The organism is Pandoraea pnomenusa (assembly GCF_040391475.1).
GTDB lineage: Bacteria > Pseudomonadota > Gammaproteobacteria > Burkholderiales > Burkholderiaceae > Pandoraea > Pandoraea pnomenusa_C.
In genome coordinates, this window is sequence record NZ_JBEBXS010000009.1 from 111,181 (window position 1) to 168,851 (window position 57,671).

The window sequence follows — 57,671 nt, forward strand, 5'->3', positions numbered from 1 at the left end:
GCAGTTCTGGTGGTCGTGCGATTTCTGGTGTGGCAAGTGCTGGAGCGCCGGATGATCACCGATGAGCGTGTGCGGTATCGCGATATCTTTACCGTGCGCCCTGGCCTGGTGGCACTCAAGGACGGCTTGCGGATCTTTCTTGTGCAAGGCGCGGCGAGTCTGTATACGTCCTTCAACGTTGTGCTGCTGGGCGGGGTGTCGACAGCTTACGCGGTGGCCGTCTATGGTTCCTGCGAACGGTTGGTACGTGCCGGATTAACGTTTATCGGTCAAGCGACATCGGCGATTTTCCCGTGGTTGAACGGGCTGAAGGCGACATCGCCGCAACAGTTGGACCGGATGCGAAGGCTCGTACTATTTGCCTTTTTTGCGGTATCCGTGGCGGTACTGCCGGTGGTCTACTTCCTGGCCCCGTTGATATCGACCCTGCTTTTCCATGACAAGTTGCCGGACATCGCATACGTGCTGCGGATCATGTCGCTCGTGATACCCGCAATTGCGGTCAGCAATGTTCTGGCAATGCACTATCTGGTAGTGGACCGTAGGGAGCGAACGCTCAATATTGTGGTTTTTTCTGCGGTTCCCATTAACCTGGTTGCTGGCTACTACCTGTCGCTCAAATATGGTGCGACAGGCATGGCTGCCACGTGGGTGGTCATTGAGTGGCTGATAACCCTCAGCCTGGCCACGATCATTTTTTTCCGCGTTAGATCTCCCGAAACAGACCGATGACTCAGACAAACACGACCACCTTTGCCTCAACGTATCGTGACAAACGTGTGCTGGTTACCGGCCATACCGGCTTCAAAGGTTCATGGCTGACCGCTTGGCTGTTGAAGCTGGGCGCAAAAGTGATCGGCTTCTCTGATCGCATTCCGACGGACCCGGCCATGTTCGAGGTTCTGGGCCTCGAGAGCCGAATTGAGCATCACGTTGGCGATGTCCGTGATTTTGCGGCGCTGAAGCATGTTATCGAGACATCGAAGCCCGACTTCATTTTTCACCTGGCGGCGCAGGCGATCGTCTCGACGTCATATGAGAACCCGCTCGACACGATTTCCACGAACGTGATGGGTACGGCCAACGTTCTCGAAGTACTTCGGCATGTGACGCATCCCTGCACGGCGGTGCTCATCACCTCTGACAAATGCTACGAGAACGTCGAGTGGCCGTGGGGTTACAAGGAGACGGATCATCTTGGCGGTCGCGACATTTACAGCGGCTCCAAGGGGGCAGCGGAGGTAATCGCGCATTCGTACTACTGGGCGTTTTTCCGTGACCCGGCCAAAACGCCCGTGCGCATTGCGACCGGACGTGCGGGCAACGTCATCGGTGGCGGTGATTGGGCCAAGGACCGGATCATCGTCGACTGCGTGCGGGCTTGGTCCAAGGGGGAAACGGTGGAGATCCGCAGCCCGGATGCGACCCGTCCCTGGCAGCACGTGCTTGAGCCCCTGAGTGGCTATCTGACGCTTGGCGCCGAGCTGGCCCGTGACCAGACACTGTGCGGCGAATCGTTCAACTTTGGCCCGCGCACCGAACAGAACAAGACCGTGGTGTCGTTGCTTGGCGACTTGCGCAAGCACTGGGTTCAGGATTCAACCGGTGAACCTTACCGTATCACCGGTCATGTCCCCTTCCATGAGGCGGGACTGCTGCGCCTGAACTGCGACAAGGCCGCGTTTTACCTGAAGTGGGAAGCGAGCCTGACTTATGCAGAGTGTGTCGGCATGGTGGGGCGCTGGTATTCGAATTTTTACTCGGGGCAGGCCGAGGATGCCTATTCGTTGACGCTGGATCAGATCGACCAATATCAGGCTGCGGCCACGAAACGAGGGCTGGCATGGACCAGGTGATCCAATTGCAGTGCGGCGCGATTGTGACGCCGCTCAAGCGAATCCTGAACCCCAAGGGTGATGTCTATCACGGCCTGAAGGCAACAGACGACACCTTTTTCGGCTTCGGCGAGGCATATTTCTCGACGGTCTATCCCGGCGTTACCAAAGGATGGAAGCGGCATGAGCGCATGACGTTGAATCTCGTTGTGCCCGTAGGGGAAATCGACTTTCATCTGCGCTCCGATGGCGAAGCGACGACCGATTGCATCCGATTGGGTGAAACGAACTATGCCCGTCTGACGGTTCCGCCTGGGCTCTGGATGGCGTTTACCGGTGTTGGCGAATCGCTTAACTTGTTGTTGAACGTGGCAAGCATTGAGCATGACCCGAGCGAAGCGGTGAACGTGCCACTGGAATCGTTCCCGCTCGGGAGGGGCTGACATGAACCTCCTGATCTCCGGCGCAAACGGGCTGTTGGGCGGCGCGTTGTTGAGGCTTGCCGCCACTCGCGGGGATGTGTGCAAGGCGCTGAATCGCGATCATGTGCGACTGAGTCTGGAGGCATCGGCTGCGCTGAGTCTCGATGCCATGTTCGATGGCGTCGATCACTTTGTGCACGCAGCTGCCAATACGAATGTCGAAGGCTGCGAGGCCGATCCCGCCGGTTGCTATCGCGACAACGTGCTGTTGACGGAGATTGCTGCTGCTGCGGCCCGGCGCTGTGGCGTGCCAATGACATTCATTTCCAGTACGGGCGTCTACGGTAAAGCCAAGGACGTTCCCTACGCCGAATATGATGATGCCCAACCAGACACGCAGCATCACCGCAGCAAGCGTTGTGCGGAGCAACGGGTTCTGGCTGCGGACTGGGCCAACCTGATCGTGCGCACCGGGTGGTTGTTCGGCGGTAGTGCGCAGGCAGCAAAGAATTTCGTTGCGCGCCGGATTCTCGAGGCGCGGGCTGCCACAGACGGCTTTATTTCATCCAATACGCAGCAGCGTGGCTGTCCGACATTTGTCGATGATCTGGCGGTCAGACTCTTCGAGCTGATCGACCTGAAAGCGCGTGGCGTTTTCAATGTGGTCAACGAAGGCAATGCCAGCCGTTTCGAGTACGTTCGTGAGATTCTGACGTTGACCGGTATCGATACCGAAGTGCGCCCTGTCGCTGCGGGCAACTTTCGCCGTGTTGCACCGGTATCCGATAATGAAATGGCAATCAATTGGCGAGCCACCGAATTAGGCTTGGCACCGATGCGGTCGTGGCAGGATGCATTGACCGACTACCTCTCGACTGACGAGATGAAAGCACTTGTCGCATGAAACACGTTCCTATCGCTATTCTTGGTGGTGGCATTGCCGGTTTGGGCGCTGCGTTGCGCGCCAAAGAGCTTGGGTTAGCCGCCACAGTGTTCGAGGCGGGGGCCAGCGCAGGCGGACTGCTCGATAATTTTGTCATCGACGGTTTCCGCTTTGACAATGCTGTCCACCTGAGCTTCGCAACGGAGCCCGAGGTGCGCCGGATTTTCGATCGCACCCCTTACTTCACGCATCCGGCGGACTCGCAGTGTTTCGACAATGGGGTGTGGCTCAAGCACCCTGTGCAAAACAATTTGTTCCCGTTGCCCGCTCAGCGCAAGGTTGACCTGATCAAGTCCTTTCTGGACCGGCCTGAAGCCATCGATCCGGCGAACTATGAGCAGTGGTTGCTCTCTCAATACGGCGAAGGTATCGCTCGGGCTTATCCGATTGCCTACACGTACAAATATTGGGATACACCGCCGGACCAACTCTCGGTGAACTGGATCGGTAACCGCATGCGACGCGCCGAGCTCGACGAAATTCTGTTCGGCGCGTTTACGGCGGAGACGCCGAACACGTATTACACGAAGGAGATGCGCTATCCAAAGGAAGGGGGCTACAAGGCCTTCATCGCGCCGCTGATAGACGAAGCGGAGATCGAGTTGAATGCGCGTGCCGTCAAGGTGGATCCGATCGCGAAAGAGATTGAATTCCTTGGCGGTGTCACCGTAAGTTACGACCGACTCGTCAGCACGCTTCCGTTGCCGGAACTCGTTCGCATGATGTCCGATGTGCCGCTCGAGGTCTCCACTGCGGCGGCCAAGCTGGAGGCGACTTCCATCGATCTGATTTCGGTTGGCTTCAAGGTGCCGCTGGATCTCGACCTCTGGTTTTATATCTACGACGAAGATATCTACGCTAGTCGGGCATATTCGCCATCGGTCAAATCTCCTGCGAATGCGCCCGCCGGATGCAGCTCGCTGCAATTTGAGGTTTATCAGCGCGGACGAGACCCGCGTTACTCTGCCCAGGAACTGAAGGACAACGTTTGCCAGGCGATTCAGACGATGGGGATTGCCAAGCAGGAGGACATTCTGTTCCTGCACCACAAGCGCCTGCCGTGGGGCAACGTTATCTTCGATATCGGCATGGAAGATAACCGGCAGATCGTTCGCGACCATTTGGATGCCCTCCAGGTGGCGTCCTGTGGTCGCTTCGGCGAATGGGACTATCTCTGGAGCAACCAAAGTTTTCTAAGCGGATACCGCGCAATTTGACATGAAAAAACTGAGCATCTGTATTCCGACATACAACCGCGCGGGCTTCCTCGATACGCTGCTTAAATCGCTCGTTGAGCAGATAGACGCCTCCGGGCACGCCGATGACATTGAAGTGCTGGTCTCCGACAACGCCTCGCCGGACGAGACGCCTGCCATTGCTGCAAAATTCGAAGGGAGAATTCGTTATTGGCGTAACCCAGAAAACATCGGTCCGGACGCTAACTTCCTCAAGTTGTTTGGCGAGGCTGCGGGCCGATACATCTGGCTACCCGGTGACGACGACACGGTACGTGAAGATTCGCTGGCCTACATCCTGCGAATGATTGACGAGAACCCGTTCGATTTTCTGTTTTTGCGTACGCGCGGGCGTGTTGAACGGAATTGGTCTCAGCGCGGTGCGACGGAAGTGGGGAACGTTGAGCTGCTGCGTCGAACAGGTACTGGGACGACTTTCATGACGTCCCAGGTCATTCGTGCTGAATTGATAAAACCAAATATCGAGGCGGCACGCGTGCACTTGGGCGGGTTCATGGCGTATTACTGGGTCTTTCTCGAGGCGCTGTATCGGTCGTCGCGCTGCCTGATCAGTGACGAGAAGGAAGTGTTTCCGGATGCCACGGAGAATACGGGTGGCTATCGTTTTTACAAGGTTTGGGCAGAGGCAGTGTTCGATGTTATGCGCGCCTCGTCATTCGGCAACGATGCGAAATCCTTCGCGATCATGCGCGCGCGCATGTTTTTCGGACTGCTGCTACCGATCACTTATCGCATGCGCTCTGGCGACGCCAAGTTCAAATTTCAGTCGGAGAGTCCGGCCGTAGGAATGCAGAAATATTTCGGAAGCGGCTTTTATCGCCTGATAGTGGCGATCTATCTGCGGACACCTTATAGGCTGCTTAAGCCTTTTCATAAGGGGCTCTACGCCGCATGGTTTGCGTCGCGTGCATTTCACAACGACGTAATTTGAGCGTTGAGTGCGAAACCTTCTGTGAGCGATTTGAAGTCTGGTTAGGCTAGGTTCGGTACTTCAAAATGACGCTTGCCCCCATGTTCGCAATTCGGTGCGATTGCTGCATGTGGCACCGGCTTGCAGTTTCGCACAGGCTTTCCGACTCGGCCTATTTCGAGCAAGGAGATTGACGCTGGGTCATCGTGCGATCGGGCACGAGACCCGGCGTGAGCAGTCGATTTGCCAAACCAGTCGCCGTCGCGGTATCGCCGCGAATGTGATTCCCTGACTTCCCCACGATTCCTATATGAAAACGTTGACCTTCGCCGCGCTCGACGCCCTGACCCGGCAAGCCGAGCAATCGCCCCGCGCACGCATGAACCAGAATCTGCATGAATCGCTGGAGGACTCGATTCAGCGTCTGGCGATCGCAATGGAGCCTGCGACCTATATTCGCCCGCATCTGCACCACCACACGTGGGAGTTGCTGACGTCGCTGCGCGGACGTCATATCGTGTTGACGTTTGATGCCGCAGGCGTGGTGACGGATCGCAAGGTGTTGGGCGAGGATACGAGCGTTGCCGAGACGCCGGTTGGCACGCACCACACGGTGCTGTCGCTGGATCCGGGGGCGGTCATTTTCGAAGTGAAGCATGGTCCGTATCGCCCGTTCACCGAAGCCGACTACGCGAGTTGGTCGGCACCGGCAGACACCCCCGAAGCTGCCGACTTCATGGCATGGGTCAAGACGGCGCAGGTGGGCGACCGCTGGGCCGCGTGATCAGCGCGTCCATCCCTGAAACTCGGTAGCCAGTGCCAGCAGTGCGCTGGCTGCCGCGTCGACCGCGCCGGGCCAGTCGTTGCCCGGTGACGGCAACCGGAAGGCACGCATCTCCGCGAGGTTTTCCGGGCTGAAGTGTGTCGAGCGGTGAGGCTCGTGACGGGTCGCCGCCGGCGACGCGTTCAGTTGCCAGACGGGCACGCCCAGCCCGGCAGCCAGGTGCACGTGTGCGGCGTCCAGCGATATCACCAGATCCAGATTGTCGATGAGCGATGCCTCGTCGGCGAGGTCCTCGCAATCCGCTCGCCAATCGATCCAATCGACGGTCTCCGGCACGATGGCGTCGAGCGTCGCATCTGACGCCGGCGCCCCCAGCGGTACCCATGAAACGCCTGGAACGCGCAGCAGCGGTGCCAGTGCCGCAAAGCGGGACGCATGGGACGCCCCGTTCGCATCGCACTCGATCGTGCGCAGCCCCCCAAAACCGACGCAGAATCCGTGTTGCGCGGCGGCAGCCAGCCGGTCGCGCCAGTGCCTTGCAGCAGTACTCGCCACCCGCAGGTAAGGCCGTCCGGCATGGGTCGCCGCAGCCTGAGGTCCGAGGGCGCGCGCGAGTGCGGTGATCGGGCAGCGCAAGTCCCAGTCCGAGACGTCGCGTGGCATGCGCGAGAGCACGACCACCGTTTCCCCCATCGACCACTCGACGAGCCGGCGAACGCTCGCCGGGCCGACAAAGCCGACCTTGCCGAAGCGCGCAGCCGCTGCGTCGAGATGGCAAAGCTGATTGAGCCAGTCCGCGTCGTTGTCCGTGCCGATCACCAGCAGATGTTGGTGAAGCGTATCGCCGCCTCCGGTCCAACTGGGTAGGGGGCAATCGGGATGTGGACTCAGGGCGGCACCGACCTGTGCCCACGCATGGGCGACGGCGTTTGTGGCCGGATCACCGGTAACGCCGTGCGCAGACGGCGGGGCGGCGCGATGCGGAGGCTTCGTCATGCGAATCCTGGCGTCGAGAAGGAAAAAGTGGGGTGGACCGTCGGATCGGGTGGCGATTTCCGGGCGGCAACACCTGCGAATTGCGGGGGAGGAGGCACGTCAAAAATGATAGATGAGCGTGCTTGTCAAATCGGCCGCGCGCCTTTGCCGACGGGGCGGATTCGTTTGCCGGACGGCAAAATATTTGCGTGTTGGCGCCCGGGCAGCGCGGGGCGATGCCGGTTCGAGGAGGGGCGCTGTCCTGCCGGGGTGGGAGGAGAGAGCGCCGTCCCTGGCGCCCGCACCGATGGTGGGCCCCGAGGACGGCGGTAACCGCGGAATTACTTCTTCTTGCGAACGACCTTCTTCGGTGCCGGCGCGTCGTCGTCCTGGACGGTGAGCTGGCCACCCGTGCCGAGACCGCCGGCCACGGTTTGCTGCTTGTAGTTCTTCACGGCACGCACCACGTTGTTGTACGAGTCGGTGAAGGCGGCCACGATGACCTTGCCTTCGGCGGTATTCGAATATCCGCCGAGCGAGCCACCGGCCGAGCTACCGACGATACGGCCCAGGGCGCCGAAGTCCATGGCGCTGGCGCTGCCTTCTGCGGCGGCGATCTGCACACTGGAGCGGTTGTCGATGACGGTGAGCAGCGTGCTGGCTTCCTTCGAGTTCATGCTGCCGGCGAGCGCGCCGATGGCCGAACCGATGCCGCCCGGCAGGAGGCCGGCGATGCTGGCACCGGCACCGCCGGCGTTATTGTTGGTGAACGTGATCGACGGGCTCAGCGCGTAATCGGCGGAAACCATCTTGCCCTTGCCGAAGTTCGACTTGTTACGCAGTTCGCCCGATTGCTGCAGTGCGCGCTCGCCCATGACCGTGTCCATGCCACGACCACGCTCGACCACGACGAAGCAGTTCGACTGCTGCACGAGCAGCTTGAGCACCGGCACGGTCGAGCCGAGCTTGTACTGGCCGGTCAGGATGCCGTACCAGGGAGCGGTGGTGTCCTCGATCACGGCGAGCGTGCCCAGCGGGCGGTCGCATTTTTCCAGGGATTGATTGGCGTTTTCGGCGTTTGCGCCGCCTGCGGATCCGGTGGCGGCCGTTTTGGCGCTGCTGCTCCCCATGTTCATGGTCGAGCAACCCGCCATGATGCCGGCTGCGAGAAGCAGGCCGGTGACTTTTACGAGATGGTGTGCCATTTTCCTAGTTCTTTAGAATGTTGTTCTGGAAATCTGGCGGCGTTGCCCTTCCCGCTGGACGCGGGTTTCGGCCGGGTCATTCGCGCCGCCATATGCCAGGAGTCCAAAAAAACAGGAGTAAGAATCAAATTACGGTAGGACTCCTATGCTGAAATGCTCCGTAAGAACATTCCGCGCCGCATGCTAGCACGGCCGTAATTCACGTATGACCTATCAGAAATCATGGGGATTACGAAGGGATTAGGGCATTGCTTTCGTCGGGATTAGGTTTGTATTAGGTGAAAACCATGATTTCTTTCGAGATTTTCCAAACCGGATTTTTGTTCGGATAACGATGGATGAAAAAAAGCCCCGTGAGCCAAAGGGCCTCACGGGGCTTTTTGTTGCCTGCGGCGCTTACTTCGGTTCTGGCGCGAGCAGAAGTTTCCAGAGGATTGCGCCAATGGCGCCGCCGATGAGCGGTGCCACCCAGAAGAGCCAGAGTTGGCCGAGCGCGTCGGTATGCGCGAAGAGCGCGGCGGCGGTCGAGCGGGCGGGATTCACCGACGTGTTGGTCACGGGGATCGAGATGAGGTGGATCAACGTGAGCGCGAGGCCGATGGCCAGCGGGGCGAAGCCTGTCGGCGCGAGCTTGTGGGTCGAGCCGAGGATCACGATCAGGAATCCGGCAGTAAGCGTGATTTCGATCAGTGCCGCCGAGGCCAGTCCGTAGTGCCCCGGCGACAGGTCACCGTAGCCGTTGGAGGCGAAACCGCCTGCTTCGAAGCCCGGCGCGCCGCTGGCGATGGTGTAGAGCACGGCCGCAGCCGCGATACCGCCGATGACTTGCGCGACCCAGTACGGGAGGACGTCGCGCCAGGCAAAGCGTCCGGCGACGGCCACGCCCAGCGTGACGGCGGGATTGAAGTGCCCGCCGGAGATGCCGCCAACGGCGTAGGCCATCGTCAGCACGGTCAGGCCGAAAGCCAGCGCGACGCCGGCGAAACCGATGCCGAGATGCGGGAACGCGGCGGCCAGCACAGCGCTACCGCAACCGCCGAAGACAAGCCAGAAAGTACCGAAGAATTCTGCTGCCAGTTTTTTGGACATAGAAGCGTTCCATTGAAAAAGGGGGGAGAAACGCGCGCGATGCGAGCAGGCCAGGTCACCGCATGCGCTGGACCGTGGCAGGCCAACATGAGACGGAGCGCAGTGCTAATGAAGGTCCGGGTCCGTTGCATTGCGGGACACCGCCTTTTTAGCACGCGCACGGGAGCACTTTGTTAACGAATGTAGTGAGTTGCGCGCGCGCCACTTTGCCAGATGGGAAGGTTGGCGAATTTCGTGGGTTTGGGCGGGGATGGCGGATGAGAGGCAACAAAAAGCCCGCGGAACGTGACGTTGCGCGGGCCTTGGCTTCCAGCAGGGTATTTCGTAAGGTGCTGCTGGTCCCCCCGACAGGAATCGAACCTGTATCTAGCGCTTAGGAGGCACTCGTTCTATCCATTGAACTACAGGGAGGGGGCGGATGTTATCCACTCAAGAGGGCCAGAGTATAGCAAAAACGATTTGCAGAAAGCCACGCGCGCCGCCGGATCGTCCGACTGGCGCGATGCCGGAAGCCAACGAGATGACGCCCCCGACATCGTCGACGATGCCACCCCGGCCCAACCTCGGGAATTTCCCGATGGAACAACCATCTTCGCCATTTGTTCCATTGACGCTACAAATTGGCCCTCCTAGAGTCATCGCCATGATGACTCGTCTTTCCTTTCCCCTGACGTTGACGTGCGTTTCGAAACGCATGTCGTATCGCGTCCTTCGCGAATAGTCCTTCACTCACCGCGCGCGATTCGCTGCGACTGACGTCGCCTTTGCGTGTGCGCGTGCTTTCCACTGCCGCCCCGTGTCCGCCGACGCGCCGCAATGCGTGCGTCGCGGCTTCGTGCGCCCTGACGTTCGAGCGTCGTGCCATGCCCCTTCGGCTGGCTGCGACGCTCCGGCGTCCGGCGCCGTGGGGCCCCTGTTTGCCTCAATTCCAGCACGACGCCCCAAGACCCCACGGCCACCACGCCAACACCATAAGACCCATGAAACCCATCACACACAAAACGTTGAAGTCGCTGCCTCTCGCCGCTGCCGCACTTGTGCTGGCCACTGCCGCGTCATCTGCCGCTGCGCAATCGAGCGTCACGCTCTACGGCGTACTCGAAGCGGCCATCGTCACCCAAAACCACGCCAGTCCCGACGGCGGCCGCATCTACTCCATGAACCAGGCAGGCGAGGGCTTCCTGTCCGCAAGCCGCTTCGGACTGCAAGGCATCGAAGACCTCGGCAGCGGCATGAAAGCGCGCTTCGTGCTCGAGAATGGTTTCAACTCGCAGGCGGGAACGTTCGACCAACAGGGCCAGCTCTTCGGGAGACAAGCCTTCGTCGCCCTGCAAGGCGGCTGGGGCGAGTTCGCGCTCGGTCGTCAGTACACCGGCGCAGTGGTGGCCATCTCGATGGTCGATCCGATCTTCATCGGCGCGCCGCCCACGAACTCGTGGCTGGTGTTCCTGACCGGCCAGCGATACAACAACGCGTTGACATGGACGAAGAAGTTCGGCCCGTTCGGCATGAATCTCCAATACGCCTTCGGTGGCGTGGCGGGGCAGGGTTCAGCGCGCTCGTCGGCGTCGGGTGGCGTGTCGTGGGAGCAGGACGGCAACGTCTTCACCGGTCAGTTGCAACAGACGCACGATTCGCAAAGCCGCATCGCCAAGACCTGGTCGCTCGGCGCAAAAGTCAGCTATGGCCAATGGAAATTCCACGGCGACTATCTGCAAAGCCAGCGCGATCCCGGATTCGACGTCACCAACGGCGGTGTCGATTACGCGTCGATCACCAACATGAGTACCGCCGCGACACCGACCACCGTCGCGGCGATCGGCTCGGTCTTCTCCGCCGCACGCCGCGACCAGTTCTTCACGCTCGGCGCGAGCTACCTGCTCAATCCGTCATGGCAGTTCATTGTGGCCTACATGTACAACAACACGACCGCCGTGAACTTCAGCGGCAAGCGTCAGACGTTGTACGGCGTGGCCGACTATTTCCTGTCGAAGCGCACCGACGTGTATTTCGCGGCGGCTTACGAGCGGGTCGACGGCGGGTGGTCGGGCCTGTTCGGTACGACCACCACCAACTGGACCGGTGGCAACGGTGTGAAGCTCAACGGCTTCGACAACCAGATGAGCTACTACGTCGGTCTGCGCCATCGCTTCTGATCGGCGCTGTGCGGGTCGTCTTCGTCGTGCATCGAGACCTTCGGCGCACGTCCGCGAGGCGGTCCTGAAATCCGTGCAGCGCAGCCTCCGAAATTGCTGCGCTGCACCGTGGAAATCCTTGCTGTGTCTGCATTGGCCGGGCTTAGGTGTTTTCCCGATAGAACATTTTGTCTGTCTGTTTGTTCTATTGACCGGACATTATGACACTTACAGAATCGGCTCATGGATACCCCACTGCCGCTCCCGAAATACCATCAGATCTATCTCGTGCTGCGCGAGCAGCTACAAGAGGGCCGCTTCGACCAGGACGGCGTGCCCGGCGAGCACTTGCTGGCCGATCAGTTCAGCGTTGCGCGCATCACGATTCGCAAGGCCATGGAGATGCTCGTGGCCGACGGCCTCGTGATCCGCAGGCCGGGTCTCGGCACATGGCCGCTACACGCCGGACAACGCACCGGCGGCGGCAAGGGCCCTGGCATCTCGCGCGAGAAGGCCCACCTCACGGGCCTGCTCGAGAACATCGTCAACATGGGCCTGCGAACGAATGTCGCCGTGCTCGAATCGTCGGTCGTGGGGGCGAGCGATGCCGTTGCCGAAGCCCTCGCCCTCGCGCCCGGTGCCCCGGTCTACAAGAGCGTGCGGGTACGTAGCACGCAGGCCGGGCCGCTCTCGTACATCACCACGCACGTGCCGCAGGGGATTGCCGAGATCCGCCGCGAAGAACTCGAGCGCAAACCGCTGCTCATGCTTCTCGAAGAAGCGGGCGTGGAGCTTGGCGGTGCGACCCAAACCATTTCCGCGCGTCTGGCAGATGCCATCGTGGCGCGCCATCTCGATATTGCCGTCGGCTCCGCGTTGCTCGCGGTGACGCGCCTCGTGCGCGACGTGGCCGACCGCCCAGTGCAACTGCTGCAAGGCCTGTATCGCCCCGATCGCTACCAGTACCAGCTTCAACTCTCGCGCGTCGGCGATATCGACGCCAAGGTCTGGGTCAGCGAAGAACTGTCTGCCCAATTCCACTGATCAAGTCCGGAGACCCATCCATGAGTTCGCGTCGCACGTTCCTGCGCCAGTCCACCGCCATGGCCGCCCTGGCCGCCACCTCCAGCGCCCCGTGGCTCGCATATGCCGCCGGCAAGCCCGTGAAGATCGGCGTGCTGCACCCCGTCACCGGTGCGCTGGCCTACTCGGGCCAGCAGTGCCGCCTCGGTGCGTTGCTGGCCATCGACGACATTAACGCGGCGGGTGGCATCAAGTCGCTCGGCGGCGCACCCATTGAAGCCGTGCTCGGCGACGCACAGTCGCGCCCCGAAGCCGGCTCGGCAGAAGTCGAGAAGATGAACGAAGCGGGCGTGTCGGCAATCGTTGGCGCCTACGCCTCGGCGATCTGTCTTGCCACGACGCAAACCGCAGCCAAGTACGGCCTGCCGCACGTCGTCGACGTCGGGGTCGCCGATCAGATCGTCGAGCGCGGCCTGACCAACACGTTCCGTTTCGGTCCCGGCTACCGCATGTGCTCGCTGCGCGCCGTCGACGACCTGGCCGCCCTGAACAACGCGGCAGGAAAGCCCGCGAAGACGGTCATGATCGTGCACGAGGAGTCGCTCTTCGGCACCGGCACGGCAGCGCTGCTGCAAAAAGAACTGCCTGCGCGCGGCTTCGAAGTGAAGGAAGTCATCAAGCACGCCAATCCGACGCGCGACTTCAACAACATCGTGCTGCGCATGCGCTCGGTCAATCCGGACATCGTGATTCCGGCGAACTACTACAACGAATACGCGTTGCTGCTGCGCGCCATGAAGCAGCAGAAAGTGCGTCCGAAAGCGATCTACTCGGTGCTGGGCGGCGCGGCGTCGAGCTACAAGTTCCTGAAGGAGTTTCCGGATATCGCCGACGGCATCATCGATTGCAATCACTGGTTCAACCCGAAAGACGCACGCGTGGCGGCGCTCAAGAAGCGGGTGGAAGCGAAGGGCGCTTACTTCAGCTACGAAGTGTTCATGACGTACACGGCCATGATGCTGCTGGCCGACGCCATCGAGCGCGCCAAGTCCGTCGACCGCGCGGCGATCACGGCGGCGCTGGCCTCGAGCACGTTCAAGGACCACCTCATGCCGTACGGCCCGACGAAGTTCGAGAATGGCCAGAACACGGGCGCGCAGCCGCTGCTTACGCAGGTCTCCGGTGGCGACATCAAGGTGATTCTGCCCGACACGTACCGCCAGGTCGCGCCGGTCTTCCCACTCAAGGCCTGACGCGATGCTCGACCCGGTCATCCTCCTGTCGGCCGTGCTCAACGGCCTGACGACCGGCGCGGTCTACGCGCTGATCGCGCTTGGCCTGACACTGGTCTACGGCGTACTGCACATCATCAACTTCGCCCACGGCGCGGCGTTGATGGTGGCGCTGTACGCCGTCTGGCTGCTCAAGGAAAAGCTCGGCATCGATCCGTACATGGCGCTGCCATTCGTCACGCTCGGCATGTTCGCGCTGGGTTACGGGCTCCAGCGTGTCGTGATCGAACGCGCGAGCCACGGCAAGGACGAAAACATCCTGCTCGTCACGCTGGGCCTGGCGATCGTGCTGGAGAACCTGGCGCTCGTGTGGTTCAAGTCGGACACCCACACGATCGATACCCCCTACACGCTGGCGACGGTCGACATCGGCCCGGTCATGCTGGCCGTACCCAAGTTGATCGCGTTCGGCGGGGCGCTGGCCGCAGCGGCAGTGCTGTTCTGGATCATGCGTGCGACGGATCTCGGCCGCGCGATCCGTGCCGTCGCCAAGGAGAAGCATGGCGCCAAGCTCATGGGCATCGACGTCGAGCGCGTGTATGCGTTGTCGTTCGGTATCGGCATGGCATGCGTTGGCGCGGCAGCCTGCTTCCTGATGCCCTCGTACTACGTCAACCCGCAAGTGGGTGGCGGCTTCGTGCTGGTCGCCTTCACGATCGTGGTGCTCGGGGGCATGGGCAGTTTCGTCGGCGCGCTGGTGGGCGGGTTGCTCATCGGCGTGGTCGAGTCACTCGGCGGTCTCTGGCTCGGCGATTCGCTCGGGCAGATGGGTATTTTCGCCATTTTCATCATCGTCGTGCTGCTGCGTCCGCAGGGGCTGTTCGGCGCGCGCGCGTGAGGTTGGCAGGAGCAAAACGATGAAAGATCTTCGATGGATTGGGTTGTTCGGGGTGGCCATGGTGGCGTTGCTGCTCACCTTGCAGTCGGGCGTATGGCTCTCGTTTCTGATGATGACGCTCTACACCGTACTGCTGTCGCAGTCATGGAACATGCTCGGCGGGTTCGGCGGCCAGCTGTCGTTCGGCCACGCGCTGTTCTTCGGGGTGGGGGCGTATGCACAGGCCATTGCCCAACTGCAATGGGGCTGGAACCCGTGGCTGGCCATGCCGTTCGCCATTGCGGCCGGCACGCTCGTGGCCGTGGCGCTCGGCGCGGTGACGTTCCGCTATGGCCTCAAGGGCTCGTATTTCGCGCTCGTCACGCTGGCGTTCGCCGAGGTGTTCCGCATTCTGGCCGTCTCGCTGCCGTTCACCGGGGCAGGCGTGGGGCTGATGGTGCCCCTGCATCAGGGGGTGGGCAATCTGCAATTCGCGTCGCCGCGCGGTTACGCCGCCGTGCTGTTCGTGTTCGTGATGGCTGCGCTGCTGGTCACCGCGTGGCTGCGACATTCGCGTTTCGGCGCCTGGCTTCAGGCCGTGCGCGACAACGAGAACGCGGCGCGCGCCGTGGGTGTGAATCCGCTGCGCGTGAAGCTCGGCGCGATTGCGCTGTCGGGTGGGTTCATGGCAGCCGCCGGCATGTGCTACGTCCAGATGTTCCAGTACATCGACGCCGGGATCGCATTCGGCTCGACCATTTCGGTCGAGGCGCTCGTCGGCGCCATCGTGGGCGGCCTCGGCACGCTCTGGGGGCCGGTACTCGGCGCGGCTGCGCTGTATGCGCTCGGCGAATTCACGCGCAACCTGTTCGGTGAGCTGCCCGGTCTGTCGATGGTGATCTACGGCGCGATCCTCATCCTGATCGTGATGTTCCTGCCGCGCGGTATCACCGGTGCGGGCGCCTCGGTCCGCCGACTGTTTGGCATGGATCGCAAGGTGCCCGTTGCGAGCACTGCGCAGGATGCGAAGTCCAACGCGTCGCGCGAGGAGAACGCCCGTGTCTGACATTTTGCTGAAGGCCGAAGGCCTGTCCATCACGTTCGGCGGCCTCAAGGCGGTGCAGGACGTCAGTCTGTCCGTCAAGCAGGGGTCGCTTACGGCACTCGTCGGCCCGAACGGCGCAGGCAAGACCACGTTGTTCGGCCTGCTCTCGGGCTTCCTGACGCCAGGCGCCGGACGCGTTGAGTTCCAGGGGCGCGACATTACCGGCCAGGCGCCGTACGAGACGGCGCGGCAAGGGCTCACGCGCACCTTCCAGATCGTGCAGCCGTTCGGCGCGCAGACCGTGCGCGAGAACATTGCCGTGGGCGCGCACCTGCATCAGCGCGAGCGTCGCGCCGCCCTGCGCGACGCCGAGGAGATCGCGTATCGCACGAACCTGCAGGCGCAACTCGACAAACCCGCGGTGGACCTCACGGTGTGCGGACGCAAGCGGCTCGAGCTGGCACGCGCGCTGGCGACCCGGCCCCGCCTGCTGCTGCTCGACGAGGTGCTCGCGGGTCTGAACCCGAGCGAGATCGACGAGATGATTCCGGTCGTGCGCGACATCGCCGACAGCGGTGTCACGGTCCTCATGATCGAGCACGTGATGCGTGCGGTCATGAGTCTCGCGGAACACGTATGGGTGCTGGCGCAAGGCAAGCTGATCGCGTCGGGAACGCCGCGCGAAGTGACTTCGGACGCGGCGGTGATCGAGGCCTATCTGGGCCACGGAACCGCAGCTCGCCTCGCGGCGCAATCGGGAGGTGTGCAATGAGCCATCTGCTCGAAGTCGAAGGCCTGCGTACCGGCTACGGACGCGTGGAAGTGCTGCGCGGTGTCGACCTGACGGTCGGCGAGGGCGAGATCGTCGTGATGCTCGGCAGCAACGGCGCGGGCAAGTCGACGCTGAACAACACGCTCTCCGGCATCAACCCCGTGTGGGGCGGGCATGTCAGGTTCGACGGGCACGATCTGACGGGACGTCACTACCGCGACGTGGTCAAGGCGGGGCTTATCCAGGTGCCTGAAGGCCGGCGCATTTTCCCGAACCTGAGCGTGCGGGAAAACCTGTCGCTGGGCGCCTTCGCGCGAGGTCGCGAGGCGCGAGAGCGCAGTCTGGAGAAGATGCTTGATCTTTTCCCGCGCCTTCGCGAACGCGTAAATCAGCCGGCGGGCACGATGTCCGGCGGCGAGCAGCAGATGCTCGCCATCGGCCGTGGCCTGATGGCCGAGCCGCGCTTGCTGATTCTCGACGAGCCGTCGCTCGGCCTCTCGCCACTCATGGTCGAGGAATTGTTTGCGCTGATCGCGCGCCTGCAACGCGACGGCCTGTCGATCCTGCTCGTGGAGCAGAACGTCGGCCAGTCGCTGGAGACGGGACAGCGCGGCTACGTGCTCGAGAACGGCGAGATTCGTCACAGCGGCACGTGCGCCGAGTTGCTCGCCAGCAGCGACCTGCGCCGCGCCTATCTCGGAATGTAAGGGAATGACCGTGCCTCAAACTCTCACACAAAAGCTGCTGGCGGCAGCCTGCGGCCGCGACACCGTAGCGGTGGGCGAGATCGTCACCTGCCGCGTCGACCTCGCGATGTTTCACGATTCCAGCGGCCCGCGCCGTCTGCAGCCCATGCTCGAATCGCTCGGCGCCGAGCTGTGGGACAAGTCGAAGGTCGTGCTGGTGATCGATCACTACGTGCCGGAATCGGACGACGAGTCTCGCCGCATTGTGCGCATCGCCCGCGACTGGGCCAGCGCGCAGGCGCTGCCGAATGTGTACGACTCCGTGGGCATCTGCCACGTGGTGGTGCCCGAGCACGGCCATCTGCGCCCGGGCATGTTCTGCGTGGGCGGCGATTCGCATTCGCCGACCGGGGGGGCGTTCGGTGCCTACATGTTCGGCATCGGCAGCACCGAGATGCTGGGAGTGGCCGTGTCGGGCGAGATCTGGGTCAAGGTCCCCGAGACGATCCGCATGCGCTGGGACGGGCATCTCGCCGACGGAGTCACCGCCAAGGACATGATGCTGCACATGATCGGACGCTTCGGCATGAACGGCGGCCGGTATCAGGCGATCGAGTTCTGCGGCGACGCCGTGCGTGCCCTGTCGATGCAGGAGCGCATGACGCTCTCGAACATGAGCGCCGAACTCGGCTCGCAGGTCGGGCTGATCGCGCCCGACGAGACGACCGTCGACTATCTGCGCTCGGTCGGCGTGACCGATCCGATCGACGTGTCACGGTGGCAGGGCGACGCCGATGCGAGCGCCGAAGTGCATGCGTTCGACGCGAGTACGCTGGCCCCGCAAGTGGCCGCGCCGCACAGCCCCGCCAACACGCGTGCCGTCGGCGAGTTCTCCGACGTTGCGGTCGACGTGGCTTACCTCGGTGCCTGCACGGGCGCCAAGCTCGAAGACCTGCGCGCCGCCGCGCGTGTGCTCAAGGGCCGTCGCGTGGCGGAGGGCATGCGCTTCGTGGTGGCCCCGGCGTCGGCACGCGATCAGGCCCAGGCCGCGCGCGAAGGCGTGATGGACGTGCTGGTCGACGCCGGTGCACAGGTGCTCGCGAACACCTGCGGCGCGTGCGCGGGCTATGGCGGCTCGATTCCCGAAGGCGCGACGGTGCTCTCGAGCACGGCGCGCAACTTCCGGGGACGCATGGGCGCCGAGACGGCGCAGGTCTATCTCGGCTCGCCCTATGCGGTCGCCGCCGCCGCGCTGACCGGACGCATCGCCGACCCGCGCGAGGTACTCGCTGAAGCGAGCGCCCGCGTGCGTCAGTGACACGCGTCTTCCCGAACGTCTTCCTTGCCTCCTTTGACTCATGACTACGCCAACGCCCCCATCCGGCCCGCCTGAGGCAACCCGCGACGCGAGTCATCGCGCGTGGGTGGTCGGCGCCGATATCGATACCGACGCGCTGGCGCCCGGTGCCTACATGAAGTTCGGCATCGACGAGATTGCGCGTCACTGCCTGCATCGCGTGCGCCCGGAATTCGCTGCCAGTGTCCGCCCCGGCGACGTGCTCGTGGCGGGACCGAACTTCGGCATCGGCTCGTCGCGCGAGCAGGCGGCCGCCGCTCTCGTGCATCTGGGCGTGCGTGCCGTGATCGCGCCGTCGTTCAACGGCCTGTATTTCCGCAACGCCTTCAATGTGGGGCTGTTGCTGCTGACCTGCGCCGACGCGTCGCGCATCCGGGAGGGCGAAGCCCTGCGGATCGCGCCGCGCGACGGCTACGTCGAGTGCGCTGACGGCAGTCGGCTCACCTGCGACACCGTGCCGGGGTTCCTCCTCGACATGGTCGACGCAGGCGGGCTGCTCAATCTGCTCAAGCAGCGCAGCGCGACCTCACAACCGACATCACACGGAGTTTCTTCATGCTAGATCCCGTCACCCTGGCGGTCCTCAAGGGCCGGCTGGAGCAGATCGCCGACGAAATGGACGCGACGCTCTACCGCAGCGCCTTCAACCCGATCATCGCCGAGGCCCACGACGCCTGCCACGGCATCTACGACGCCGCAACCGGCGCCACGCTCGTGCAGGGCAAGTCGGGCCTGCCGGTCTTCGTCGGTGCGATGGCTTTCGCCGTGCAGGCTGCCGCACGTGCCGCGGCCGAGCGCGGCGGCATGGTCGACGGCGACGTGTGGCTTTTCAACGACCCGTATGAAGGCGGCACGCACGCCAACGATTTCAAGCTCGTGCGCCCGGTGTTCCGCAACGGCAAGCTGTACTGCTTCCTCGCGTCGGCCGCGCATTGGCACGACGTGGGCGGCGCCGTGCCCGGCAACTACAACCCGGCCGCCACGGAGTGCTGGCAGGAGGCTGTGCAGATTCCGCCGGTGCGCATCGTGCGACGCGGCGAACTGGACGCCGATGTCCTCGCCATCCTCAAGGCCAACTCGCGTCTGCCCGACAGCCTGTGGGGCGATCTGAACGGCCAGCTGGCGGCGCTCGAACTGGGCGCACGGCGCCTGGGCGATCTGCTCGACGAATACGGCGACGGCACCGTGCAGGATGCGCTGGGTCAGTTGCGCGAACGCGCCGTGAAGCTCATGCGCGCGCACGTCGCAGCGCTGCCGGACGGCGAGTACGTCTACCGGGACATGCTGGATAACGACGGCGTGCGCGACGAACCGCTGACCATCGCGCTGCGCATGCGCGTGGCGGGCGAGTCGCTCACGCTGGACTTCACCGGCACGTCGCCGGCCTGCATGGGGCCGGTGAACATCTCGCGCGCCACGGCGATTGCCGCGTGCTACGTCGCGCTCAAGCATCTGTTCCCGGACGTGCCTGCCAATGCGGGCGTGCTCGACGCCGTGCAGTTCGAACTGCCGGAAGGCCTGTTGATTTCGGCGCAACGCCCGCGTCCGGTGGGCGGCTACACCGAGACCATCCTGCGCATGATCGACGTGATCTTCTGCGCGATGGCGCAGGCGGCGCCCGAGCGGGCGATGGGCCAGGCCTACGGCACCATCAACGCGCTGTCGATTGCGGGCTATCGCACGGATCCGGCGCGTCTTGGCCAGCGCTGGGTGATGTTCAGCTTCTTCGGCGGCGGTCACGGCGGCCATGTCGACGGCGATGGTCTCTCGCACGGCAACGCACCGATCTCGACGGCCACCATCCCGCCGGTGGAAATTCTCGAAGCCGCGTATCCCGTGCGCTTCACGCAGTGGGCGCTGCGTCCCGACTCGGCCGGCGACGGCCAGCATCGTGGCGGCCTTGGCGCCATCTACGAAATCGAATTGCTCGAAGACAGCGCCGAGGCGTTCGTCTTCGGCGAGCGTGGCCGCTCGGCCCCGCAGGGCATTGCGGGGGGAGAAGCGTCGGTGCCCAACGTGTTCCGATACCAGAACGACGGGCAGTGGCACACGCCGCCAATGGCGTCGAAGATGCTCGGCATCAAGCTGGCGCGCGGTGAACGAGTACGGCTCGAGACGCCGGGCGGCGGTGGCTACGGTGCCCCTGCCGGGCGCGACGCCGCTGCACGTGCGCACGACCGCGCGATGGGATATGTGACGACGGACGCCACGATCGCGTCCAAGAAGGAGCAACAGGCATGAGCGAAGCATCAACGATTGTCGGCGTGGACGTCGGCGGCACCTTCACCGATTTGTTCGTCCTCGACGAAGCGGCGGGCGTGGCGCGCATCGTCAAGGTGCCGTCGACGCGCGGCGAGGAAGCGCGCGGCTTCATGAACGGCATCGAGCGTGTCGACACGCAAGGGCGCGGGGCCGCCGCCATCGCGACCATCGTCCACGGCACGACCGTGGGCACGAACGCCTTGCTCGAGCGCAAGGTGGCCCGCACCGGCATCATCACGACCACGGGCTTTCGCGACGTGCTGGAGATGCGCCGTCGCGACCGGCCTGCGACATGGGGCCTGCGTGGCAACTTCACGCCGATCGTGCCGCGTAACCTGCGTCTCGAAGTCGATGAGCGCGTGCTAGCCGATGGCACCGTGCATACCGACGTGGACATCGCGCAGGTCGAAGCGGCGGTGCGCGAACTGCTCGAAGCGGGCTGCGACGCCGTGTGCGTGTTCTTCGTCAACGCGTATGCGAATCCGGTCAACGAACAACGTGCCGTGGCGGCCGTGCGCGCGCTGTGGCCCAACGGCAATGTGACGGCGGCCACCGAGGTGCTGCCCGAGATTCGCGAGTTCGAACGCTGCTCGACGGCGACGCTCAACGCCTCGCTACAGCCGGTCGTGGGCAGCTATCTCACGCGACTCGAAAGCGACCTGAAAGCGCGCGGCTTCGGTGGCGAACTGCTCGTCGTGCAGAGCAACGGCGGCATCATGTCGCGCCAGACGGCCTGCGACGTGCCCGTGCGCACCGCGCTCTCCGGCCCGGCGGCTGGCGTGATCGCGTGTGCCGCAATTGCGCGCGCCGCCGGTTTCGCCAATGTGGTCACCGGCGACATGGGCGGCACGTCGTTCGACGTGTCGCTGGTGGCCGGCGGCGAGGCGTCGCTGTCGGCGCAGACGTCCATCGAGTTCGGCATGGTCGTGCGTTCGCCGATGATCCAGATCGAGACGATCGGCGCGGGTGGCGGCTCGATTGCGTCGGTGGATGCCGGTGGCCTGCTGCAGGTCGGCCCCGAGTCGGCGGGCAGTATCCCCGGCCCGGCGTGCTACGGACACGGCAACACGCGCCCCACGGTCACCGACGCCAACGTGCTGCTCGGACGCATTGCCGCCGACCGGCCGCTGGGCGGCGGCCTGCTGGCGAAGCTCGATGCGAGCCTCGCAGCGGCGGCCATCGACGAACACGTTGCCAAGCCGCTCGGACTCGACGTGCATGCGGCGGCCGAAGCCATTCTGACGGTGGCCAACGCCAAGATGGCCGGCGCCATTCGCGTGGTGTCGATCGAACGCGGTCACGATCCGCGCCAGTTCGCCTACATGCCGTTTGGCGGCGGTGGCGCGCTGCACGTCTGCGCGATGATGCGCGAAGTCGGCACGACCACCGGCATCGTGCCGCGCTACCCGGGGGTGACGTCGGCGCTGGGTTGCGTGATCGCGGATATGCGTCACGACAGCGTGCAGACGCTCAATCAGCCGCTGGCCGCACTCGATACGGACGATCTCGTCGCCCGGGTCGAAGCCCTTGCCACGGCGTGTCAGGAACGTCTGGATTCGGCGGGCGTGCGCTTCGAAGGCGTGCGCGAGATCATCGAGCTCGACATGTTGTATGTCGGCCAGAGCCATACGGTGCGTGTGCCCGTGGCGCGCGAGCGTCTCACGCGCGAAGGCATCGCGCAAGCGTTCGAAACGGCGTATCGCGAGGCCTTCGGCCGGGCGCTCGACGGTATCGCGGTGCGCATCATGAACCTGCGCTACGCGCGCATCGGCGTGCGTCCGAAATTCGATCTGGCCGTGCTGGCGCCGCAAGCCGGTGCGATGCCCGACGCCTTGGGCACGCAGCGGGTCTATCACGCGGGCCAGTGGTGGGACGCCGTGCGTTACGCGCGCCTCGACCTGCCGGTCGACGCGACCGTGGCCGGGCCTGCGATCCTCGAACAGTCGGACACGACGATCTGGCTGGAGCCGGGCTTCTCGGGGCGTGTCGACGCGCTGGGCAACCTGCTGATTACGCGCGACGCGTGACGCGCCACGCCAACGAACGGAGAACGCCATGACACAAGCAACCCCTGTGACGCCCAAGCTCGACGCCCGGCGCACGGCCCTCGTCATCGTCGATCTGCAGGACGATTTCATCACGCCCGGCGGCGCCTATGACCGCGGTGGCGCGGCGACAGCGCAGGCGCAGGCATTGCCGGAGCGCCTGGCGCCGGTGGCGGCATCGCTCAAGGCCGCCGGAGGCTTCGTGGCGGCCAGCCAGTTCACGCTTTGGCCCGATGCGTCGGGTGAGCCGATGATTTCGCCGCATCTGAAGCAACTGCGCCCGTTCCTGCGACGCGGTGATTTCGCCGTGGGATCGCCCGGGCACGCCACGGTGGCCACACTGGCCGGGTACGTGGATGTCGCCGTATGGAAGGTCGCCTATTCGGCGTTCTTCAACACGCAGCTCGACTGGGTGCTCAAGAACGTGGGCATCGACACGGTGGTCGTGTGCGGCATCGTGACGAACGGCGGTGTAGCGAGCACGGCCCGCGACGCGCACATGCGCGACTACCGCGTGCTCGTGCTCTCCGACGGTTGCGCGGCCCCCACGCCTGCGATGCACGATGCTGCGCTCGCCGATCTGCGCACGGTTGGCGACGTCATGACTTGCGAGGCCTTCGCGGGTCTCATCGCGGCATGAGCGCCACGACGTCGTCGAGCGTTCCGACGATTCGGCACGGTCTGCCGCCCGTCGACGATCTGCCGCAGGTCAGCGTCGTGATCGTCGGCGCCGGGGCCTGTGGCCTGACAGCCGCGCTGATCCTGCAGGACGCTGATGTCGACTGCGTGGTACTGGAGCGAGACGCACTGCCGAGTGGCTCGACGGCGTTGTCGTCAGGCTTTATTCCCGCGTGCGGCAGCGAAGCGCAGCGCGCGGCGGGCATCGACGACAGTCCCGACCGTTTTGCGGCCGACATCGCGGCGAAGACCGACGGCACGGCGGCCGCCCATCTGGTGCGTGCCTATACCGAAGCGTCGGGGCCGGCGATGGATGCGCTCGCGCGCCACGGCATGACGTTCGACATTCTTGACGGCTTCCTGTACCCGGGGCACACGGTGCGTCGTATGCACAGCCTGCCCGAGCGTACCGGTGCGGCGTTGATGGCCGCGCTGGAGCGTGCCGTGCAGGCAACCGACGCCCCGATTCTGACGCGCACGCTGGTGCGCGAGCTCTGGGTCGACGACGCCGGCCGGGTGCAGGCGGTCGGCGGGGAGCGCCCGGACGGCAAGATGGAATACCTCGGCTGCGACCTGCTGCTGCTTGCGTGCAACGGCTTCGGGGGCAACGCCGCGCTGCGCACGGAACTGCTGCCGGAGATGGCCGACGCCGTGTACGGCGGGCACGAGGGCAACGATGGCAGCGCATTGTTGTGGGGGCGTGCGCTGGGGGCGGCACAGGCGGATCTGGGGGGCTATCAGGGCCACGGATCGTGGGCAAGCCCGCACGGGGTGCTGATCTCGTGGGCCGTCATCATGGATGGCGGTGTGCAGATCAATCGTGAGGGCAGGCGCTTTCACGACGAGACGCACGGCTATTCCGAAGCGGCGGTGCACGTGCTGGCCCAGCCCGATGGCATCGCCTGGAATGTGTTCGATGCGCGGACGCTGGCATTGGCTCGCACGTTTCCCGATTTTCAGGAAGCCGAAGCGGCGGGTGCGCTCAAGACCTGCGCCGATATCGACGCACTTGCTGCGGTCATCGGGTGCGATGTCGGTGTGTTGCGCGAGACCCTCGGCGGCCTAGCCCCGGGCGTGACAGCCGCAGACGGCCGCAAGTTCTCACGCCCGCTCGCCGCGCCGTATTACGCCGTGAAAGTCACGGGTGCGCTGTTTCACACGCAAGGCGGGCTCGACATCGACGCGCAATGCCGTGTGCTGCGCGCCGATGGCTCGCCATTGCCGAACCTGCTTGCCGCCGGTGGCGCGGCGCGCGGGGTGTCGGGCAATGCGGTGTGGGGGTATTTGTCGGGCAACGGGTTGCTGTCGGCGGTGGCCGGCGGCTATATCGCCGCGCACACGGCCATCGATACGCTCACCGGCGCGCCTTGAGCCGCCTCGCGCCATGCGCGACATTCGCAAGATTTACCGATCAACAGGACAACAGGAGATTGCGCCATGACGACATCGTCGTCTCTCAAGACGCGTCTGAACGACAGCGTACTGCTGGCCCCGGGCGTCTACGATGCCCTCTCGGCCCTTATCGCCGAACAAGCCGGGTTCGACGCGCTGTATCTGTCGGGGGCCTCGATTGCCTACACGCGGCTCGGCCGCTCCGACATCGGCCTCACAACGTATCCGGAAGTGGAAGACACCGTGGCGCGTATCGCCGAGCGCGTTTCGGTGCCGGTGATCGTGGACGCCGACACCGGCTTTGGCAATGCGCTGAACGTCAAGCGCACGGTACGAGGTTTCGAGCGTGCGGGTGCCGCCATGATCCAGTTGGAGGATCAGACATTTCCGAAACGTTGCGGGCATCTCGACGGCAAGGGCGTGATTCCGGTGTCGGAGATGGCGGGGAAGATCCGGGCGGCGGTCGACGCGCGCCATGATCCGAATACGCTGATCCTCGCGCGCACCGACGCCATTGCGGTGGAAGGGCTGGACGCCGCGCTCGATCGTGCGGAGCAGTATCTGGCTGCCGGTGCTGACGCACTATTCATCGAAGCACTTCGCACGACGGAGCAGATGACGGCAGCGTGCGAGCGCTTTGCGGGGCGGGTGCCGCTGCTCGCGAACATGGTCGAGGGGGGCAAGACGCCGGTGCAGAGCGCGCAGGCCCTGGCAGACATCGGCTTTCGCATCGTCATCTTCCCGGGCGGCACGGCACGGGCGGTGGCGCATACGTTGCAGGGCTATTACGCAAATCTGCACGCGCAGGGCACCACGGCGGCGTGGCGCGATCGCATGCTCGACTTCGACGGCCTGAATGCCGTCATCGGCACGCCCGAATTGCTGGCGGAGGGCCAGCGTTACGAATGAGCCTGTCGTGTGTGGGCTAACTAACTAACGCCCCGCCGGCGATCGGAGGATCGCCTGCGGGGTGCACGCCATCAGACGATGCCGTCGGCGCGCAGTTGCGCTATCTTCTGCGCGTCGAAACCGAGGCGCTCGGTGAGGATGTCGTCGCTGTGCTGGCCCAGCGTGGGCGGTGCGGTACGCGCCTCGGGCGGCGTCTCGCTCATCTTCATCGGGCTGGCGACCAGACGTGCCGTGCCCCCCGACGGATGCGGCAACGCGACTTCCATGCCGCGCGCCTTCACCTGCGGATGCGCGAAGACTTCCGGCAGCGTATTGATCGGCCCGCACGGCACCCCCGCCGCTTCGAGCTTGTCGATCCACGCGTCTTTCCCGAACTTGCGCACCATCTCCGCGAGCAACGGCACGAGCTGCTCGCGATGCCGCACGCGTGAAGGATTGGTCGAGAAGCGTTCGTCGTCGGCGAGCGCCGGTTCGCCGCCCGCTTCGACGAACTTGCGGAACTGGCCGTCGTTGCCCACGGCGACGATGATCCAGCCGTCGTCACCGGTCTGGAACGTCTGGTACGGCACGATGTTCGGATGCGCGTTGCCCCAACGCACCGGTGCCTTGTCGCTGGCGAGATAGTTCGTGTTGAGGTTCGCGAGCATGGCGACCTGCGTATCGAGCAGTGCCATGTCGATGTACTGGCCCACGCCCGTGCGGTCGCGATGGGTGAGGGCGGCCATGATGGCGAGACTCGCGTACATGCCCGTCATCAGATCCGCGATGGCGACGCCGGCCTTCTGCGGGCCGCCGCCGGGCAGCGCATCCCGCTCGCCCGTGACACTCATGAAGCCGCCGATCCCCTGGACGATGAAGTCATACCCGGCGCGCGACGCATGCGGGCCGTTCTGGCCGAAGCCGGTCACGGAGCAGTAGACGAGGTCAGGCTTGATCGCCTTGAGCGACGCGTAGTCCAGACCGTACTTCGCCAGTTGCCCGACCTTGTAGTTCTCCACGACGACATCGCTTTGCGCGGCGAGCGCCTTGACGATGGCCTGTCCTTCCGGACGCGAGATGTCGAGCGTGAGCGAGCGCTTGTTGCGGTTCGCCGCGAGGTAGTAGGCGGCTTCGGCAGTGTCGCGACCCTCGGCATCGCGCTGGTACGGCGGGCCCCAGCTGCGAGTGTCGTCGCCCACGCCGGGGCGCTCGACCTTGATGACGTCCGCGCCCAGGTCCGCCAGATTCTGCGTGGCCCACGGCCCGGCCAGCACACGCGAAAGGTCCAGTACCCGGATATGACTCAGCGCACCCATCGTTCGTTATCTCCTTCGTCTCTTTGTCGTTCGCGTGCGGAACGTTGTTTTGCAATGCGGAACTCGTGGGAGAGAGTGTACGGTGTCGTGGCGGCTGTCGACCAGCGCCGTTTCGCACTGCGGTTGGCGGCACGACGCGGTGGGCGGGCCGATTTCCCGTATAATCAAAAGTTTGCAAAATATCCCGCCAGACGCCTTGTCTGGCCCGGTCCCCACGCTCTCACGCACGCTATGAAAGTCGCTGACATTCGGGAAAAATTCCTCAACTTCTTCGAGTCGAAGGGGCACACCATCGTGCGCTCGTCGAGCCTCGTGCCGTCCAATGACCCCACGCTGCTGTTCACGAACTCCGGCATGGTGCAGTTCAAGGACGTCTTCCTCGGTCTCGAGACGCGTCCGTACAAGCGCGCCACCACGGCGCAGCGCAGCGTGCGCGCCGGCGGCAAGCACAACGATCTGGAGAACGTCGGCTACACGGCCCGTCACCACACATTCTTCGAAATGCTGGGCAACTTCTCGTTCGGCGATTACTTCAAGCGCGAAGCGATCCAGTACGCGTGGGAGCTGCTGACCGAAGTCTACAAACTGCCCAAGGAAAAGCTCTGGGTCACCGTCTACAAGGAAGACGACGAGGCCTACGACATCTGGGCGAAGGAAGTGGGCGTGCCGACCGAGCGCATCATTCGCATCGGCGACAACAAGGGCGCGCGCTACGCCTCGGACAACTTCTGGCAGATGGCCGATACCGGCCCGTGCGGCCCGTGCTCGGAAATCTTCTTCGACCACGGCGCTGACGTGTGGGGTGGCCCGCCGGGATCGCCGGAAGAAGACGGCGACCGCTACATCGAGATCTGGAACCTCGTGTTCATGCAGTTCAACCGCGACGAGCAGGGCAACATGACGCCGCTGCCCAAGCCGTGCGTGGATACCGGCATGGGTCTGGAGCGTATCGCGGCCGTGCTGCAGCACGTGCACAGCAACTACGAAATCGACCTGTTCCAGCACCTCATCAAGGCCGCTGGCCGTGAGACCGGCGTGACCGATCTCTCCGCGAACTCGCTCAAGGTGATCGCCGATCACATCCGTGCGTGCTCGTTCCTGATCGTCGACGGCGTGATCCCGGGCAACGAAGGCCGCGGCTACGTGCTGCGCCGTATCATCCGCCGCGCGATCCGTCATGGTTACAAGCTCGGCTGCAAGAAGCCGTTCTTCTACAAGCTCGTGCCGGATCTGGTCGCCGAAATGGGCGTTGCCTATCCGGAACTGGCGCAGGCGCAGCAGCGCGTGACCGACGTGCTCAAGCAGGAAGAGGAGCGTTTCGGCGAGACCATCGAGAACGGCATGGAAATTCTCGAAGGCGCGCTGGCCGACCTCGCCAAGCGCGGCGTGACCACGCTCGACGGCGAACTCGCGTTCAAGCTGCACGATACGTATGGCTTCCCGCTCGATCTGACCGCGGACGTGTGCCGCGAGCGCAGCATCACGGTCGACGAAGCCGGTTTCGACGCCGCGATGGCGCGTCAGCGCGAGCAAGCGCGTGCCGCCGGCAAGTTCAAGATGGCCACGGCCCTCGAATACAACGGCGACAAGACGCGCTTCCAGGGCTACGACAAGCTCGTGCTCGAAGGTGCGAAGGTCACTGCGCTGTATGTCGACGGCACGAGCGTCGGCAAGCTGTCGGCCGGTCAGCAGGGCATCGTGGTGCTCGACACCACGCCGTTCTACGCAGAGTCGGGCGGTCAGGTGGGCGATCAGGGTCTGCTCACCACGAGCGGTGCCCGTTTCGGCGTGTCGGACACGCAGAAGATCCAGGCCGACGTGTTCGGTCATTACGGCACGCTGGATTCCGGCGAGCTGAAAGTGGGCGAGGCCGTGACGGCGCAAGTCGACGCCGTGCGTCGTGCACGCACCGTGCGCAACCACTCGGCGACCCACCTGATGCACAAGGCGCTGCGCGAAGTGCTCGGCTCGCACGTGCAACAGAAGGGCTCGCTGGTCGACGCCGACAAGACCCGTTTCGACTTTGCGCACAACGCGGCGATGACCGCCGACGAAATCCGTCGCGTGGAAGATATCGTGAACGCCGAAGTGCTGGCCAACGCACCGACGCAAGCCGCGCTGATGTCGTTCGACGACGCCGTCAAGGGCGGGGCGATGGCGCTGTTCGGTGAAAAGTACGGCGACGAAGTGCGCGTGCTCGACATCGGTTCGTCGCGCGAACTGTGCGGCGGCACCCACGTCTCCCGCACGGGCGACATCGGCCTGTTCAAGATCGTGATGGAAGGCGGCGTGGCCGCCGGTATCCGTCGCGTGGAAGCGATTACCGGCGACAACTCGGTGCGCTTCGTGCAGAAACTCGACGATCAGGTCAACGAGGCCGCTGCGGCGCTCAAGACCCAGCCGGCCGAACTGACGCCGCGCATCGTGCAGGTGCAGGACCAGGTGAAGTCGCTGGAGAAGGAACTGGCGGCGCTCAAGTCGAAACTGGCGTCGAGCCAGGGCGACGAACTGGTCGAGAAGGCTGTCGACGTGAGCGGCCTGAAGGTACTGGCCGCGCAACTCGAAGGCGCCGACGTCAAGACGCTGCGCGAGACGATGGACAAGCTCAAGGACAAGCTGGGCAGCGCGGCGATCGTGCTGGCAGCTGTCGACGGCGGCAAGGTCAGCCTGATCGCGGGTGTGACGTCGGACTTCACCAGCAAGGTCAAGGCCGGTGAGCTGGTCAACTTCGTTGCGCAGCAAGTCGGTGGCAAGGGCGGTGGCCGCCCCGACATGGCACAGGCCGGCGGTACCGATCCGTCGCAACTGCCGCAGGCTCTCGCCGGCGTGCAGGGCTGGGTGGCCGGCAAGCTGTGAGGTGACTGGCTGACGGTGGCGGCGCGGCACGTCTCGTTACGTCTCGCCCCGTCGCCCGTCGGCAACCTGTCCGGTGCCATCCTGACAATTCGTCTGGATGGCGAAACAAAACGCGCACTTTGGTGCGCGTTTTGCATTGGGGCGCACCGCGTGTCGTCTTGCACGGTACTTGTCCGCATCTTGTCTTCGCATTCCCCTTGTCGCGCAAGGGGCCTGCGCCGTGCGCGTTGGTTTGCATGTAAAGTATTCGCAGATCACGTGCGCTCACGCACGAACTCCCCCCCGACACCGTCTCGCCATGTCCGCCACACTCGCCGATTCCGAACGCACTGTCCTGTCGCGCCAGCCGTCACCCGAACGGGCGGCGTGGCGCATCGCGCTGTCCTGCATGCTCGCCCTGGCGATTGCGATGGGCATCGGCCGCTTCGCCTTCACGCCGATGCTGCCGTTGATGCTGCATGAACACCTGACCGACATTCAGCACGGCAGCTGGCTCGCGTCGCTGAACTACGCCGGGTACTTCATCGGCGCACTGTCGTGCATGTGGTTGCGCTTCACGCCCACGCTCATGATCCGTTCCGCACTCGTCGCCACGGTCGTGCTGACGCTGGTCATGGGGCTGATGGAGTCGTTCGCCGTCTGGGCGGTGGTGCGCACGCTCGCGGGCGTAATGAGCGCATGGGCGATGGTGTTCTCGGCAGGGTGGGGATTTCGCAAGCTGACCGAACTGCGCATGCCGAGTCTGGGCGGCGTGATTTTTGCCGGACCGGGCGCGGGTATCGTCGTGACCGGGCTGCTGGCCAGCCTGAACGATCGCCTCGCGTGGCCCGCGCGCGGCGGATGGTTGCTGTGCGGTGCGCTCGCATTGGTACTGCTCGCCATCATCTGGCGCACGTTCGTGTCCGATGCGCCTGCCGCGACGAAGGCGGCGGACGCGTCGTCTGCGCCGTCGGGGGCGCAAGCCGTCAATCACGGCAGCGGGGAGAGTGTGATTCCCATCACGATCCTCTACGGCTTCGCCGGGTTCGGCTACATCATCACGGCGACCTTCCTGCCGGTGATCGCGCGTCAGGCACTGCCCGGTTCGCCGTGGCCCGACCTCTTTTTCCCGTTGCTGGGCCTGATGGTGATTCCGGGCGCGATCATCGGGGCGCGTGCGCCGCTCGTCTGGGACAATCGTCTGCTGCTCGCCGCCTGCTACGTGATGCAGGGCGCAGGCGTGGGCATCGGCATCGTCATGCCGAACGTGGTGGGTTTTGCGTTGGGCAGCGTGCTCGTGGGGCTACCGTTCACGGCGATCACGGTGTATGCCGTGCGCGAGTGTCGCCGCCTGCGTGGGGACAATGCCAATGGCCTGATCGGGCTGGTGACGGCATCCTACGGCATCGGACAGATCGTGGGGCCGCTGGTGGCCGCGCCACTTGTGGCGGTCACGGGCAGTTTCACCGCAGCGCTGCTGTGCGCGACCGGAGTCCTGGTGCTCGGCGCCATCGGTTTCGTGTGTGACTGGCGGCGCTCGCGCGAACTCGCCCCCTGATCGTCGACCACGGCACTGCCGCCACTCCCTGGGAACACCCCGTATGTCCTTCACCTTGCAGGCGGGACGCAAAGCCGCCACCGACATGAGCGACGCCGAGCGCGAAATGCGCGTCGATCTCGCTGCCTGTTACCGCCTCGTCGCCCTGCACGGCTGGGACGACCTGATCTACACCCACATCTCGGCCATGGTGCCGGGCGAGCCGGGGCACTTCCTCATCAACCCGTTTGGCCTGACGTTCGACGAAGTGACGGCATCGAATCTGGTCAAGATCACGATGGCCGGCGAGATCGTGGGCGAGAGCGAACATCCCGTCAATGTGACGGGATTCGCGTTGCATGGGGCGGTGCACGCCGTGCGACCCGATGCCGTGTGCGTCATGCATCTGCACAACACGGCGGGCATTGCGGTGTCGATTCAACCGCACGGACTGCTGCCGATCTCGCAGCATGCACTGCGCTTTCACGAGCGTATCGGCTATCACGATTACGAGGGGTTGGCGTTTTCGCCGTCCGAGGGCGAGCGGCTCGTTGCCTCGCTCGGCGCGCATCCTGCCATGCTGCTGCGCAACCATGGCACGCTCACGACCGGGCGCACGGTGGCCGAGGCGTTCGTCCTGATGGCGACGCTCGTCAAGGCTTGCGAGATACAACTGCAAGCGCTGGCAGGCGGCACGGCGCCGCATTTGCCCAGCGTGGCCGTGCAGGACAAGACGGCGGTTCAGCTCGAAGACGGCGGCGCCATCGAAGGTGTGCTGGAATGGCCGGCGTTGCTGCGCAAACTCGATAGAATAGACGCCTCGTTTCGCGATTGAGCACCCACGCTTCGCCGCGGATCGACACATGCGGCACATTCCATAACGACAAGAGGAGAGAGACTGCAATGCCAACGTTTCACGTCGAGATGTTCGAGGGGCGCACGGTCGAGCAAAAGCGCGAATTCGTCAAAGCCGTGACGCAGGCGGCGGTGAGCACGATCGGCTGTTCGCCGGAGTCCGTGGACATCATCATTACCGACATCAAGCGCGAGAACTGGGCCACGGGCGGCACGCTCTGGTCGGACCCGCGTCCTGAATAAGTCCGTGCCGCCCGGCGTGCCACAAGCAACGCCGGCGGAATCGAGGTGGGAGGGCATTGCACTCCCGCCGTACCGAAGAGGTTGTCATGTCGCAAGTTCCGTCCATTTCGTCTGATTCGAACGCTCGCGCCGCTTCGGGCGACAGTGCCGTGCAAACGCCGCAGCACTTTGCCTCGGATAACTACGCGGGGATCTGTCCCGAAGCGTTGCACTATCTGATCGAGGCGAACGCCAGCGGTCACGAAGTGGCTTACGGCGACGACACGTGGACGCAGCGCGTGTGCGACGGCATCCGCGCGCTGTTCGACACGGACTGCGAGGTCTTCTTCGTATTCAACGGAACGGCGGCGAACTCGCTGGCGCTGGCGTCGCTGTCGCAGTCGTATCACTCCGTCATTTGCCACGAACTGGCGCATGTCGAGACGGACGAATGCGGTGGCCCCGAATTCTTCTCCAACGGCGCAAAACTGCTGACCGCGAGCGGACGCGAGAACAACGGCAAGCTCACGCCGGACGCCGTCGAGTCGGTCATCAACCGCCGCTCGGACATCCACTTCCCGAAACCCAAGGTGGTCACGCTCACGCAGGCCACGGAAGTGGGCACCGTCTACACCGTGGACGAGATCAAGGCGATTTCCACCGTCGCCAAGCGGCGCAACTTGCGCGTGCATATGGACGGCGCGCGCTTCGCCAATGCCGTGGCGACGCTCGGCTGTCATCCGGGCGACGTGACGTGGCGCGCAGGCGTGGACGTGCTGTGTTTCGGTGGTACGAAGAATGGTCTGCCCGTCGGCGAGGCCGTCGTCTTCTTCAATCGCGCGCTGGCCGAAGACTTCGCCTATCGCGTGAAGCAGGCCGGGCAACTCGCGTCGAAGATGCGCTTCATCTCGGCGCCGTGGCTGGGCATGCTGGAAAACGACACGTGGCTGCGCAACGCACGCCACGCCAATGCGATGGCGCAATTGCTCGCGCAGCGTATCCGCGACGTGCCGGGTGTGTCACTGATGTTCGAGACGCAGGCCAACGCGGTCTTCGCGGAATTGCCGCTGCATGTCATCGAGGCGCTGCGCTCGCGCGGCTGGCGCTTCTACACCTTCATCGGAGCAGGCGGTTGCCGCTTCATGTGCGCGTGGGATACGCGCCCCGAGACCGTCGAGCGCCTGGCCGCCGATATCCGGGAGTTGAGCGCGAAAGCCTGAGCGTCGAGCCAGGCGTGGTGCCTCGAATCATCGAGGCACCATTGTTCATGCCTGACGCGGGGCAGGAACCGTCGGCGTGAGGAAGCGGTGCGCGAGCGTGTGATAGAACGAGGGCGCGATCGTTTTCGCGACCTGTGTGGACAGCAACGCGACTGCCATGAGCGGGATCACCATCTGGTGGCCATCGATCATCTCCATCACGATCACGAACGACGTGATCGGTGACTGCGTGACCGCCGCGAGATAGCCGACCATGCACAGGGCGGCCATCGCCGGGAGCGGTATCACCGAAGTGAGGTGCGCCATCACGTTACCCAGTCCCGCACCGATGGCGAGCGACGGCGCGAAAATGCCGCCGGGAATGCCCGACAGATAAGACACGCATAGCGCCGCAAACTTCAGCAGTGCGTAGAACGGCGAGAGCGCTGCATGCGATTCGAGCAACCCGCGCGCCTCCGCATAACCGCTGCCGAAGGTCGTGCCGCCCGAGACGATGCCAATCACCGCGATGGCCAGGCCGCACAGGAACGCGAAACGCACGGGGTGGGCGCGTCGCATGCCGACCAGCGACGCGGGCATCCAGCGCGGCACGTTGAGCATCAACCAGCCGAATGCGCCGCCCGCGACCCCGGTCAGCAAGCTGGCCACGATCAGCACGGGGATCAGCGCCCAACTGAATTCGCTGAGCGCCTTGATGTGCCCGAAGTACAGGTAGTTGCCCTGAAGGCCGAGCGCCACGACACCGGAAAAGATGATGGCCGTGATGAGCGTGCCGCTGTTGCGGGCAACGAAACTCCGGCTCAGTTCCTCGATGGCGAACACCACCCCGGCCAGCGGCGTATTGAACGCCGCAGCGAGGCCGGCGGCCGCACCGGCCAGCGTCAATTGCCGTTCGATGTGCACGCTGCTGCGGCGATAGCCGCGTCGCATGGCGTACATCAGCGACGCGCCGATTTGCACGGTCGGCCCTTCCCGCCCGATGGTGAAGCCGCACAGGATGCCGAGAAACGAAATCGCGATCTTGCCGAACATGATCCGCAATGACAGGAGCGACTTCGACAGACGTGCATCTTGCAATGTCGCGATCACTTGCGGAATGCCGCTGCCTTCCGAGCCTCGAAAGAATTTCTGCGTCAGCCAGATCGCGAGGGCCGCGCCCAGCGGCGTGACGATCAACGGTAGCCAGAAGCCCTGGGTCAGCATTCGCTGGAACAGTTCGAAACCGAAGTCGACGAGCTTGGCGTAGGCGACCGACACCAGCCCCACGAGCACTGCCCCAAGCCAGAAGACGCCGTAGTTGTGCCAAAGCCGCCGGGAGCGCTTTGCGCCGCGCCGGGCCAGACGTGTGGACAGCGACGGGGATTCGGGAGCAGGGGGCGGCGAAGAGGGTGACGACGAAGACGGCGGGGGCGGTGGGACGTCTGAGGCTGACGGAGGGTTCGGTGGGGTATCTGACACGTGACCGTGAGCGAAAGTGGAAAGACGTCGGTCGATTATACGCCCCGGTCTCGAGCGGTCTGATTCGCGTGTGTCTCGGAATTTGCCGAATATGCAGCGCGTCGCGAGTTCATTTAAGATATTCGGATTCGCTGAAGAACGATCATGAACGAACTCATTTTCTGTCCCCGCTGCGCTTCACCGCTCGACTCCCGCGACGTCGCGGGGCGTATTCGCCGTGCCTGTCCCGACGCGGCTTGTGGTTTCGTCCACTGGGACAACCCGCTGCCGGTCGTGGCCGGTCTCGTGGAGTATCGCGGCCAGATTCTGCTGGCACGCAATGCCGCGTGGACCGAAGGCATGTTCGCACTCATCACCGGCTTTCTCGAGCGCGACGAGACGCCCGAAGACGGTATCCGGCGCGAAATCAAGGAAGAGACGAATCTGGAGACGGATGCGATTTCCCTGCTCGGCGTCTATGAATTCATGCGCAAGAACGAGCTGATCATCGCGTATCACGCGGTTTGCGACGGCGACATCAACCTTTCGGAAGAGCTTGCCGAGTTCCGGCTGGTGCCGCCCGAGCGGGTGCGTCCGTGGCGTGCCGGCACCGGGCATGCTGTCGCGGAGTGGTTGCGTCGGCGCAATTTGCCGATCGAATACGTGGATTCGGCCCGGTTATCGATTGCCACCTGACGGCTGCACACGTTGACTACGGTAGAATCGCAGCTTGCGGGGCGAGCCCTGCACAAGATTCGAACGAGACTGAAACGAGGGACACAAGCATGGAATTCCAGAAAGAAGTCGACGCGAGCGGCCTGAACTGCCCGCTGCCGATCCTGCGCGCCAAGAAGGCGCTCGCCGAAATGCAGAGCGGCGAAGTGCTGCACATCATCGCGACCGATCCGGGCTCGGCCCGTGACTTCACCGCGTTCGCCAAGCAGACCGGCAACGAACTCCTCGAGTCGCGCGAAGACGGCAAGACGTTCCACTTCCTGATGCGCCGCCGCTGATTTCGCGGCGTTGTGATCGCGGCCGCGCCCTTGTTTCACGCAAGGTGGCAGGCACAAAAAAGCCGACGGACATGCCGTCGGCTTTTTCGTTGGCGTAGCGCCTGAGTCGTTGATCCTGCTTCCGACTCAGATGAGATCGCCGTGCGACTCGCGCAGGTATTCCCGGAACGCATCCTTCAGTTCGGGGTGACGCAGTGCGAACTCGACCGTCGCCTTCAGATATCCGAGCTTGCTGCCGCAGTCGAAGCGCTTGCCCTGATAGCGGTAGGCCAGCACGACTTCATCCTGCATGAGCTTCTGGATGGCGTCGGTGAGCTGGATCTCGCCGCCCGAACCCGGGTCGATCTCGCGGATGCAATCGAAAATGCGCGGGCGCAGCACGTAACGGCCGACCACACCCAGATTCGACGGCGCATTCTCCGGTGCCGGCTTCTCCACGATGTTCGTCAGCTTGACGATATCCTTCTCGCCCCATTCGTTGCCGGCAACGATCCCGTAAGAGCGGCTTTGCTCGATGGGGATCTCTTCCACGCCGATGATCGAGTTGTGATACTGGTTGTACAGATCGACCATCTGCTTGAGCACCGGCGGCTGACCGTCGAGCAAGTCGTCGGCGAGGATGACCGCGAACGGCTCGTCGCCCACGAGCTTCTCCGCACACAGCACCGCGTGACCCAGGCCGAGTGCCTTCGGCTGGCGCACATAGAAGCAATCGATGTGCGGGGGCTTGATCGAATGCACCACGTCGAGCAGCGCCTGCTTGTTCTTCGCTTCGAGTTCAGCCTCGAGCTCGAAGGCCGTGTCGAAGTGATCTTCGATGGCGCGCTTGTTGCGCCCCGTCACGAAGATCATCTCCGTAATGCCGGCCGCCGCCGCTTCTTCCACCGCGTACTGAATCAGCGGCTTGTCCACGACCGGCAGCATTTCCTTCGGGCTCGCCTTGGTCGCGGGGAGGAAGCGGGTGCCGAGGCCCGCGACGGGGAACACGGCTTTTGTCACAACGGTTTTCATTGGTATCTCCCTGATGGATTTAACGCGTCTCAGGCAGGCAAGCGGGCGAGCTGCGCCTGCAATTTGCCGAGTACCGCTTCAAAGTCGACCAATCGTTGCTTCTCGAGTTCCACGACATTGGCGGGGGCGCGTGCCACGAAACTCTCGTTCGAGAGCTTGCCGTGGCACTTCGCGATCTCGCCTTCCAGGCGCTTCACTTCCTTGCCAAGGCGCTCACGCTCTGCCGCCGCGTCGATTTCCACCTTCAGCGCCAGCTTGTTGGCGCCCACCACCGCAAGCGGTGCACCGGCGGCCTGCGCGTCGAGCGAGGCTTCGTCGGCGAGCACCTGCACTTCGGAGAGCTTCGCGAGCGTTTGCAGATACGGCGCAATCGACGTCAGGAAGTCCACGTCGCCCGCCACCAGCAGCGGCACGCGCTGTGCCGGGGACAGGTTCATTTCTCCGCGCAGGTTACGGCAGGCGTCGACCGCAGCCTTCAACTGCTGCATCCAGGCTTCGTCACCTTCGTCGATCTTGCTCAGGTCCGCCACCGGGTACGACTGCACCATGATACTGGCTTCGCCCGCCGCCTTGTCGGCCGGATAGCGGCCTGCCAGCGGGGCAACCTTCTGCCACAGGGCTTCGGTGATGAACGGAATGATCGGGTGGGCCAGACGCAGCACCGTCTCCAGCACGCGCAGCAGCGTACGACGCGTGGCGCGCTGTTGCGCCGGCGTGCCGTTCTGGATCTGCCACTTGGCCAGTTCGACGTACCAGTCGCAATACTCGTCCCACACGAACTTGTAGATCGCGCTGGAGATATTGTCGAAACGGTAATCGGCGAAGCCCTTCGCGACATCGGCTTCCACACGCTGGAGCAACGACACGATCCAGCGGTCGGCGCGCGAGAAGTCGAGCTGGCCGTCCGGACCGCAGTCGCCCACGCACGGCGCCAGCCCGCAGTCCCGGCCTTCGCAGTTCATCAGCACGAAACGCGTGGCGTTCCACAGCTTGTTGCAGAAGTTGCGATAGCCTTCGCAGCGCGCCAGATCGAAGTTGATGTTGCGCCCGAGCGTCGCCATCGAAGCGAACGTGAAGCGCAGCGCGTCGGTGCCGAACGGGGCGATGCCGTCCGGGAATTCCTTGCGCGTCTTCTTCTCGATGCTTGCCGCCTGCTTCGGGTTCATGAGACCCGTGGTGCGCTTGGCGAGCAGGGCGTCGAGCGACACGCCGTCGACGATATCGATCGGATCGAGCGTGTTGCCCTTCGACTTCGACATCTTCTGGCCTTCGGCGTCGCGCACCAGGCCGTGCACGTACACGGTCTTGAACGGCACCTTGCCGGTGAAGTGCGTGGTCATCATGACCATGCGCGCCACCCAGAAGAAGATGATGTCGAAGCCGGTGACCAGCACCGACGACGGCAGGAAATGCTTGAGTTCGGGCGTTTCCTGCGGCCAGCCGAGCGACGAGAACGGCACCAGCGCCGACGAGAACCACGTGTCGAGCACGTCTTCGTCGCGCTTGAGCGGGCCGGTCGAGCCGGCGGCGCGCGCCTTCTCGAGTGCTTCCTCTTCGGTGCGGGCGACGAACACCTTGCCGGATTCGTCGTACCACGCCGGAATCTGGTGACCCCACCAGAGCTGGCGCGAGATACACCAGTCCTGGATGTTTTCCAGCCACTGGTTGTACGTGGTCGTCCAGTTCTCGGGAACGAACTTGATCTCGCCGCTGCGCACGACGTCGAGCGCCGTTTCGGTGATCGACTTGCCCGGATGGAACGTGCCTTCCGGGGCCGGCTTGCTCATGGCGACGAACCACTGGTCGGTGAGCATCGGCTCGATGACCGTGCCCGTGCGGTCGCTGCGCGGCACCATCAGCTTGTGCGGCTTGACCGATTCGAGCAGGCCGAGCGCGTCGAGGTCGGCCACGATCTGCTTGCGCGCGTCGAAACGATCCATGCCGCGGTATTTTTCCGGGGCGTTGTCGTTGATCTTCGCGTCGAGCGTGAGAATGTTGATCTGCGGCAGGTTGTGACGCTGACCCACGGCGTAGTCGTTGAAGTCGTGCGCCGGCGTGACCTTGACCACGCCCGTGCCGAATTCGAGATCGACGTAATCGTCGGCAATGATCGGGATTTCACGATCGGACAGCGGCAGCTTGGCCGTCTTGCCGATCAGGTGCTTGTAGCGCTCGTCTTCCGGATGCACCATCAGCGCCGTATCGCCGAGCATCGTCTCCGGACGCGTGGTGGCGACCGTCAGCGAGCCCGAGCCGTCGGCGAGCGGGTAGCGGATGTGCCACAGCGAGCCTTCTTCTTCCTCGCTGACCACTTCCAGGTCGGACACGGCGGTCAGCAGGGTCGATTCCCAGTTCACGAGACGCTTGCCGCGGTAGATGAGGCCCTGCTCGTAGAGCGTGACGAACACGTCGCGCACCGCACGGGACATCTTCTCGTCCATCGTGAAGTACTCGCGGCTCCAGTCGATGGAAGCACCCAGGCGGCGCACCTGGCGCGTAATCGTGCTGCCCGACTGTTCCTTCCATTCCCAGACGCGCTCGACGAACTTCTCGCGGCCGAGGTCATGGCGGGAGACCTTCTGGGCGTCAAGCTGGCGCTCGACGACGATCTGCGTGGCGATGCCCGCATGGTCGGTGCCCGGTACCCAGAGGGTGTTGGCGCCCTTCATGCGGTGATAGCGGGTGAGGCCATCCATGATCGTCTGGTTGAACGCGTGACCCATATGCAGCGTGCCGGTGACGTTCGGCGGCGGCAACTGGATGCTGAAATCTTCACGGGCGTCGTCGAAAGTCGGCCGGGCATAGCCGCGGCGCTCCCATTCGGGGCCCCAGTGGGCTTCGACGTCCTGCGGCTCGAAGCTCTTGGCAAGCGTATTGTCGCTGTCGCTCATGGATTGGATGGACCGTGTAATGCGTGAAACCCTGAATTATAAAAGATTCGGTGCCATTTCCGCGCCGCAGCAGGATTTATAATCGGGCTTCACTCGAAATTCCTTCCCGACATGCCCGAACTGCTCGCCAATCTGAACCCCGAACAACTGGCCGCCGTCACCCTTCCGGACGAGCCGGCCCTCATTCTCGCGGGGGCGGGTTCCGGCAAGACGCGCGTGCTCACCACGCGTATCGCCTGGTTGATACAGCAAGGCCACGTCGGTCCGGCGGGCATTCTGGCAGTGACCTTTACCAACAAGGCCGCCAAGGAAATGCAGGCGCGTCTGGGTGCGATGCTGCCGATCAGCACGCGCGCCATGTGGATCGGCACGTTCCACGGGCTGTGCAACCGCATGCTGCGCGCGCATTTTCGCGATGCCGGGCTGCCGCAGAGCTTCCAGATCCTCGATCAGGCCGACCAGCTCTCCGCCATCAAGCGGATGTTGAAGGCGGCCAACGTCGACGATGAGAAGTATCCGCCGAAAAACCTGCAATATTTCATCAACAACGCCAAGGAACAGGGCCTGCGCCCGCACGAGGTCGAGGCGAACGACGCCTTCAACCAGAAATTCGTCGAGCTGTACGCCGCCTATCAGGAGCAATGCCAGCGCGAGGGGGTGGTCGATTTCGCCGAACTGCTGCTGCGCTGCTTCGAGCTGCTCAAGCACAACGAGCCGCTGCGGGTGCATTACCAGACGCGCTTCCGTCACATTCTCGTCGACGAGTTCCAGGATACGAACAAGCTCCAGTACGCCTGGCTGAAGATGCTCGCGGGCACCCACGCCGCCGTGTTCGCCGTGGGCGACGACGATCAGAGCATCTACGCGTTTCGTGGCGCCAATGTCGGCAATATGGCCGACTTCGAGCGCGAATTCCGTGTGCGGCATCTGATCAAGCTGGAGCAGAACTACCGCTCGCACGGCAACATTCTCGACGCGGCCAACGCACTGATCTCGAACAACGCGCGGCGTCTTGGCAAGAATCTGCGGACCGATGCGGGACATGGCGAGCCGATTCGTGTCTACGAGGCACCGACGGATCTTCAGGAGGCAAGCTGGCTCGTCGATGAAATCAAGGCGCTCGTGGCGCAAGGGCTTTCGCGGCAGGACATTGCGATTCTCTATCGCAGCAACGCCCAGTCTCGCGTGATGGAACACGCGCTGGTCGGTGCCGGGATCGCCTATCGCGTGTACGGTGGCCTGCGCTTCTTCGAGCGTCAGGAAGTCAAGCATGCGCTGGCGTATCTGCGCCTGATCGAGAACCCGAACGACGATACGGCGTTTGCCCGTGTGGTGAACTTCCCGACGCGCGGGATCGGCGCACGCTCGTTGGAGCAACTGGCCGACGCCGCGCGGCTCTATAACTGCTCGATGTACGCCGCGGTGCCGTATATGACCGGCAAGGCAGGCACCAACCTGACGTCGTTCGTGCGGCTCGTCGAGCAGATGCGCCACGCGACGGAGCGTCTGACGCTACCCGAGGTCGTCACGCACGTGATCGACGCGAGCGGGTTGATCGCGCACTATCAGACGGAGAAGGAAGGGCAGGATCGCATCGAGAACTTGCAGGAACTGGTGCATGCCGCCACGGCGTTCATCGCCGAGGAGGGCTACGGACTGGACGCCCCGGCGCGGCTGATCGCCATGCGTCCGGCGTTGCCGGGCGCGCCTGACGTGCTGGCGTCGCCCGACGGCGTGGTCGACGCCGACACGCCGGTCGAAATGACGCCGCTCGCCGGGTTCCTGTCGCATGCGTCGCTCGAGGCGGGCGACAACCAGGCCGAAGCCGGGCAGGACGCCGTGCAATTGATGACGGTTCACGCAGCCAAGGGCCTGGAATTTACGGCGGTGTTCGTCACCGGTCTGGAAGAGGGGCTGTTCCCGCATGAGAACAGCGCGCTCGAACTCGACGGCCTCGAAGAGGAGCGTCGCCTGATGTATGTGGCGATCACGCGCGCCAAGGAGCGGCTGTATCTGTCGTTCACGCAGAGCCGCATGCTCCATGGCCAGACGCGCTACAACATCCGCTCGCGCTTCTTCGACGAAATCCCCGAGGAAGTGCTGAAGTTCCTGACGCCGCGCGCGCAGCCGGGCGGGCGCTTGCCGCAGGCCGAACCGGCGTGGGGGCGCGACTGGTTCGCGCGTCCGAATGCACCGAAGCAGGACGAGTGGGCGGCCACCCGTTCGGAGAAGGCACTGGCCGACCGTTCGCGCGCGTCGGAGACCGGCTTCAAGCTGGGGCAGGGCGTCTTCCACACGAAGTTCGGCGAAGGCAAGATCATCGGTCTGGAAGGCACCGGCGACGAAGCCCGCGCGCATGTGAAGTTCGGCCGTCATGGCGAGAAGTGGCTGGCCCTTGCGGTCGCCAAGCTGCAACCGATCGAGTAAGTTGGGGTGGCGGGGCGGCGGGGCTGCGTGACTTCCGCCGGTCCGGCGCACGGCGGATCCGGGCAAATGAAAAGGGCACCCTCGGGTGCCCTTTTTGTCGTGCGATGGCGTTTGCCTGGCGCCGGGGCTCAGGCCTCGGGCGGCGCGACGTTCGGGTCGATGGCGCCGATTTCCTGCACGCCGAAGCAGCCGCGATAGCTCGCATAGAACGAGCAGTACAGCACGGCCGTGAACAGGATCGAGTACGGCATGAGAATGAACATCGCGAATTGATGAATGCCCAGGGCGGCCATCACCAGTGCCAGGATCAGCGGCAGCACGGTCGCAACGACCGCCGTGCACAGACCGTAGATGACGAAGGCACGCAGGTTGCGCACGCATGCCGTCCAGCTGAAGAACAGGGCCTTGATGGGCGGGACGTCGTGCCACGCCACGAGTACCGGCGCGAACCAGAACATCATCGCGACCGGCACATACGCGACAGCCGCGGCCAGCATGGCCTGACCCATCGAGCCGTTCATGAGCGATTCTTCGCTGATGCGGCCGCCGAACAGCATCTTGTTGAGCAAGTCGCCGCCGTCGAACAGCGCCGAGACCAGGAAGACCACAGCCATGGCCACGATGTAGTAGCCACCGAGAATCAGCAGACGGCGCGAGACTTCCTTGCCATGACCGCGAAAGCCGTCGAGCAGCACGGGTGGCAGCACCTGCTTGTTCTTGATGATGTCCCGGCACGCGGCCATGAAACCCACGGACAGGCCGGGGATGAACAACAACGGCAGGAACGCGCCCACGACCGGCAGGATCGAGAGCAGCATCACGCCGAACAGGTAGGCGAAGAGCAGCGTCAGAATGGCGAGCGGATTCTTGCGGAACAGCCAGATACCCTGGCGTAGCCACACATAACCACTCTTCGGCGGGACTTCAAGCAATTGCATAGGGTTCGAATGACTCCGATGGGGCGTCGGGTTACAGCCAGGGAATGGAAACGGCTTCGATGCGTTCGCGCAGGATTCGTTCGAAATGCCCCGGATCGTGCGGCTTGAGCATCTCGGCCGCCCGTGGCAAGTGAAAATCATACAGGCGTGAGAGCCAGAAGCGCAGCGCGCCCGCACGCAGCATGTCGCGCCAGTGCGACGCCTCGATGTCCGTGAGCGGGCGCACGGTCTCGTAGGCGCGCAGCATGGCATGCACGCGCGCCTCGTCGAGCTCGCCGCTCGACAGATCGCAACACCAGTCGTTGACCGTCACGGCGAGATCGAACAGCCATTTGTCGCAGCCGGCGAAGTAAAAATCGAAGAAACCGCCCAGGCGCGGCGAACCGTCTTCGGCCGTGTCGAACAGCACATTGTCGCGGAACAGGTCGCAGTGGCACGGGCCGGCCTGCATGGCGCGGTAGTCGTCCGACGCGAAAAACGCTTCCTGGTGGGCCATCTCGCTTTCCAGCAGCGTGCGCTCGGCGTCGCTCAGGAACGGGACCACGGCCGGCGCCGCTTCGCGCCACCACGCCAGACTGCGCAGGTTGGCCTGCTCGAGCGTGAAGTCGCGTCCGGCCAGGTGCATGCGCGCGAGCATGGCGCCCACGTGCGCGCAATGCGCCGGGGTGGGGGCGAGTTCGGAGCGTCCGGCCAGCTTGGTGACGATGGTCGCGGGCTTGCCGTTCAATTCGCCAAGAATCTCACCGGAACGATCGGGCATCGGGTCGGGCACCGGCACGCCGTGGTGAGCCAGATGGCCCATCAGTTGCAGATAGAACGGCAACTGGGTGGCCGTCAGCTTCTCGAACAGCGTCAGCACGAACTCGCCGCGCTCGGTCGTCAGGAAGTAATTGGTGTTTTCGATGCCGGAGCTGATGCCCCGGAAGTCGAGAACATTCCCCAAATCGTAGCGTTGCAGCCATTGCTGGAGCTGCTCGGGCGAGACGGAAGTGAAAACGGCCATGCGTGCGAAACGTGTGTCGGGTGCGTTGGGTGGCGTCGGCTCAGACAAACGGCCCGCGCGTGGGCAGCGGGCCGCTGGTTCGGGACAGACAGGAAAAGCTGGCGCGCCGTGCGGCTGTGCGCGGCGTGCGCGGGTGCTCAGATTACCAGAGACGTCAGAACTTCAGGCCGACGGACGGCAAACGGTCGTTTTGCGACGTGTTGTCGCGTGTGCGCGGGGCATTGTCCGGCGGCGTGGTCAACTGATAGTTCGTGCCGAAACGCGAGTGGACGTCGACCTCCGTGGGCTTGCCGCGATCGCGGTACTCGGTCACGGTGGTGCCCTGATCGTTCACGAAGAACGCCGGTTTGCGCTCCTGATTCACATCGACGGACGAGTTGCTGGTCGCGGCGGCGCGGGCATCGGCTTCGCGTTTGGCGGCTTGCGCAGCGGTTTCCTTGCCATCTTGGGCAAACGCCTGACCGGCGAGCAGCAGGCCGGCACCGATCAGCAGGGGCAGGGCACGGGAAAAGCGCGTTTTCATCATTATTCTCCGAGGGCGGGAACCTGCTGGCGAGGTGTGGGGCAAGCCGGGTCGGCACGGCGGGTTCCAATATGCCCATTCTATCAAACGTGCCTCACTTCGCATGGTGAAATCGCGTCGAATGCACCGTGGTTACTTGCCTGCGAGCCCGTGGTGTGGCGCGCACGAACGTTTCGCGGTGCGTCGCGAGGGAACATGACGGAACTTTGCCTCACTGGGAATGAAGAGGGTCGAGGCTGCACGGAATTTCCTATATTTCTTGTGGTTATAAGAGAATCACGAATTGGTCGTTCCCGCCGTGTTGCGAATCTGGCATGCTGCGGTGTTGTTCCAATGGGTGGCTGCGTGCCGCCCATCTGCATTCTGGAGTTCGCAAGTCATGTCGTCTTCCGCCGCCCAGGCCGCCGTCAAAACGGTACCGCCGTCCCCGTCGTCTTCCTATAACGCGCGTCCGCTGGCCATTGCGCTCGTGCTGATCGCCGCCGGCATCGCTTATCTGCAAGCCACGGTCGGCCCGAAGCAGGCCGCATTGGCCGGTGTCGGCGCGCTGCTCGGCGTGGCGCTTTATCACGCGGCGTTCGGCTTCACGTCGGCGTGGCGCGTCTTCATCGCCGATCGTCGAGGCGCGGGGTTGCGCGCGCAGATGATCATGCTGGCCGTGGGCGTCGCGCTGTTCTTCCCCGCACTGGCCGACGGCACGCTGTTCGGCAACAAGGTCGTCGGCCTTGTCTCGCCGGTGGGCGTCTCGGTGGCCTTCGGTGCCTTCATTTTCGGGATCGGCATGCAGCTCGGTGGTGGATGCGCCTCGGGCACGCTGTACACCGTCGGCGGTGGCAGCACGCGCATGATCGTGACGCTCGCCGCCTTTATCGTCGGCTCGGTGGTTGCCACGGCACACCTGCCGTGGTGGGAGGCGCTGCCGCACATCAAACCGGTCTCGCTCGTGAAGACGTGGGGCTTGTGGCCCGCGCTGATCGCGAACCTCGCGTTGTTCGCCGCCATCGGTGCCTTCACGCTGTGGGCAGAGAAGCGTCGCCATGGACGCATCGTCGGTGTGCCGATGACGCGCAGCGCCAAGGGCACGCCCGCACTTCTGCGCGGCCCGTGGCCGCTGCTGTGGGGCGCGCTGGCGCTCGTGCTGCTCAACTATGCAACGCTCGCGCTGGCTGGGCGTCCGTGGGGGGTGACGTCCGCGTTCGCGCTCTGGGGCGCCAAGGCTTTCATGGCGATGGGCATCGACGTGGCGTCGTGGCCGTACTGGGTCAAGCAGGCGAACGTGCTGAACGCGCCGGTGGCGCAGGATGTCACCACGGTCATGGACATCGGCATCATTCTCGGCGCGCTCGCCGCGGCGTCGCTGGCCGGCAAGTTCGCGCCGGTGTGGAAGATTCCGGTGCGCTCGCTCATCGCGGCCGTCGTGGGCGGGTTGCTGCTGGGCTATGGTGCGCGCCTCGCCTACGGCTGCAATATCGGCGCCTACTTCAGCGGCATCATCTCGGGCAGCCTGCACGGCTGGTTGTGGCTGGTGGCGGCGTTCTTCGGCAACGTGTTCGGCACGCGCCTGCGTCCGCTTTTCGGCCTCGAGGTGGAGACCACGCCGCGCGAAACGGCTTGCTGAGCGAGGGGCGGGCGGTGCGTCCGTAAGGCCCGTAGCGTCCGTTGCGTCCGTCAGCGTTAGTCCGTACGAAAAAACGGCGCCTGCGATTGATTCGCGGCGCCGTTTTTCTTTGCGGTGGACGGTGACGAGGCGATGCCGTCGGTCACAGGTAGAACATCTTCTCGCTGGTTTCCGTCTCGGGTTCGATGTGCCCGTCGTAGAAGGCAAACACGGCCTTCAGGATTTCGTCCGGGTCGTCGATGACCTGGACCAGATCCAGATCCTTCTCGCCGATGAGGCCCATCGGCAGCATTGTCGAGCGCACCCAGTCGAGCAGTCCCTTCCAGAATTCCGTGCCCACGAGAATCACGGGGACGTGGCGCGACTTTTGCGTCTGGATGAGCGTGAGCACTTCGGACAGTTCATCGAGCGTGCCGAAGCCACCGGGCATGATGACGAACGCGTCCGAGTTCTTCACGAACGTGACTTTGCGCGTGAAGAAATGGCGAAAACGCAGCGAGATGTCCTGCCACTGGTTGCCCTTCTGTTCGTGCGGCAGTTCGATGTTCAGTCCGACGGTCGGTGAGGCGCCGCCGTGCGCGCCCTTGTTGGCCGCTTCCATGATGCCGGGGCCGCCGCCGGAGATCACCGCAAACCCGCTATCGGAGAATTTGCGCGCGATGGTCATCGTCAGTTTGTAGAACGGCGACTTCGGTTTGATGCGTGCGCTGCCGTAGATGCTCACCGCCGGACGGATCTCCGAGAGGTACTCGGTCGCCTCGATGAACTCTGCCATAATCGTGAACATCTGCCACGACGCGCGCGCCTTTTTGGCGGTGGCGCGCTCATGGTCTGCCAGCATGCGCAGACTCGGTATCTCTTTTCTTCTCTTGGTCATATGTCGGAACAGCAAAGTCTGGAAGGTAAGACGCTCTTATTGGTCGATGGTTCGAGTTATCTTTATCGAGCCTATCACGCCCTGCCGGATTTGCGCGGCCCCAACGGTGAGCCCACCGGGGCGCTTCACGGCATCGTCAATATGCTGCGCCGCATGCGTAAAGACGTACATGCAGAGTATAGCGCCTGCGTTTTCGACGCCAAGGGCAAGACTTTCCGCGACGATTGGTACCCCGAATACAAGGCACATCGCCCGCCGATGCCGGACGATCTGCGTGCGCAAATCGAGCCGATTCACGAAGCGGTTCGTGCGATGGGCTGGCCGTTGCTGATGATCGAAGGCGTGGAAGCCGACGACGTCATCGGCACGCTCGCGAAGCAGGCCGCCGCGCGCGGCATGCGTGTGGTCGTCTCCACGGGCGACAAGGATCTCGCGCAACTCGTGAACGACAGCGTGACGCTCGTGAACACGATGACCAACGAAACGCTCGACGCCGCAGCCGTCACCGCCAAGTTCGGCGTGCCGCCCGAGCGGATCGTCGATTACCTCACGTTGGTGGGGGACACCGTCGACAACGTGCCGGGCGTGGACAAATGCGGCCCGAAGACCGCCGTCAAATGGCTTACGCAGTACGGCGACCTCGACAATCTCGTCGCGAATGCCGGCGAGGTGAAGGGGGCCGTCGGCGAGAACCTGCGCCGCGCGCTGGAGTGGCTGCCGATGGGGCGCAAGCTCGTGACGGTGGCACTCGATTGCGATCTCGCGCCGCAGGTCACCTCCATTGAAGCGAGCCTGCAGACGCAGCCCGAGGACGCCGAGACGCTGCGCGACTTCTTCTCGCGCCACGGCTTCAAGACGTTGCTGCGCGAAGCCGAAACGGCCGTGGCGACGCAGGCCGCACAGGCCGGCGAGGCTGTGGCCGCGCCGGTCGCCGACACCATCGAGCGTCAGTACGACGCGGTGCTCACGTGGGAACAGTTCGATGCGTGGATGAAGATCATCGAAGCAGCGGAGCTGACGGCGTTCGACACGGAGACGACCTCGCTCGACGCGATGCAGGCGCAACTTGTCGGTCTGTCGTTCTCGTGCGAGCCCGGGCGCGCCGCTTACATTCCGGTGGCGCATCGCGCGCCGGGCGAAGTCGAACAACTGCCGCGCGACGAAGTGCTTGCACGCCTGAAGCACTGGCTGGAGAGCGCCGATCACAAGAAGGTCGGACAGAATCTGAAGTACGACGCGCACGTGCTCGAGAACTACGGCATCACGCTCGGCGGCATTGTGCACGACACGCTGCTCGAATCGTACGTGCTCGAATCGCACCGCAGCCATGACATGGACAGTCTCGCGTCGCGCCATCTGGGCGTGACGACCGTCAAGTACGAAGACGTTTGCGGCAAGGGCGCCAAGCAGATCGGGTTTGACGAGGTGAGCGTCGAGCGCGCGACCGAGTACGCTGCCGAAGACGCCGACATCACACTGCGTCTGCACCGGGCGCTCTATCCGGACGTGGCCCGCGAAGCCACGCTCGAATTCGTCTACGGCAATATCGAGATGCCGACAGCCCGCGTGCTCCAGCGCATGGAACGCAACGGCGTGCTCGTCGACACCGCGCGGCTCGCCGCGCAAAGCGATGAAATCGGACGCAAGCTGATCGCGCTCGAAGCCGAAGCGTTCACGCTGGCAGGGCAGCAATTCAATCTGAATTCGCCCAAGCAGATCGGCGACATCTTCTTCACGCAGTTGCAGTTGCCGGTGGTGAAGAAGACGGCGAGTGGCGCACCGTCGACCGACGAGGAGGTGCTCCAGAAGCTGGCCGAGGACTATCCGCTACCCAAGGTGCTGCTCGAATATCGCGGCCTTGCGAAGCTCAAGTCGACCTACACGGACAAGCTGCCGAAGATGGTCAATCCGTCGACCGGGCGCGTGCACACGAACTATGCGCAGGCCGTGGCGATCACGGGGCGTCTCGCGTCGAACGATCCGAACCTGCAGAACATTCCGGTGCGCACCGCCGAGGGCCGTCGCATTCGCGAAGCGTTCGTGGCGCCGCCGGGCAGTCAGCTCGTGTCGGCTGACTATTCACAGATCGAGCTGCGCATCATGGCGCATATCTCGGGCGACGAAAGCCTGCTGCGCGCGTTCGCCAACGGCGAGGACATTCACCGCGCGACGGCGGCGGAAATCTTCTCGGTCACGCCGCTGGAAGTCTCGTCGGAACAGCGCCGCTATGCCAAGGTCATCAACTTCGGCCTGATCTATGGCATGAGCGCGTTCGGTCTGGCCGCCAATCTCGGCATCGAGCGCGACGCGGCCAAGCAGTACATCGACCGCTACTTCATGCGCTACCCGGGTGTGGCGCGCTACATGGACGAGACGCGCAAGAGCGCCAAGGCGCGCGGCTACGTGGAAACCGTGTTCGGACGTCGTTTGTGGTTGCCGGACATCAACGGCGGTAACGGCCCGCGCCGTCAGGCCGCCGAGCGTGCCGCCATCAATGCGCCGATGCAGGGCACGGCCGCCGATCTCATCAAGCTTTCGATGATTGCGGTGCAGCGCTGGCTCGACGACAGCGGGCTGCAGACGCGTCAGATCATGCAGGTACATGACGAACTGGTGCTCGAAGTCCCGGACCATGAACTGGCGGAGGTGAGCAAGCGTCTGCCGGAGCTGATGTGCGGCGTGGCCAAGCTGCGCGTACCGCTCGTGGCTGAGGTCGGCGTGGGCGCGAATTGGGAGCAGGCCCATTAAGGGGTTTGCGCACCCGGTATGGTATGTCCGTCGGGATCGGCGGCATGCCGGCTGTCGCATGGCAATCTGCGTCACGCAATAGCGGGAATAGGGGGGCAGGCATACCTTAGGGCCGTACTCTGCGGTAAGGTAATCGCTATCGCCGGTCGGGTTAATGCCGACCGGCCGGACGGTTTTCCAAGCACGGGGAGTTATCGTGAGTGTGCATCGTATCGTTGTGGTCGGCGGTGGCGCCGGCGGTCTCGAACTGGTTACCCGGTTGGGCAACAAGTACGGGCGTGGCAAGGACGTTCAGATTACGTTGGTCGACCGTTCCTCGTCGCACATCTGGAAACCCCTGCTGCACGAGGTCGCGGCCGGTGTGATGGACACCGCGACACACCAGCTCTCCTACGTCGCGCAAGCCAACTGGCATCATTTCGAGTTCGCGGCGGGCGAGATGATCGGTCTCGATCGGCAGGCGAAGACGATTCGTCTGGCGGCCGTGCCGGCAGCACCGGATGAAGGCGAGGGGGACCTGCTGCCCGAGCGCACGCTGCCGTACGACACGCTCGTGCTCGCGATCGGCAGCACCACAAACTTCTTCGGCGTGCCGGGTGCGCAGGAAAACACCATTGCGCTCGACACGGTCGAGCAGGCCGAGCGATTCCGTCGTCGCCTGATGGCCGCCTGCGTGCGTGCGCAAAGCGAGGCGGATCAGGCCCCGGCAACGCCCGTCGGCGCGAGCGAAGGGCAGGGCGGTGCGCTGCTGTCTGCGCCGGTGCCCGCGCGTCCGAAGGTCAATCTGGTGATCGTCGGCGCGGGCGCGACCGGTGTCGAACTGTCGGCCGAGTTGCGCAATACCGCCGAAGTGCTGCGTTCCTACGGCCTCAAGCTCGATCCGCGCAAAGACGTGAAAATCACCATCATCGAATCGAGTCCTCGCATCCTGAAGGCGTTGCCCGAGCGCGTGTCGGGCGCCGTGGCCGGATTGCTCGGCAAGCTCGACGTCGATATTCTCTGCGGCGATTCCGTCGCAGAAGTCCGCAAGAACGAAGTCGCGACCGTCAGCGGCAAGGTGCTGCCTGCCGACATCACCGTCTGGTCGGCCGGGATCAAGGCGCCGGCGGTGCTCGGCACGCTCGGGCTCGAGGTCAATCGTCTGAATCAGATCGAAGTGCTGCCGACGCTGCAAAGCAAGACCGATCCCGACATCTTCGCGTTCGGCGATTGCGCGAGCTGCGAATGGCCCGACCACGGCTTCGTGCCGCCGCGCGCCCAGGCAGCCCATCAGCAGGCAAGCTTTCTCGTCAAGGCGATCGAGGCGCGCCTGAAGGGGCAGAGCCTGCCGACGTTCACCTATCGCGACTTCGGCTCGCTCGTGTCGCTGGGCAAGTTCAGCGCAGTGGGCAACCTCATGGGGGGGCTGATCGGCGGCAGCATGTTCATCGAAGGGCTGTTCGCACGGGTGATGTACACCTCGCTCTATCGCATGCACGTGGCGGCACTGCACGGCATCTGGCGCATGATGCTCGACACCGTGGCGAACCGTTTGCGCCGCTCCACCGTGCCGCGTGTGAAGTTGCACTAGTTCCGGGTAATATCCGAAACGTTCGGCTGTCGGGCCATCCGGTCGTTGGCGGCGGCAGCCGGTTCTTGCCTTTGCACTGCTTGTCTCTTTTACCTCTTTTGTCCTTTATCTCTCCCTGGAGTGCGACATGTCGCAAGCGGATCTGGATAGTCTCGTGCCCGAAGTGGCGCCGCGCAACCGGCGCGATTTTCTGAAGACCGCCGTTGGTTCGGCGTTTGCCCTGGCAGTGCTGCCGGTGGCCGCGGAAACGATCACCACCGATGCGCAGGGACTCGACGCGGGCGAAATGATGCTCGACGTGCCGGGCATCAAGATGCCGGTGTACTACGCCAAGCCCGCGGGCAAGACGCACTTGCCGACCGTCATCGTGGTGTCGGAAATTTTCGGCGTGCATCAACACATTGCCGACATCTGCCGCCGCTTCGCCAAGTTGGGCTATCTGGCGCTCGCGCCCGAATTGTTCGCGCGCGCGGGCGACCCGCAGTCGCTGGGCACGATTGCCGAGATCCAGTCGCAGATCGTTGCGAAGACGCCGGACGACCAGGTGCTGAGCGATATCGACGCGACGGTCAAATGGGCGGTCGCCAACGGTGGCGACGAGAAGCGTCTGGCGATCACGGGGTTCTGCTGGGGCGGTCGCGTGGCCTGGCTGTACGACGCGCATAACCCGAACGTGAAGGCAGCGGTCGCCTGGTACGGGCGCATCGTCGGGGACAAGAACGCCAACTTCCCGGCCAATCCGATCGATATTGCCGGCAAGCTGCACGGGCCGCTGCTCGGCTTGTATGGCGGCAAGGACTCGGGCATTCCGGTGGCGACCGTGGAGCAGGCTCGCGAAGCGCTCGCGAAGGGAGACGCTGCGTCGAAGGCCTCGGAACTCAAGGTCTTCCCGAACTCGGGGCACGCGTTCTTCGCCGACTATCGGGCGAGCTACGTCGAGGCCGACGCGAAGGAAGGCTGGAAAGAGGCGCTCGACTGGTTCCGCAAGCACGGCGTGGCCTGAGGCGGCGCAGTGGCTGGCGAGGCGGCCGGTGGGAACGTTGGGGCAGGCGAGCCCGTCGGTTTGCCTGCAACGCCAAAAGCTGGTTAAATCGCCGGCTTGCCTGCGGGAGAACGACCATCGACGCCACCTTTCTATTCATTGCCATTGCCACACTCGCTTCCGGCGCGCTGAGTCTCGTCGGCGCGGCGTCGCTGTCGCTTGGCCTGCTGTCGAGGTTGATCGACAAGATGGTCAGCTTCTCGGCGGGCGTGCTGCTCGGCACCGCCTTGCTGCATCTATTGCCCGAGAGCCTTGAAGCGCATGTCGATGCGCATGTCATTACGCGCTGGCTGCTGGGCGGACTGCTGGGCTTCTTCCTGCTGGAAAAGCTCGCGTTGCTGCGTCACAGCCATCACCACGAAGGCGATGGCCACCACCACGAGCATGGGCACGATGCCCATGAGGCGGGCAAAGGCGGCTGGATGATTCTGGTCGGTAGCGCCATTCACAACTTCGCCGACGGCGTGGTGATCGCCGCAGCGTTTCTCACCGACCCTCGTCTCGGGGTGGCCGCGACGGTATCGATCACCGTGCACGAAGTGGCGCACAAGCTCGGCGACTTCATGGTGCTGCTCAACGCCGGTTTCAAGCGCCGCAAGGCGCTGGTGCTGACGCTGGCGTCGAGCCTCACGGCGTTGCTCGGTGGTGTGCTCGGGTATTTCATGCTGGACCGTCTGCAGAGCCTGATTCCGTATCTGCTTGCGCTGGCGGCGAGCAGTTTCATCTACATTGCCGTGTCGGATCTGATGCCGCAAATGCAACGCCGGACATCGCCGCGCGATGCGCTGCCGCAGATCCTGCTGATCGCCGTCGGACTGGCGCTGGTGGTCTGGCTCAATGGGCACGATCATGAGCACGACCACGGCCACGATCACGACGGACGCAGCAATGCGCTCGCGATGTCGGTGTCGTCGCGCTGAGGCGCAAGCGCAAAGCGCAGGCCAAAAAGACGGGCGTCCCTCGGGACGCCCGTTTTCATTTCGGCGGCAGGCGCCGATTGCGGCTTACGGCTTACGGCTTACGGCTTACGGCTTACGGCTTACGGCTGTGCCCCGGTCGCGACGGGGCGGCGCTTGTCCGCACACCATTCGCTCCATGAGCCCGGATAGAGGCTCGCGCCGTGCAATCCGGCGACTTCCATCGCGAGCAGATTGTGGCAGGCCGTCACACCTGAGCCGCATTGCGAGATGACCCGCTCCGGCTGACGATCCTTGCCCATGACCTGCATGAATTCCTCGCGCAACGCGGCCGCTGGTTTGAAGCGGCCGTCCGGCCCGAGATTGTCCTTGAAGAAACGATTGGCCGCGCCGGGAATATGGCCGCCGATCGGGTCGAGGGTCTCGTTCTCGCCGCGATAGCGATCGGGCGCGCGGGCGTCGATGACCAGTCGCTCGTGCGACGTCAGATTGCGTTCGATCGCTGCCGCGTCTGCCGTCGTGGCCAGCGGTTCGCCCGGCGTGAAGTCGCCTGGCGGCGGGGCTTCGGGCGGGGCGGCGTCGAGCTTGAACCCGGCGGCTTCCCAAGCCTGCAGGCCGCCGTCGAGCACGGCGACGGACTCATGGCCGAGCCAGCGCAGCAGCCACCACAGACGTGCCGCGTACATGCCGCCCTGGGCGTCGTAGGTGACCACCTGCTGGCCCTTCGACAGGCCGCAGGCCACGAGCTGGCGTACGAGTGCGTCGCGATCGGGCAGCGGGTGACGGCCGTTCTTGCCCGTGGTCTCACCGGACAGGTCGCGTTCGAGGTGCGCGTAGAACGCGCCGAAGATGTGACCTTCGACGTAGGCAGCCTCGCCGGCGGCCGGATTGGCGAGGTCGAAGCGGCAATCGAAGATGACCACCGGGGCGCCGCCACCGGCGGCGGTTTGCATCAGCGCGTCGAGGTTTTGCGGACTGATGAGCGTGGTGAAGTGCGTGTGAATCATGACGTCTCCGCAGACGGGCGTGGGGGAAATCGTTCAGCGGGTACTGACCGAGTTGCCTGCTTGTCGGGCGGGGCGCCATGTGAGCCTCGCACGGGCGCCAGCGTCAGCCCGGCGGGCCTGCCGGGCTCAGCGATTCACGCGCTCGGCGACGGCCGGCGCAGCGCCGTCATGCCGCTCGCGACAATCAGCAGCATACCGATCCAGCCGGCCAATGCTGGCCAATCGCCCCAGACAAGCATGCTGATCAGTGTAGCGAAGATTACGCCGGAATATTGCAGATTCGCAGTCACGAGGGTGTTACCCAGGCTGAACGCCCGTGTGAGGGCGGTTTGCGCGATCAGGGCAGCGATGCCGATGCCCAGCATCAGGCCTGCGCCGCGCCACGTCAGGGCGTGCATGCCGTCGATGGCGACCCAGCCCAATCCCAGCAGAACGCCACCGAGCGAGAAGTAGAAGACGATACGCCAGTCCGGTTCGCCGGCCGCGCCCAGTTCCTTGACCTGCATGTAGGCAACGGCCGAGAACACGCCGGAAATCACGCCCGCGACGCCTCCGCCCCAGGCCTGGCTGTCGATCGTCGGTTGCAGCAGCAGTGCCACGCCGACGAAGCCCGCGAAGATGGCCGCCACCAGCCGGAAGTCCGTGCGCAGGCTGCCGCGCATGGCCGCTGTCGCCATGACGATCAGCGAGATCCAGATCGGCGACATGTAGTTGAGCGTCATGGCCGTGGAAAGCGGCAATTGCGTCAGCGAGTAGAACCACAGGCCGAGGGAGATAACCCCGGCGGTGCTGCGCTTGACGTGCGAGCCGAGGTGGCGCGTGCGGATCGTCTGACCCCGGACGCCCGCAATGACGAGCAACACGATGACGCCGATCAGGCTGCGGTACAGCACGATTTCGCCGGTGTTGTATTCGTTTGCCGCCAGTTTGATGCACAGCCCCATCAGCGTGAACATGAAGGCGGAAACCAACATCCAGAGCGATTGCATGGCGAAGGGGGCCGATGACGGCGAAAAAAGCAAAAAAGGCAAAAAGGCGATAACGGGGCGAGCGAAGCAGGCGGGAGCCGATCGTGCGGCCTGTGCTGCGTAATACGTATTGCCGACGCGCGCGGCCAGAATGTCTACCGAGCGGTCACATCAGAAGCATGGCGACGATTCTAACGAAAACGGCGGGCACATGGCCCGCCGTTCAGCGAATTTTCGGCAAATATTTAATTCAGTCTCGTGCACGCCACAGGGCGTGACGGGGAGGGGGAGGCCGGTGGTCGTCGCGTTCCCGTCCGGTGAGACTGAGGTGCGGCGACGAGGCTCAGAAGTCTCCCATCTGGCGACGGAGAAACTCATGGAAGTGCTGCATGCCGTCTTCCATCGGGCTCTGATACGGACCGACCTCCGACACGCCGCGCTCGAACAGGGCGCGACGCCCGGCATCCATGCGCTCGGCGATTTCGTCGTCCTCCCGGGCCGTTTCCATATACGCCGCACGCTCGGCCTCGATGAATTCGCGTTCGAACAGCGCGATTTCCTCGGGGTAATAGAATTCGACGATGTTTGTCGTTTTCTGCGGACCGCGCGGGATGAGCCACGATACAACCAGCACGTGCGGATACCACTCGATCATCAGGTGCGGGTAGTACACCATCCAGATCGCGCCGAAGTCCGGCGGCACGCCTTCGCGATAGCGCAGCAGCACGTCGTGCCACTGGCGATAGATCGGGCTGCCCGGCTTGGCGAGACCTTCGTGCACGCCGACCGTCTGGACGCTGTACCAGTCGCCGAACTCCCAGCTCAGGTCCTCGCACGAGACGAAGCTGCCCAGCCCGGGATGGAACGGCACGACGTGGTAGTCCTCGAGGTAGACCTCGATGAACGTCTTCCAGTTGTAGTTACATTCGTGCACTTCGACGTGATCGAACATGAAGTTCGAGAAGTCGAGGTGATGCTTCACGCCCAGTCGAGAGAGATCGGCCTGCACGTTGCGGCCTTCGGCCTCGAACAACAGGCCGTTCCAGCGTTGCAGCGGGAATTTGCCGAGGTTCAGGCAGGGCTTCTCCGGGAAGTGCGGTGCGCCGAGCAGTTCACCCTGGGTGTCGTAGGTCCAGCGGTGAAGGGGGCACACGATATTCGGCGTGTTCCCGCGACCATTGAGCATGACCGCCTGGCGATGACGGCAGACGTTGGAAAGCAGTTCGACGCCGCCATGCTCACCTGCGCCATTGCGCACGAGCATGCGGCCTTCCTGCTCGGCCGGAAGGGCGAAATAGTCGCCCGTCTCCGGCACCATCAGTTCATGACCCACGTAGCGGGGGCCGTGTTTGAAAAGGACTTCACGCTCGCGGGCGAGGAGCGCCTCGTCGAAATACGTGTAGACCGGCAATTGGCTCGAGGCCGGTTTGAGTTGCAAAGCGCTGCTTAGATTGGACATTCCCACTCCCGTCTAGCTTGAAAGCAGTGAACAACCCAACCATCGAAAATTCGATTTAGGGGAACCGACGATTATACCCGGTATGCGTCCCAGGGGGCTGCTAAGTCCATGATTTGCGTTAAATAATGTCCGATTATTGTCATCGACGCCGGATTTCGGGCAATTTACGCTCTGCGAGCTAGTCCGCTTTTGCCGTAAAATGGAACATTCGACCCGAATTTTGCGTTTATGGCCAAGACTGCAAAGTCGCAAGACGCGGCGCCCGAGGTGCCGCAGGACCTGCCCGAGACCTATGAGGCTGCGCTCGCCGAGCTGGAGAAGCTGGTGGGCCGCATGGAGGGTGGGGAGCTGGGGCTGGAGGAATCGCTCGGCGCGTACCGGCGCGGTGCCGTGCTGGTGAAGTATTGCCAGGGCTTGCTCGAGAAG

49 protein-coding genes and 1 tRNA gene (2 of these 50 only partly in view) are annotated in these 57,671 nt (G+C 64.0%); 35 read left to right on the top strand and 15 right to left on the bottom strand.

Annotation, left to right across the window (positions count from 1 at the left end; genetic code table 11):
• The 7 genes from ABWO90_RS11975 to ABWO90_RS12005 all read left to right on the top strand — a co-directional run.
• Positions 1–732, top strand: the 3' portion of a protein-coding gene (locus tag ABWO90_RS11975) for an oligosaccharide flippase family protein (protein WP_353191455.1). It extends 513 nt beyond the left edge of the window; only the last 732 of its 1,245 coding nucleotides appear in the window; its start codon lies off the left edge, out of view; its stop codon occupies positions 730–732.
• Positions 729–1,856 (top strand): CDP-glucose 4,6-dehydratase, encoded by a 1,128-nt coding sequence (rfbG, locus tag ABWO90_RS11980; protein WP_353191456.1) that lies wholly within the window; start codon positions 729–731, stop codon positions 1,854–1,856. Before ABWO90_RS11975 ends, rfbG begins: the two co-directional genes overlap by 4 nt.
• Positions 1,844–2,278 carry a dTDP-4-dehydrorhamnose 3,5-epimerase gene (locus ABWO90_RS11985; protein WP_353191457.1) on the top strand — a complete coding sequence of 145 codons (435 nt, stop codon included), beginning with the start codon at positions 1,844–1,846 and terminating at the stop codon, positions 2,276–2,278. Before rfbG ends, ABWO90_RS11985 begins: the two co-directional genes overlap by 13 nt.
• A gap of 1 nt (position 2,279) precedes the next feature.
• A complete protein-coding gene (locus ABWO90_RS11990; protein WP_353191458.1) occupies positions 2,280–3,161 on the top strand; it encodes an SDR family oxidoreductase in 882 nt (293 codons plus the stop codon).
• Positions 3,158–4,417 carry a protoporphyrinogen/coproporphyrinogen oxidase gene (locus tag ABWO90_RS11995; RefSeq protein WP_353191459.1) on the top strand — a complete coding sequence of 420 codons (1,260 nt, stop codon included), beginning with the start codon at positions 3,158–3,160 and terminating at the stop codon, positions 4,415–4,417. The genes ABWO90_RS11990 and ABWO90_RS11995 overlap by 4 nt, the downstream gene beginning before the upstream one ends.
• 1 nt (position 4,418) lies before the next feature.
• The gene (locus ABWO90_RS12000) at positions 4,419–5,387 is read left to right on the top strand and encodes a glycosyltransferase family 2 protein (RefSeq protein WP_353191460.1); all 969 of its coding nucleotides are present in this window, start codon (positions 4,419–4,421) and stop codon (positions 5,385–5,387) included.
• Between the two features lie 289 nt (positions 5,388–5,676).
• Positions 5,677–6,150, top strand: a complete 474-nt coding sequence (locus tag ABWO90_RS12005; protein ID WP_353191461.1) for a WbuC family cupin fold metalloprotein — start codon at positions 5,677–5,679, stop codon at positions 6,148–6,150.
• On the opposite strand, the gene ABWO90_RS12010 is transcribed toward ABWO90_RS12005, so the two are convergent.
• The 4 genes from ABWO90_RS12010 to ABWO90_RS12025 all read right to left on the bottom strand — a co-directional run bounded on the left by ABWO90_RS12010 (position 6,151) and on the right by ABWO90_RS12025 (position 9,830).
• On the bottom strand, positions 6,151–7,146 hold the full coding sequence (locus tag ABWO90_RS12010) for a glycosyltransferase family 9 protein (RefSeq protein ID WP_353191462.1): 996 nt from the start codon (positions 7,144–7,146) through the stop codon (positions 6,151–6,153).
• A gap of 320 nt (positions 7,147–7,466) precedes the next feature.
• Complete coding sequence (locus ABWO90_RS12015) at positions 7,467–8,330, bottom strand: CsgG/HfaB family protein (protein WP_353191463.1); 864 nt, start codon at positions 8,328–8,330, stop codon at positions 7,467–7,469.
• 396 nt (positions 8,331–8,726) lie between these two features.
• Positions 8,727–9,419, bottom strand: coding sequence for an aquaporin Z (gene aqpZ / locus ABWO90_RS12020; protein WP_353191464.1), 693 nt, complete (start codon positions 9,417–9,419; stop codon positions 8,727–8,729).
• 336 nt (positions 9,420–9,755) lie between these two features.
• Positions 9,756–9,830, bottom strand: a tRNA-Arg gene (locus tag ABWO90_RS12025).
• A gap of 569 nt (positions 9,831–10,399) precedes the next feature.
• Between ABWO90_RS12025 and ABWO90_RS12030 the strand changes: the two genes are divergently transcribed.
• The 14 genes from ABWO90_RS12030 (at position 10,400) to ABWO90_RS12095 (ending at position 25,832) form a co-directional block, all read left to right on the top strand.
• Positions 10,400–11,575, top strand: a complete 1,176-nt coding sequence (locus tag ABWO90_RS12030; RefSeq protein ID WP_353191465.1) for a porin — start codon at positions 10,400–10,402, stop codon at positions 11,573–11,575.
• Positions 11,576–11,797: 222 nt separating this feature from the next.
• Complete coding sequence (locus ABWO90_RS12035; RefSeq protein ID WP_353191466.1) at positions 11,798–12,598, top strand: GntR family transcriptional regulator; 801 nt, start codon at positions 11,798–11,800, stop codon at positions 12,596–12,598.
• Positions 12,599–12,618: 20 nt separating this feature from the next.
• Entirely contained in the window at positions 12,619–13,830 is a 1,212-nt protein-coding gene (locus tag ABWO90_RS12040; protein ID WP_353191467.1) for an ABC transporter substrate-binding protein, read from the top strand.
• A 4-nt stretch (positions 13,831–13,834) separates the two neighbouring features.
• The gene (locus ABWO90_RS12045; RefSeq protein WP_353191468.1) at positions 13,835–14,707 is read left to right on the top strand and encodes a branched-chain amino acid ABC transporter permease; all 873 of its coding nucleotides are present in this window, start codon (positions 13,835–13,837) and stop codon (positions 14,705–14,707) included.
• A gap of 19 nt (positions 14,708–14,726) precedes the next feature.
• Positions 14,727–15,752 (top strand): branched-chain amino acid ABC transporter permease, encoded by a 1,026-nt coding sequence (locus tag ABWO90_RS12050; RefSeq protein ID WP_353191469.1) that lies wholly within the window; start codon positions 14,727–14,729, stop codon positions 15,750–15,752.
• The gene (locus tag ABWO90_RS12055) at positions 15,745–16,503 is read left to right on the top strand and encodes an ABC transporter ATP-binding protein (protein WP_353191470.1); all 759 of its coding nucleotides are present in this window, start codon (positions 15,745–15,747) and stop codon (positions 16,501–16,503) included. Before ABWO90_RS12050 ends, ABWO90_RS12055 begins: the two co-directional genes overlap by 8 nt.
• On the top strand, positions 16,500–17,210 hold the full coding sequence (locus ABWO90_RS12060) for an ABC transporter ATP-binding protein (RefSeq protein WP_353191471.1): 711 nt from the start codon (positions 16,500–16,502) through the stop codon (positions 17,208–17,210). Before ABWO90_RS12055 ends, ABWO90_RS12060 begins: the two co-directional genes overlap by 4 nt.
• Positions 17,211–17,214: 4 nt before the next feature.
• A complete protein-coding gene (locus ABWO90_RS12065; protein WP_353191472.1) occupies positions 17,215–18,507 on the top strand; it encodes a 3-isopropylmalate dehydratase large subunit in 1,293 nt (430 codons plus the stop codon).
• A 40-nt stretch (positions 18,508–18,547) separates the two neighbouring features.
• Positions 18,548–19,108 carry a LeuD/DmdB family oxidoreductase small subunit gene (locus tag ABWO90_RS12070; protein WP_353191473.1) on the top strand — a complete coding sequence of 187 codons (561 nt, stop codon included), beginning with the start codon at positions 18,548–18,550 and terminating at the stop codon, positions 19,106–19,108.
• Positions 19,102–20,787, top strand: a complete 1,686-nt coding sequence (locus ABWO90_RS12075) for a hydantoinase B/oxoprolinase family protein (protein ID WP_353191474.1) — start codon at positions 19,102–19,104, stop codon at positions 20,785–20,787. The genes ABWO90_RS12070 and ABWO90_RS12075 overlap by 7 nt, the downstream gene beginning before the upstream one ends.
• The gene (locus tag ABWO90_RS12080) at positions 20,784–22,835 is read left to right on the top strand and encodes a hydantoinase/oxoprolinase family protein (RefSeq protein WP_353191475.1); all 2,052 of its coding nucleotides are present in this window, start codon (positions 20,784–20,786) and stop codon (positions 22,833–22,835) included. Before ABWO90_RS12075 ends, ABWO90_RS12080 begins: the two co-directional genes overlap by 4 nt.
• A 28-nt stretch (positions 22,836–22,863) precedes the next feature.
• Complete coding sequence (locus ABWO90_RS12085) at positions 22,864–23,493, top strand: cysteine hydrolase family protein (RefSeq protein WP_353191476.1); 630 nt, start codon at positions 22,864–22,866, stop codon at positions 23,491–23,493.
• The gene (locus ABWO90_RS12090; RefSeq protein ID WP_353191477.1) at positions 23,490–24,902 is read left to right on the top strand and encodes an FAD-dependent oxidoreductase; all 1,413 of its coding nucleotides are present in this window, start codon (positions 23,490–23,492) and stop codon (positions 24,900–24,902) included. Before ABWO90_RS12085 ends, ABWO90_RS12090 begins: the two co-directional genes overlap by 4 nt.
• 66 nt (positions 24,903–24,968) lie before the next feature.
• Positions 24,969–25,832, top strand: coding sequence for an isocitrate lyase/PEP mutase family protein (locus ABWO90_RS12095; RefSeq protein WP_353191478.1), 864 nt, complete (start codon positions 24,969–24,971; stop codon positions 25,830–25,832).
• Between the two features lie 71 nt (positions 25,833–25,903).
• Here the strand turns inward: ABWO90_RS12095 and ABWO90_RS12100 are convergent, their stop codons facing one another.
• The gene (locus ABWO90_RS12100; protein WP_353191479.1) at positions 25,904–27,127 is read right to left on the bottom strand and encodes a CaiB/BaiF CoA transferase family protein; all 1,224 of its coding nucleotides are present in this window, start codon (positions 27,125–27,127) and stop codon (positions 25,904–25,906) included.
• Between the two features lie 231 nt (positions 27,128–27,358).
• On the opposite strand from ABWO90_RS12100, the gene alaS reads away from it, so the two are divergent.
• The 5 genes from alaS to ABWO90_RS12125 all read left to right on the top strand — a co-directional run bounded on the left by alaS (position 27,359) and on the right by ABWO90_RS12125 (position 33,796).
• Positions 27,359–29,983, top strand: a complete 2,625-nt coding sequence (alaS, locus tag ABWO90_RS12105) for an alanine--tRNA ligase (RefSeq protein WP_353191480.1) — start codon at positions 27,359–27,361, stop codon at positions 29,981–29,983.
• 298 nt (positions 29,984–30,281) lie between these two features.
• Entirely contained in the window at positions 30,282–31,520 is a 1,239-nt protein-coding gene (locus ABWO90_RS12110) for a YbfB/YjiJ family MFS transporter (RefSeq protein ID WP_353191481.1), read from the top strand.
• A gap of 43 nt (positions 31,521–31,563) precedes the next feature.
• A complete protein-coding gene (locus ABWO90_RS12115; protein WP_353191482.1) occupies positions 31,564–32,334 on the top strand; it encodes a class II aldolase/adducin family protein in 771 nt (256 codons plus the stop codon).
• A gap of 20 nt (positions 32,335–32,354) precedes the next feature.
• On the top strand, positions 32,355–32,597 hold the full coding sequence (locus ABWO90_RS12120; protein ID WP_502922597.1) for a 4-oxalocrotonate tautomerase: 243 nt from the start codon (positions 32,355–32,357) through the stop codon (positions 32,595–32,597).
• A gap of 149 nt (positions 32,598–32,746) precedes the next feature.
• Entirely contained in the window at positions 32,747–33,796 is a 1,050-nt protein-coding gene (locus ABWO90_RS12125; RefSeq protein WP_353191538.1) for a threonine aldolase family protein, read from the top strand.
• Between the two features lie 45 nt (positions 33,797–33,841).
• Here ABWO90_RS12125 and ABWO90_RS12130 read toward each other — a convergent pair whose 3' ends face one another.
• Positions 33,842–35,149, bottom strand: coding sequence for a chloride channel protein (locus tag ABWO90_RS12130; protein WP_353191539.1), 1,308 nt, complete (start codon positions 35,147–35,149; stop codon positions 33,842–33,844).
• Between the two features lie 249 nt (positions 35,150–35,398).
• On the opposite strand from ABWO90_RS12130, the gene ABWO90_RS12135 reads away from it, so the two are divergent.
• Positions 35,399–35,929 (top strand): NUDIX domain-containing protein, encoded by a 531-nt coding sequence (locus ABWO90_RS12135; RefSeq protein ID WP_353191484.1) that lies wholly within the window; start codon positions 35,399–35,401, stop codon positions 35,927–35,929.
• A gap of 89 nt (positions 35,930–36,018) precedes the next feature.
• Positions 36,019–36,246, top strand: coding sequence for a sulfurtransferase TusA family protein (locus ABWO90_RS12140; RefSeq protein WP_353191485.1), 228 nt, complete (start codon positions 36,019–36,021; stop codon positions 36,244–36,246).
• A gap of 126 nt (positions 36,247–36,372) precedes the next feature.
• Here ABWO90_RS12140 and galU read toward each other — a convergent pair whose 3' ends face one another.
• Together galU and ABWO90_RS12150 are read right to left on the bottom strand one after the other, a co-directional pair.
• The gene (galU, locus tag ABWO90_RS12145) at positions 36,373–37,257 is read right to left on the bottom strand and encodes a UTP--glucose-1-phosphate uridylyltransferase GalU (protein WP_353191486.1); all 885 of its coding nucleotides are present in this window, start codon (positions 37,255–37,257) and stop codon (positions 36,373–36,375) included.
• Positions 37,258–37,286: 29 nt separating this feature from the next.
• Positions 37,287–40,148: a valine--tRNA ligase gene (locus ABWO90_RS12150; RefSeq protein WP_353191487.1), complete on the bottom strand. Its 2,862-nt coding sequence runs from the start codon at positions 40,146–40,148 to the stop codon at positions 37,287–37,289.
• 111 nt (positions 40,149–40,259) lie between these two features.
• Between ABWO90_RS12150 and ABWO90_RS12155 the strand changes: the two genes are divergently transcribed.
• On the top strand, positions 40,260–42,575 hold the full coding sequence (locus ABWO90_RS12155; RefSeq protein ID WP_353191488.1) for a UvrD-helicase domain-containing protein: 2,316 nt from the start codon (positions 40,260–40,262) through the stop codon (positions 42,573–42,575).
• A gap of 128 nt (positions 42,576–42,703) precedes the next feature.
• On the opposite strand, the gene ABWO90_RS12160 is transcribed toward ABWO90_RS12155, so the two are convergent.
• From ABWO90_RS12160 to ABWO90_RS12170, 3 genes are all read right to left on the bottom strand, one after another.
• Complete coding sequence (locus ABWO90_RS12160; protein ID WP_353191489.1) at positions 42,704–43,513, bottom strand: BPSS1780 family membrane protein; 810 nt, start codon at positions 43,511–43,513, stop codon at positions 42,704–42,706.
• Positions 43,514–43,544: 31 nt separating this feature from the next.
• Positions 43,545–44,516 carry a homoserine kinase gene (locus ABWO90_RS12165; RefSeq protein WP_353191490.1) on the bottom strand — a complete coding sequence of 324 codons (972 nt, stop codon included), beginning with the start codon at positions 44,514–44,516 and terminating at the stop codon, positions 43,545–43,547.
• 154 nt (positions 44,517–44,670) lie between these two features.
• Positions 44,671–45,039: a hypothetical protein gene (locus tag ABWO90_RS12170; protein ID WP_353191491.1), complete on the bottom strand. Its 369-nt coding sequence runs from the start codon at positions 45,037–45,039 to the stop codon at positions 44,671–44,673.
• Between the two features lie 379 nt (positions 45,040–45,418).
• On the opposite strand from ABWO90_RS12170, the gene ABWO90_RS12175 reads away from it, so the two are divergent.
• The gene (locus tag ABWO90_RS12175) at positions 45,419–46,657 is read left to right on the top strand and encodes a YeeE/YedE family protein (RefSeq protein ID WP_353191492.1); all 1,239 of its coding nucleotides are present in this window, start codon (positions 45,419–45,421) and stop codon (positions 46,655–46,657) included.
• A 142-nt stretch (positions 46,658–46,799) separates the two neighbouring features.
• Here ABWO90_RS12175 and ABWO90_RS12180 read toward each other — a convergent pair whose 3' ends face one another.
• Positions 46,800–47,534 (bottom strand): LOG family protein, encoded by a 735-nt coding sequence (locus tag ABWO90_RS12180; protein WP_353191493.1) that lies wholly within the window; start codon positions 47,532–47,534, stop codon positions 46,800–46,802.
• On the opposite strand from ABWO90_RS12180, the gene polA reads away from it, so the two are divergent.
• The 4 genes from polA (at position 47,535) to ABWO90_RS12200 (ending at position 53,814) form a co-directional block, all read left to right on the top strand.
• The gene (gene polA / locus ABWO90_RS12185) at positions 47,535–50,282 is read left to right on the top strand and encodes a DNA polymerase I (RefSeq protein WP_353191494.1); all 2,748 of its coding nucleotides are present in this window, start codon (positions 47,535–47,537) and stop codon (positions 50,280–50,282) included.
• Positions 50,283–50,484: 202 nt separating this feature from the next.
• On the top strand, positions 50,485–51,852 hold the full coding sequence (locus tag ABWO90_RS12190) for an NAD(P)/FAD-dependent oxidoreductase (RefSeq protein WP_353191540.1): 1,368 nt from the start codon (positions 50,485–50,487) through the stop codon (positions 51,850–51,852).
• 127 nt (positions 51,853–51,979) lie between these two features.
• Entirely contained in the window at positions 51,980–52,855 is an 876-nt protein-coding gene (locus ABWO90_RS12195; RefSeq protein ID WP_353191495.1) for a dienelactone hydrolase family protein, read from the top strand.
• Between the two features lie 116 nt (positions 52,856–52,971).
• The gene (locus ABWO90_RS12200; protein ID WP_502922598.1) at positions 52,972–53,814 is read left to right on the top strand and encodes a ZIP family metal transporter; all 843 of its coding nucleotides are present in this window, start codon (positions 52,972–52,974) and stop codon (positions 53,812–53,814) included.
• Positions 53,815–53,933: 119 nt separating this feature from the next.
• Here ABWO90_RS12200 and ABWO90_RS12205 read toward each other — a convergent pair whose 3' ends face one another.
• From ABWO90_RS12205 to ABWO90_RS12215, 3 genes are all read right to left on the bottom strand, one after another.
• Positions 53,934–54,818, bottom strand: a complete 885-nt coding sequence (locus ABWO90_RS12205) for a sulfurtransferase (protein ID WP_353191496.1) — start codon at positions 54,816–54,818, stop codon at positions 53,934–53,936.
• A 134-nt stretch (positions 54,819–54,952) separates the two neighbouring features.
• Entirely contained in the window at positions 54,953–55,792 is an 840-nt protein-coding gene (locus ABWO90_RS12210; protein WP_353191497.1) for a DMT family transporter, read from the bottom strand.
• A gap of 337 nt (positions 55,793–56,129) precedes the next feature.
• On the bottom strand, positions 56,130–57,245 hold the full coding sequence (locus ABWO90_RS12215; RefSeq protein WP_353191498.1) for an aromatic ring-hydroxylating oxygenase subunit alpha: 1,116 nt from the start codon (positions 57,243–57,245) through the stop codon (positions 56,130–56,132).
• Between the two features lie 228 nt (positions 57,246–57,473).
• Between ABWO90_RS12215 and ABWO90_RS12220 the strand changes: the two genes are divergently transcribed.
• Positions 57,474–57,671 carry the 5' portion of an exodeoxyribonuclease VII small subunit gene (locus ABWO90_RS12220; RefSeq protein ID WP_353191499.1) on the top strand. Its footprint extends 78 nt past the window's final position, so 198 of the gene's 276 nt are visible here — the first part of the coding sequence; the start codon lies at positions 57,474–57,476; its stop codon lies off the right edge, out of view.

What these genes read in the sequence shown, in the direction of transcription:
- ABWO90_RS12215 (WP_353191498.1), bottom strand. Translation starts at nt 57,245, where the DNA reads ATGTCCAATCTAAGCAGCGCTTTGCAACTCAAACCGGCCTCGAGCCAA.
- ABWO90_RS12165 (WP_353191490.1), bottom strand. Translation starts at nt 44,516, where the DNA reads ATGGCCGTTTTCACTTCCGTCTCGCCCGAGCAGCTCCAGCAATGGCTG.
- ABWO90_RS12060 (WP_353191471.1), top strand. Translation starts at nt 16,500, where the DNA reads ATGAGCCATCTGCTCGAAGTCGAAGGCCTGCGTACCGGCTACGGACGC.
- ABWO90_RS12160 (WP_353191489.1), bottom strand. Translation starts at nt 43,513, where the DNA reads ATGCAATTGCTTGAAGTCCCGCCGAAGAGTGGTTATGTGTGGCTACGC.
- ABWO90_RS12065 (WP_353191472.1), top strand. Translation starts at nt 17,215, where the DNA reads ATGACCGTGCCTCAAACTCTCACACAAAAGCTGCTGGCGGCAGCCTGC.
- ABWO90_RS11990 (WP_353191458.1), top strand. Translation starts at nt 2,280, where the DNA reads ATGAACCTCCTGATCTCCGGCGCAAACGGGCTGTTGGGCGGCGCGTTG.
- ABWO90_RS12115 (WP_353191482.1), top strand. Translation starts at nt 31,564, where the DNA reads ATGTCCTTCACCTTGCAGGCGGGACGCAAAGCCGCCACCGACATGAGC.
- ABWO90_RS12080 (WP_353191475.1), top strand. Translation starts at nt 20,784, where the DNA reads ATGAGCGAAGCATCAACGATTGTCGGCGTGGACGTCGGCGGCACCTTC.
- ABWO90_RS12090 (WP_353191477.1), top strand. Translation starts at nt 23,490, where the DNA reads ATGAGCGCCACGACGTCGTCGAGCGTTCCGACGATTCGGCACGGTCTG.
- ABWO90_RS11995 (WP_353191459.1), top strand. Translation starts at nt 3,158, where the DNA reads ATGAAACACGTTCCTATCGCTATTCTTGGTGGTGGCATTGCCGGTTTG.
- ABWO90_RS12175 (WP_353191492.1), top strand. Translation starts at nt 45,419, where the DNA reads ATGTCGTCTTCCGCCGCCCAGGCCGCCGTCAAAACGGTACCGCCGTCC.
- ABWO90_RS12170 (WP_353191491.1), bottom strand. Translation starts at nt 45,039, where the DNA reads ATGAAAACGCGCTTTTCCCGTGCCCTGCCCCTGCTGATCGGTGCCGGC.
- ABWO90_RS12040 (WP_353191467.1), top strand. Translation starts at nt 12,619, where the DNA reads ATGAGTTCGCGTCGCACGTTCCTGCGCCAGTCCACCGCCATGGCCGCC.
- ABWO90_RS12035 (WP_353191466.1), top strand. Translation starts at nt 11,798, where the DNA reads ATGGATACCCCACTGCCGCTCCCGAAATACCATCAGATCTATCTCGTG.
- rfbG (WP_353191456.1), top strand. Translation starts at nt 729, where the DNA reads ATGACTCAGACAAACACGACCACCTTTGCCTCAACGTATCGTGACAAA.
- ABWO90_RS12135 (WP_353191484.1), top strand. Translation starts at nt 35,399, where the DNA reads ATGAACGAACTCATTTTCTGTCCCCGCTGCGCTTCACCGCTCGACTCC.
- ABWO90_RS12070 (WP_353191473.1), top strand. Translation starts at nt 18,548, where the DNA reads ATGACTACGCCAACGCCCCCATCCGGCCCGCCTGAGGCAACCCGCGAC.
- ABWO90_RS12140 (WP_353191485.1), top strand. Translation starts at nt 36,019, where the DNA reads ATGGAATTCCAGAAAGAAGTCGACGCGAGCGGCCTGAACTGCCCGCTG.
- ABWO90_RS12180 (WP_353191493.1), bottom strand. Translation starts at nt 47,534, where the DNA reads ATGACCAAGAGAAGAAAAGAGATACCGAGTCTGCGCATGCTGGCAGAC.
- ABWO90_RS12095 (WP_353191478.1), top strand. Translation starts at nt 24,969, where the DNA reads ATGACGACATCGTCGTCTCTCAAGACGCGTCTGAACGACAGCGTACTG.
- ABWO90_RS12010 (WP_353191462.1), bottom strand. Translation starts at nt 7,146, where the DNA reads ATGACGAAGCCTCCGCATCGCGCCGCCCCGCCGTCTGCGCACGGCGTT.
- ABWO90_RS12050 (WP_353191469.1), top strand. Translation starts at nt 14,727, where the DNA reads ATGAAAGATCTTCGATGGATTGGGTTGTTCGGGGTGGCCATGGTGGCG.
- ABWO90_RS12015 (WP_353191463.1), bottom strand. Translation starts at nt 8,330, where the DNA reads ATGGCACACCATCTCGTAAAAGTCACCGGCCTGCTTCTCGCAGCCGGC.
- ABWO90_RS12110 (WP_353191481.1), top strand. Translation starts at nt 30,282, where the DNA reads ATGTCCGCCACACTCGCCGATTCCGAACGCACTGTCCTGTCGCGCCAG.
- ABWO90_RS12005 (WP_353191461.1), top strand. Translation starts at nt 5,677, where the DNA reads ATGAAAACGTTGACCTTCGCCGCGCTCGACGCCCTGACCCGGCAAGCC.
- ABWO90_RS12030 (WP_353191465.1), top strand. Translation starts at nt 10,400, where the DNA reads ATGAAACCCATCACACACAAAACGTTGAAGTCGCTGCCTCTCGCCGCT.
- polA (WP_353191494.1), top strand. Translation starts at nt 47,535, where the DNA reads ATGTCGGAACAGCAAAGTCTGGAAGGTAAGACGCTCTTATTGGTCGAT.
- ABWO90_RS12210 (WP_353191497.1), bottom strand. Translation starts at nt 55,792, where the DNA reads ATGTTGGTTTCCGCCTTCATGTTCACGCTGATGGGGCTGTGCATCAAA.
- ABWO90_RS11985 (WP_353191457.1), top strand. Translation starts at nt 1,844, where the DNA reads ATGGACCAGGTGATCCAATTGCAGTGCGGCGCGATTGTGACGCCGCTC.
- ABWO90_RS12085 (WP_353191476.1), top strand. Translation starts at nt 22,864, where the DNA reads ATGACACAAGCAACCCCTGTGACGCCCAAGCTCGACGCCCGGCGCACG.
- ABWO90_RS12195 (WP_353191495.1), top strand. Translation starts at nt 51,980, where the DNA reads ATGTCGCAAGCGGATCTGGATAGTCTCGTGCCCGAAGTGGCGCCGCGC.
- ABWO90_RS12045 (WP_353191468.1), top strand. Translation starts at nt 13,835, where the DNA reads ATGCTCGACCCGGTCATCCTCCTGTCGGCCGTGCTCAACGGCCTGACG.
- galU (WP_353191486.1), bottom strand. Translation starts at nt 37,257, where the DNA reads ATGAAAACCGTTGTGACAAAAGCCGTGTTCCCCGTCGCGGGCCTCGGC.
- ABWO90_RS12100 (WP_353191479.1), bottom strand. Translation starts at nt 27,127, where the DNA reads ATGGGTGCGCTGAGTCATATCCGGGTACTGGACCTTTCGCGTGTGCTG.
- ABWO90_RS12205 (WP_353191496.1), bottom strand. Translation starts at nt 54,818, where the DNA reads ATGATTCACACGCACTTCACCACGCTCATCAGTCCGCAAAACCTCGAC.
- ABWO90_RS12155 (WP_353191488.1), top strand. Translation starts at nt 40,260, where the DNA reads ATGCCCGAACTGCTCGCCAATCTGAACCCCGAACAACTGGCCGCCGTC.
- aqpZ (WP_353191464.1), bottom strand. Translation starts at nt 9,419, where the DNA reads ATGTCCAAAAAACTGGCAGCAGAATTCTTCGGTACTTTCTGGCTTGTC.
- ABWO90_RS12150 (WP_353191487.1), bottom strand. Translation starts at nt 40,148, where the DNA reads ATGAGCGACAGCGACAATACGCTTGCCAAGAGCTTCGAGCCGCAGGAC.
- ABWO90_RS12075 (WP_353191474.1), top strand. Translation starts at nt 19,102, where the DNA reads ATGCTAGATCCCGTCACCCTGGCGGTCCTCAAGGGCCGGCTGGAGCAG.
- ABWO90_RS12000 (WP_353191460.1), top strand. Translation starts at nt 4,419, where the DNA reads ATGAAAAAACTGAGCATCTGTATTCCGACATACAACCGCGCGGGCTTC.
- alaS (WP_353191480.1), top strand. Translation starts at nt 27,359, where the DNA reads ATGAAAGTCGCTGACATTCGGGAAAAATTCCTCAACTTCTTCGAGTCG.